The organism is Streptomyces marokkonensis (assembly GCF_039539045.1).
Lineage (GTDB): Bacteria > Actinomycetota > Actinomycetes > Streptomycetales > Streptomycetaceae > Streptomyces > Streptomyces marokkonensis.
Genome location: NZ_BAABCQ010000002.1, coordinates 1 through 57,671 on the forward strand (window position 1 = coordinate 1; position 57,671 = coordinate 57,671).

A 57,671-nucleotide genomic window follows, 5' to 3' on the forward strand; every position below is an offset into this window, starting at 1 on the left:
CCAGGACCGTGTGTGCATACTAATTTGTAAAGCGCCATGACGAAATAGTCGGCAGCAAGTGATCGGCAGCGAGCGAGGAGCCAGGAATGAACTACCAGCCCACTCCCGAGGACAGGTTCACGTTCGGTTTGTGGACGGTCGGCTGGCAGGGCCGCGATCCCTTCGGCGATGCCACCCGGCGCGCGCTGGACCCGGCGGAGTCGGTGCGGCGTCTGGCCGAGCTGGGTGCGTACGGGGTCACCTTCCACGACGACGACCTGATCCCGTTCGGGGCGAGCGACACCGAGCGCGACGAGCACGTCAAGCGTTTCCGGCAGGCGTTGGACGCGACGGGCATGAAGGTGCCCATGGCGACGACGAACCTGTTCACGCACCCGGTGTTCAAGGACGGCGCGTTCACCGCCAACGACCGCGACGTGCGTCGGTACGCGCTGCGCAAGACGATCCGCAACATCGATCTCGCGGTGGAGCTGGGCGCGAGTGTGTACGTCGCCTGGGGTGGCCGGGAGGGTGCGGAGTCCGGTGCGGCGAAGGACGTGCGGGACGCGCTGGACCGGATGAAGGAGGCCTTCGACCTGCTGGGCGAGTACGTCATCGAGCAGGGCTACGACCTGAAGTTCGCGATCGAGCCCAAGCCGAACGAGCCGCGCGGTGACATCCTGCTGCCGACGGTCGGCCATGCGCTGGCGTTCATCGAGCGGCTGGAGCGGCCGGAGCTGTACGGCGTGAACCCCGAGGTCGGCCACGAGCAGATGGCGGGGCTGAACTTCCCCCACGGCATCGCGCAGGCGCTGTGGGCGGGCAAGCTGTTCCACATCGACCTCAATGGTCAGTCGGGCATCAAGTACGACCAGGACCTGCGCTTCGGTGCGGGCGATCTGCGGGCGGCGTTCTGGCTCGTCGACCTGCTGGAGAGGGCGGGGTACGCGGGACCGCGCCACTTCGACTTCAAGCCGCCGCGGACCGAGGACCTCGACGGAGTGTGGGCATCGGCGGCGGGCTGCATGCGCAACTACCTGATGCTCAAGGACCGCGCGGCGGCCTTCCGCGCCGACCCCCAGGTGCAGGAGGCGCTCGCCGCGTCCCGGCTGGACGAACTGGCGCGTCCGACCGCCGAGGACGGTCTCGCGGCTCTGCTGGCCGACCCGACCGCCTTCGACACCTTCGACGTGGACGCGGCCGCCGCCCGCGGCATGGCCTTCGAGCACCTCGACCAGCTCGCCATGGACCACCTCCTCGGCGCCCGCTGAGCGGTAGGTCTGCGTGAGGCTCCGGCCCCCTCCGGTTCACGGACGGGGCCGGAGCCCGTACGCACCGGGCCGCCGCCCGCCCAGCAGCGGTAACGACAACCCGGTAACGACAACCCGGTAACGACAACCCGGTAACGACAACCCGGTAACGACAGCCCGGTAACGACAACCCGGCAACGAAGCTCGGCGACCTACGGGCGGGTGCCGCGCGGGTTCTGCCTGCCAAAGGCATCCGCGCAGTCCTCCGTCCCCAAGCCGCGCCGGCGCCGGGCGTCAGCCACTCCCGGCCGTTCAGGAAGCCGCCGGGGCGCCGTCCGCGACGTGGCTTCGTAGTACTTCGCCCCGGCCACGCATGTCACGGGTGTGAGGACGGCCCGTCATCCGCTCTCATCGCCGGCATGGCTCCCTCGCCCGGTTCCCGGCGCCTCGGGCGCCGATGCCGGGACGGGCCTGCAACGGCGCTCGTACCAGGCATCGGCCTGTGCGCCCCCGATGCCGCGCCGATGCCGGGGCCGGGCATCAGGGCTCGTCCTCGGCCGGGAGCACCGCTGTGGCCAGCGCCGTCGCGGGGTCCTGCGCGGCGCCGCCCGCGGGAGCCCAACGGCCGCGCTCCTTTCGGTAGGGCCACCAGCTGCCGTCAGGGTCCAGGCGGAGTTGGTGGGGCGCGCCGACGACGGTCCACCGGTTGGCCCGTGCCCGCAACGATGGTCGCTCGTCCTCGTCCCAGGCCGATTCCAGTGCCGCACGCGCGCGTGCGAGCTTGTCGCCCTCCACCGTCCACTCTTCCTCGAGTACGGAGAGGGCGACCGCACCCCCGAGCCGCCACGCGCGTACGGCGACGGCCAGTGCCTCGGAGGTGCGCCCCGAGCCGTCACCGAGGCGGTGCAGCACCTCCGGCCGGGGACCGCCGGCGGCCAGGCGTACCGCGTCGTGCGAGGAGGTCGGTTCGGTGTACACCGGCTGCCGGTCGTGCCCGATCCGCAGGGCCTCGGTGAGCAGGCGGTGCGCCTTTGCCGCTGCCCGGGAGGCAAGGAAGGCCAAGGCGGCCGGATCGACGCCGGGAGGCGGCGTGCCTTCCGTGTCCAGGGACGGCGGTGCCCCCGGCCCCTCCTGGAGACCGGGCAGGTCGGGCAGCGGAGGCAGCAGGTGCCCCACCGCATACGCCTCCACGGCGTTCACACCCTCCGGGCGGGAGGCGGCATCCTCCACAGGCGCGTTGCCGCGCGTCTGGAGGGCGTCCAGTACGGCGCTCTCCGCGCGTCCTCGCATCAGGAGCAGCACGAAGGGGTCCTGGTCCAGCAGCCTGGCAACCTGATAACAGAGTGCCGCGGTGTGCCCGCAGTGATCCCAGGCGTCGCAGTCGCACTCCGCTTCCAGGTCGCCCAGGCCCGGCAGCAGGTCGATGCCGGCATGCGCGGCGTCCTCCACGAGGTGCGGCGGCATGTCGCGGTCCAGAAGTGCCGCGACGTGCCCCGACCGCTCGATCGCCATGTCGGCGAAACGGTCCCACTGCGCGTCGGACAGCTTCTCCAGCAGGACGTCGGCCCGGTACGCCGTGCGGTCCCGGTCCAGGACGACCGCGGTGATGCGTCCCGGGCGTACCGACACCGTGCCGACCGCTCCCGCGCGCGCGAGCCGACGGCCGACCTTCACCTGCGCCGCGTCCATGGCCGCGTCCTCCAACGCCTTCAGCCAGGCCCGGCCCCACCAGGTCTGTGCGAAGCCCCGCCCGTGCGCGGGCGGCAGCGCCGCGAACGTTCGTTCCATTTCCTCGTCGTGCCGGGTCATCGCGGACCTCCTCGCAGCTCGACCAGATCGGCCAGTTCCGCGTCCGTCAGCTCCGTGAGCGCGGCCTCGCCCGTCCCCAGCACCGCGTCGGCCAGTGCTCGCTTGCGGTTCAGCAGGGCGGCGATGCGGTCCTCGACGGTTCCCTCGGCGACCAGCCGGTGCACCTGCACGGGGCGCGTCTGGCCGATGCGGTAGGCGCGGTCGGTGGCCTGCGCCTCGACCGCCGGATTCCACCAGCGGTCGTAGTGCACGACGTGCTCCGCGCGCGTGAGGTTCAGTCCGGTGCCCGCCGCCTTCAGCGACAGCAGGAAGACCGGAACCTCACCCTCCTGGAACCGCCGCACCAACGACTCCCGTGCCGTGACGGATGTGCCGCCGTGCAGGAACAGCGAGGCCACGCCGCGGGCGGTCAGGTGCTGTTCGAGGAGACGCGCCATCTGCACGTACTGGGTGAAGACCAGCACACTCGCCTGTTCGGCGAGGATGGTGTCGAGCAGTTCGTCCAGCAGCTCCAGCTTCCCCGAGCGGCCCGTGATCCTCGGCCGGTCCTCCTTCAGGAACTGCGCGGGGTGGTTGCAGATCTGCTTCAGGCTCGTCAGCAGTTTCACGATCATGCCGCGTCGCGCCATGCTGTCGGTCCCGGCGATCTCCGCGAGGGCTTCCCGGACCACCGCCTCGTACAGCCCCGTCTGTTCCGCTGTCAGCGACACCGGGTGGTCGGACTCGGTCTTCGGCGGCAGCTCCGGCGCGATTCCGGGATCCGACTTGCGGCGGCGCAGCAGGAAGGGGCGTACGAGCCGCGTCAGCCGTTCCGCCGCAGCCCGGTCCTGACCGCCCTCGACGGCCTGTGCGTAGTGCCTGCGGAAGGTGCCGAGCCGGCCCAGCAACCCCGGGGTGGCCCAGTCGAGGATGGCCCACAGCTCGGAGAGGTTGTTCTCCACCGGAGTGCCGGTGAGCGCCACGCGCGCGCGTGCGCCGATGGAGCGCAGTCGCTGTGCGGTCTCCGAGTACGGGTTCTTCACGTGCTGGGCCTCGTCCGCCACGACCATGCCCCACGGCACGGTGGAGAGCCGGCCCGTGTCCAGGCGCATGGTGCCATAGGTGGTGAGCACGAACTCGCCGTCTGTCAGCCCCTCCAGGTCGCGCCGGCTGCCGTGGAAGCGGCGCACGGGCGTGCCGGGTGCGAACCGCTCGATCTCGCGCTGCCAGTTGCCCATGAGGGAGGTCGGGCAGACCACCAGGGTGGGGCCGGCGGCGGTCTCGTCGGTCTGGCGGTGCAGATGCAGGGCGATCAGCGTGATGGTCTTGCCCAGGCCCATGTCGTCGGCGAGACAGCAGCCCAGACCCAACGACGTCATACGGGCCAGCCAGCCGAGCCCCCTGAGCTGGTAGTCGCGCAGCGTGGCGTCGAGGGCGGCGGGCTGCGCGACGGCATCCTGCGCCTCGGGGTCGGCGAGCCGTTCCCGCAAGGACGCCATCCAGCCCGTGGGCCGGACCTCGACGCGGCGCCCGTCGACCTCCGTCGAGCCCGTCAGGGCCGCGGCGAGCGCGTCGACAGGCCTGATCTTGTGGTCCTGCCGGTTGCGGGCGCGGTGGGTCTCCTCGGGGTCGACGAGGACCCACTGGTCGCGCAGGCGCACCACGGGGCGATTGGCCTCGGCGAGCAGATCCAGCTCCTCGCGCGTGAGTCGCTGCCCGCCCAGTGCGAACGACCAGTTGAAGGCGAGCAGCGCGTCGGCGGACAGGAACGAGGGGCCGGTGTCCGACGAGGACGTGCGCGGCGACGGCTCGTCGTCGGGTGGTCCGACCTCCGCGCGGGTGGTCAGGTCACGGGCCAGCTCCCTCGGCCAGTGCACGTCGATTCCCGCGCCGGCGAGTGCCCGGGAACCCGCTCCGAGAAGGTCGGTTACGTCTTCCTCGGAGAGTTCGACGGCGTCCGGTACAGCGGCCGACAGCATGGGTGTGAGCGCGGGCCAGGCCCGTGCCGCACGGCGGAGCGCGAGTAGGGCGTCCATGCGCGCGCGAGTGCCGAACGAGTCGTCCACGCTGCCCGCCCACACCTCGGCCGAGTCCGCGACGAGCGCGGGATCGCGCACGTCGTGCACCTGCAGCACGGCCCGGAACGACGGCCGGGTTTCCTGGGAAGCCGCGGCCGACAAGCCTCGCACCTCGACGCGCAGTGACAGCCGGACGCCTGCGTCGTGCCCCGCGGCGATGTCGGCAGCCCACTCGCGCAGCTCGGGTGTACGCCGGGGCTCCCATGAGGCGTAGGCGGGTCCGGCCGTCACGAGCTCGGCGGCGGGGGAGCGGGGGAGTGTGTCGGCGACGGCGTCCAGGAAGGCGCGGATCAGCCGTTCCGGGGCGGGCAACCGCAGGGGTTGGGCGTCGTCCACGGGCACTGCGTGTGCCTCGGGCGGCATGACGGCGGCGAGGTGGCGGACTCGTTCGGTCTCCTCCGTGCCCAGCGGACCCGTGCGCCAGGCGTCGTGGTCGGTCGCGGACAGGCCGGGCAGCAGCAGCCCGCGCGCCACGAGGTGCAGCGCCTCGACGGCGACCGCGCCCCAGAACACGGTCGCCCGGTGGCCGTCCGCGCAGACACGCGCGCGGGTGAGAACCGGCAGGGCCTCCCGTACCGGCAGCAGCACCGCCGGCACGCGCACCGGACCCACGCCGTCACCGTCCGGCAGTACGACCGTCAGGTTTTCCACGCACCCCGACGAGACGGCCATGGTCGCCTCGCCGTCGGGCCGCCAGAAGGCGACTCTGCCGGTTCGGGCGGGGTCACCGGGAAGGAGAACAGCACAGCAGCGGGCGAGTTCGGAGGTCTCGGAGAGCGTCGCCGGGAGAGTGGTCTGTGCAGCGATGGTGCATTCCTCAAATTTGACTAGTTAGGGAAGTGATCGCTGATTGTACAGGACCACCGCGGGTGTGGGGCCCGGTAAGCGTGCGACGTGGGTCACTATCCGTGGGGATCTCCGAGGGGAGTCGCCGAGAGCCGCCGACGGGTCCTCAGGGGTGCGTAAGGGTATGGCCTCAGGGACGTCTCAGGGTCGCGGTACGGAACCGTGGGAAGCGCGGGCCCGTTTTCAGGACAGAGAGCGGCAATGGCCGCGAAGGAGGCGACACCATGTCGAAGAACGCCAAGGTCGCAGCAGGGGGTGTGGCGGCCGGGCTCATCCTGCTGATCTGGCTGCCCTGGTGGGCAGCCCTGCTCATAGTCCTGGGAGTCCCGGCCGCCGCGTACCTCACTCTGGACCCCGCGCAGCGACGCAGGCTGCGCCACGTCACCCGTAAAGAGGTCGGCCGTTGAGGCGCTGACGCCGTGTTCAGGCCGTCCGGGTATGGGGCAGGAGGTGACTGCATCGCCGTCCGCGGGCTGCTTATCGTGTGGTCCGCGGGGGGCGTGGTGCCCCGGTCCATGCACGCGGTAAGCGTGTCGAACGCCGACGGAAGTACGGCAGGGGCGGTCGCAGTCTGTCGGGGTGCATGTCGTACAGCCCGTCGACGTGTGTCCCGCCCTGGCCGTGTAGTAGTGGTGCAGACCCGCCCCGCCCCCTCGCGTCGATCATGTGCGCGTACACGTCGGAGTCGGTGGCCTGGGGCGACGGTGAGTTCCAGATCGCCGTGCAGGGCATCAGCGGCCTGCCGACGTGTCCGGTCGTGCGACCTCTTCCCTGGGCTGGAGCCACAGGCAAGAGGCGCCGGGTGCAGAGGTGGGAGGCAGGCGGGACCTGGTAAGTTCCCGTTTCCCAGCGGCAGCCCCCGGTGCGTCCGAGTCAGTTCGGCCGTACGGCCATCTCGTCGAGGGCATCGAGGAGTCCGGGCAGCAACGGACCCCGGCCCACCGGCAGGACCTCACCGGGTTCGTCGTCCAGCAGGATGAAGGCGATGTCGTCGGTTCTCGCGACGAGCGACCAGCCGGGGCCGTCGGCGCGCAGCGTCCGCGCGTCCCCCGGCGCGAACGACGACCAGACCCGGCCGAGCGGCGGGGGCGTGTCGACGTACGCGCGAGCCTCCGCGAGGGCCCTACGGACACCGCCGCGCCCGGCGGACCCGGCGTCGTCCTCCTCACCAGCTTCGGCTCGCTTCTCCGCAGCGCCGACCTCGTCCGTGGCGTTGACCTCGTCCGTGGTATCGGTCTCGTCCGTGGCGGTGACCTCCGCGCCCTCGCCGGTGCCCGCGTCTCCCTCCGCGTCACTGCCCGGCGCGTCGTCCGCCGGGCCGGCGCCGCCCGACACCGGGAAATCCGCGTCGTCGATCTGCCCTCGCCACTGTGCCCACTGCAGGGCGATCTCATCGGCTCCCAGGCGTCGCTGCGCGGGCCCCCAGACAGCGGTGTCCGGCGGCGACAGTGCGGGCCGGCCGGCCGACTCGGGGCCGGGATCGTGCGGGGCGGGCACGCCGGGGGCCGCCACGGCGAGCGCGAGAGGCCAGCCGGGCAGCGCCGCCACGACCGTACGCTCGTCCGGCGACAGGTCGTATTCCATGCCACAGTCCCAGGACGCCACGGCGACGGCGACCAGCGAGACGTCGTCGATGGCGACGGTCCACCGGCCCCCGTCACCGTCCTGACCGAGTACCAGGCCGTAGCCGTCGGCCACAGGCGGTAGGCCGAGCGCCGCGCACGCCTCCGGATAGTCGTCGCCCAGCACACTCGGAAACTTCGCCGGTGTCAGCAGCACCGCCGTGAGCACATAGAGCGCGTCGTCCGCGGCGGCGACGGCATTCTCGTCCGTCCCGGCCATCCCAGCCTCCCCATCTGTTCGTCCAATGGCGCGCACCCTAGTGCGACCGGGAAGTCCTTGTCACGACTCCCAGACCCACCCGAGCTGCAGCTTTCCGGCTGGACGGGGGCGAATCGACCACCTGCACCGGACGGACGGGTCAGGCCGCGGGCAGCCCCAGGAGCGAACGGGCCACGACCTGCGGCGACTCGCCGCGTTCCCGGGCGAGCGCGATCACGGCCCGGCAGGCCAGCTCGTTGACCCCGAACGACAGTGCCTCCGGCGACACCCAGGCCGCCGCCTCGTCGATCCGCTCCTGGTCGTCGTCCGCGCACGCGGAGACGTACACGGCGGCGGCCTCGAACAGATTGTGCGGGCGCTGCTCCCCGCCCGTCTTCCCCTCCGTGCGCCGAGCGGCGCGAGATCTTTCCCAGGCCTCGCGGATTCTGTGGAACAAGCGGACCACCCCTCCCTGCCGATCATCATGGCTGATCGTGCATCTCCTGCTACTCAACGTAGAGTTGCAGCTTCGACGGCAGAAGGGGATGGCCACGGTGAAGCGTTTCGAGCGGCTGGCACAGATCCGGCGGATGGACCCGTACGAGGACGCTTCGGAGATCTACCGGCTGGCCTCGGCCTACGAGTTCCCGTGGGACTTCACCCGAGCCCTCGAGCTGGCGCTGTACCGCACCTACGCCGTGCCGAGCATCGGCCGACTGCTGGCCGAGACGGCGGAGTTCACGGGCCGGCCGCAGAAGCGGTACGACGACACGGCCCTGCTGCTCGACGCCGTCGTCGAGCACGGCTTCGGCAGCGAGCAGGGCCGCACGGCCATCCGTCGGATCAACCAGATGCACCGCAGTTACGACATCTCCAACGACGACATGCGGTACGTCCTGTGCACGTTCGTCGTGACCCCCAAACGCTGGATCGACGCCTATGGATGGCGCCGGATGTCACGCCACGAGACCGTCGCGTCCGCCGTCCACTACCGCACGCTGGGGCGGCACATGGGCATCAGGGACATCCCTGGCTCCTACGAGGAGTTCGAAGCCTGCCTCGACGCCTATGAGGAGGTCCACTTCGCATGGGACGAGGGGGCGCGCCGGGTCTCCGACGCCACTCTCGACCTCATGGCGTCCTGGTATCCGAGTCCCCTCGCCCCGCTTCTGCGAACCGGGACCCTCGCCCTGCTCGACGAGCCGCTCCTGCGAGCCTTCCGGTACACCCCGCCGAGTCCCGCCACCCGGGCGCTCGTGCGCCGCGCGGTGCGACTTCGAGGGCGTGCGGTCCGGCTGTTGCCGCCGAGGCGCGCCCCGCACCACGCCCGACAGAACTGGGAGATCAAGGGCTATCCGAACGGCTACCGGCTGGCGGAACTCGGCACCCGCCCGACCCCCGGCGTACAGGGTTGTCCGATCCGCCACATCGACACGTCAGCTGTCGAGTGAACGGATCGTGTCCCGCGGCCGGATGAGCCCGGCCCGGGACGTGGCTTGCCGGCGACAGGTCCGAGCACTTCGGTCACATCCTCGACGTCCACGCCGGCACGCTGGCCGCCGTGTGGGACGCGGCGGGTCTGACCGGCGTCGAACGGACCGTGCACAGCGTCGCAGTCCCCGCCGTTTCTCGCCGCACGGAGGCCCGAGTCGGTCTCCCGGCAGGTCTCGCGGAGGTGGGCTGCGACGGTTCGAGTGGCCGACCCACGCGTCCTGCACCGCGCCGCCGTCGGTCCCCGTCGGGGGCGGTGCCCGTGCTGCGTAGCCTCCTCGAAGGGCGCCCGGTCGACCGGGTGCACCTGCGGGACGAGATCAGCGGCGCACTCGAGGGACGGGAAGCACTGAGGCCGTGGGCGTGCGCGTGGTGACCGTGCCGGGGCCGGGCACAATGTCTGTTCGACCGTCCCGACGCGTTCGCGGCAGCGGTCGCGGGGCAGGGCTGAACGGCTCACCCCTGCGCGAGCGACCGGCCCTGGCGCAAGCGGTCAGCCCTCGTGCCGGTCAGCGCCCGTGCAAGCGGTCAGTCCTCGTGCACGGCCAGGGCCAGGAAGCGTGCGTCCTGGTCGACGTACGACGTCATGCGCCAGCCGGAGCTGTGCAGCAACGGCCGGAGATTGGCCTCAGCACGCAAGTCGTCCGGTGTGACCCGCCGTCCCTGCCGCGCCGCGAGCGCAGCCCTCCCGATGGGGTGGAACAGCGCCAGGGCGCCGCCGGGCCGTACGACGCGCGCCAACTCCCGCAGGTTCCCGCCGGGATCCGGCAGGTGCGCGACGAGGCCCGCCGCGAACACGGCGTCGAGCGACCGTGACCGCAGAGGCAACGCCGCGACGTCGGTCAGCAGCAACCGTCCGTCACGATCCCTCCCGGCTCGTACGGCGGCCTGGAGCATGGCAGGGGTCAGATCGGCTCCGACAACAAGGCCCGAAGGGCCCACGGCCGCACGCAACGGGGGCAGGGCGCGTCCGGTGCCGCAGCCCGCGTCGAGCACGTGAGCCCCCTCCCGCAGGCGGAGCTCGGCGACCGCGGCCGCGTAGGCGGGGCCGTCGTCGGGGAACCGGCTGTCCCAGTCGGCGGCACGGGCGCCGAAGAACTCCTGGACACGTGTGTGGTCGTTGCTCATGCTCCGCATGATCCCCCAACGGCGCAGAGAGGATGCCGCAGCGTACGCGTTCGAACACGCGGTGCTTCGCGAAGGCCTGTACCGGCGCACACGACGACCATCTCGGTGGTCTTCGGGGTGGAGGGCGCGCCGGGCGGTACCCAGGACGCCGGTCAGGGGGCCGACGCGCGAGTGCTCGTCGAGTTCGCCCGCGCGGGCGAGGCGCCGGCCCAGGAGGACGCCTGCTCGCCGACGGCCTCGGCGGCGAACGGCTGCGCGCCGCCACGGCGCCCAGGAGATCCTACGCCCTCGACCTGGACCAGGCGACCCCCGTGGTGCTTGCGACGCCCGCCATCGGGACTCGGGAAAGGAGGGTCTGATTCGGCTCGTCGAGTATGCCGGGCGGGTGCACGCCACCCGGCGGCTCGACTCCGCGTGCTGAGCGGGCCCGGCCCGAGTGGGGCCGGGCAGGCCTCAGTCTGCCACGGCCCTCTGTGCCGTGACCTTGTCCACAGTGACGCGGACGAGGAGCTCGCCCGGGACGCCGTTGCGGTCTCCGAACTCCTCGGCGCGTTCCTCTCCCATGTACCGGGCCCCGACGCGGGCGGCCCAGTGCCGAAGTTCGTCGAGGTCCTCCGAGACCCGGGCGCACCCCTGCAGCACGACGAAGTCGAAGGGCGGCCGGTCGTCGTCCACGCACAACGCGACCCGCCCGTCGCGGACCAGATTGCGACCCTTCACGGTGTCCTTGCCGGTGTTGAACACCACGTCGTTCCCGTCGAGCAGGAACCAGATCGGCGCCACATGCGGGCTGCCGTCCGCCCGAACGGTCGAAAGCTTCCCGGTGCGGGTGCCGTCCGAGACGAACGCCCGCCATTCCTCATCGGTCATCTTCTGTGCCATGCCCCCATCCTGCTTGCCCGCAGCACTGGCGTGGTGAAGGCTGGCGGGCAGATCCTCCGGGCAGGGGGGAGACCATGCACACGGGACGACACGGGACAACACGGGGAGAACGGATCATGGCGCAGAACCAGGGACTTGGCTGGCTGCTCGACGACCTGACCGAGCGCGTCGAGCACGTTCGGCACGCATTGGTCCTGTCCAACGACGGGCTGGTCACCGGAGCCAGTACGGGCCTGCGACGCGAGGACGCCGAGCATCTCGCCGCCGTCTCGTCCGGACTGCACAGCCTGGCCAAGGGCTCGGGCCGCCACTTCGGCGCTGGTCAGGTACGGCAGACGATGGTCGAGTTCGACGACGCCGTGCTGTTCGTCACCGCCGCCGGCACGGGCAGCTGCCTGTGCGTGCTCAGCGGCGCGGAGACCGACATCGGGCAGATCGCCTACGAGATGACGCTGCTCGTGAACCGGGTGGGTGAGCACCTCGACGTCGATGCGCGAAAGCCGGGCCGGATATCATCTGAAGAGCTCTGACCTGGCCTTTCAACGCCTCCGAAAGGTCTGCCGCGGAGTTTTCCACAGGCTCGCCACGGATGCCGCGATCGTGGCTACGTTCTTGTGTCAGGCGGGCGCGGACGGCGTCGGCCGCACATTCCACGGGGGACAAGAGCATGTCCGGCAACACCATCACGCACGACGTCACGGTCACCGCCGAGCAGACCGGCACCACCCGCGGCACTGCCCGTGACACCTCGTTCGCGCCGAGCCGTGCGGCGCGAGAGCTCGGCCTCAGGCGCCGTGACTTCGACCTCGCCGTACGCCTCGGTCGTATCCGCACCGTGCCCGACGACAAGGGAGGCGGCCGACGCGTCGCCCGCGACGAGATCGAGCGAATCCGGGCGGGGGCGGGCTTCCCCGAAGCGCTGCGGGACAGCATTCGAGTTGTCGGGACCACGGAGGGCGCGGCCCTCATGGCAGTGACCACGGCCCGGTTCACCCGCCTCGCACGGCTGGGGCTGCTGGTACCGATGACGTTCTATGTCAACCGCTACCGCGCCGTCGTCTGGCTCTACCTGGCCGACGACCTTCGACAGTTCGCGGCCGACGAGAGGAACGCCGCTCTGCTGAAGGGCCGGACCTCCGAGGGCCTGCGGGACCAGCTGACCGAGGGCCTGGACCTGCGACCTCGCAACTGGCGGGGGCGGCACCTGGGGTTCCTGCTCAGCCAGGCCGACGATCCGTGGTCCCGGGCCGCGGCCATGGCGTCGCTGCTCGGTCCGGTCGACGTCTCGGAGGTCGTCAGGGACCCCTATGAACGCTCCCACCTCCACCGGTTCCGCCCCGCGCCGCCGACCCACGGCACGCCCGGCTCACCGGCCGCGCATCTGGCCGAGGAGATCATGACGGCGACCGACCCGGACGAGATCGACTGGCTCCGCACGGACCTGGCTGGTGCGGTGGAAGCCGCTCGGCGACAGCGTCCGGCGCCGAGCCCGGCCCTTCGCCCGGTGCCGTCGGCTCCGCCCGGCCGGAAATCCACGCCGCACGGGGCGCAGGAGACCGGACGGCTCCGCGGCCTGCTCGGCCGGATCCGGCGCAAAGACTCGTGAGCTACAGGGCCCGGAACAGCCCCTCCTGGACGACGGACACCAGCAGGCGCCCCTCCGCGTCATAGATCCGGCCTCGGGCCAGACCCCGCCCACCGGTCGCGATCGGCGACTCCTGGTCGTACAGGAACCACTCGTCCGCTCGGAACGGCCGGTGGAACCACATGGCATGGTCCAGCGACGCCATGTCGAAGCCCCGTGGACCCCACAGAGGTTCCACCGGGATACGCACGGCGTCCAGGAGTGTCATGTCGCTGGCGTAGGTCAGGGCACAGGTGTGCACGAGCGGGTCGTCACCGAGCGGCCCGACCGCACGCATCCACACCGCGCTGCGGGGCTCGGCGCCCTCGACCTCATCGGCGCTCCAGCGCAGGCGGTCGGCATAACGGATGTCGAAGGGCTGGCGGCGTGCCATCCGCTCGAACTGCTCCGGCAGCGCGCCCAGATGTTCCCGCACCTCGTCGGCGACCGTCGGTAGGGACTCGGGATCCGGCACTGTGCGCGCCGGCGGCAGCTGATGCTCGAAACTCCCTTGCTCAGGCTTGTGAAAGGAAGCGGTGAGATTGAAGATCGTGCGGCCCTGCTGCACCGCGGTGACCCGGCGGGTCGTGAACGACCGCCCGTCCCTCACCCGTTCCACCTGGTACACGATCGGCACGCCCGGGCGCCCCGGGCGCAGGAAGTACGCGTGCAGCGAGTGCACCGGGCGGTCGCCCTCCGTGGTGCGGCCAGCGGCGACCAGGGCCTGGCCGGCCACCTGGCCCCCGAACACCCGCTGCAGCGACTCCTCGGGGCTGCGGCCACGGAAGATGTTGACCTCGATCTGCTCCAGGTCGAGCAGGGCGACGAGGCCTTCGGCCGGATTCGTCATCGGTGGGATTCTCCTGTATTCACAGCTGACCGACATCGGTGACGCGGACGACCGCCCGGCCCTCCGCGTCGGAGGCCGTGAGGTCGACCTCCGCGCTGATGCCCCAGTCGTGGTCGTCGCTCGGGTCGTCGAAGATCTGTCGTACGCGCCACAGGCCGTTCTGCGGCTCCTCCTGGAGCACCAGCAGCTTGGGACCGCGGGCGTCCGGACCCGTGCCGAGGTCGTCGTACTCGTCCCAGTACTTGTCCATGGCCTCGCCCCACGCGTCGGCGTCCCAGCCGGCGTCGGAGTCCATCTCGCCCAGTGCCTCGACCTGGTCGAGGGCGGCCAACTCGACGCGGCGGAACATGGCGTTGCGGACGAGGACACGGAAGGCGCGAGCGTTGGCGGTGACCGGCCGCACCTGGTCGGCCTTCTCCTGCGCCTCCTCGGCGGTCATCTCCGCCGGGTTGGCGAGCTGCTCCCACTCGTCCAGCAGACTGGAGTCGACCTGACGCACCATCTCGCCGAGCCACTCGATCAGGTCCTGCAGGTCGTCGGACTTCAGGTCGTCCGGGACCGTGTGATCGAGGGCCTTGTAGGCACTCGCGAGGTAGCGCAGCACGATGCCCTCGACGCGGGCCAGTTCGTAGTGGGACACGAGCTCCGTGAAGGTCAGCGCCCGCTCGTACATGTCTCGGATGACGGATTTCGGCGACAGCGGGTGGTCGCCGACCCAGGGGTGGCTCCTGCGGTAGGTGTCGTAGGCGTGGAAGAGCAGTTCGTCCAGGGGCTTCGGGTAGGTGACGTCCTGGAGGCGCTCCATGCGCTCCTCGTACTCGACACCGTCCGCCTTCATCGCGGCCACGGCTTCGCCACGAGCCTTGTTCTGCTGGGCGGCGAGGATCTGCCGCGGGTCGTCCAGAGTGGACTCCACGACGGAGACCATGTCCAGCGCGTACGACGGCGACTCGGGGTCCAGCAGCTCGAAGGCGGCCAGGGCGAACGTGGAAAGCGGCTGGTTCAACGCGAAGTCATGCTGCAGGTCCACCGTGAGCCGGACGACGCGACCCTCGGCGTCCGGCTCGTCGAGCTTCTCGACGATGCCGCCGTCCAGCAGCGAGCGGTAGATGGCGATCGCCCGACGAATGTGCCTGAGCTGCTGCTTGCGCGGCTCGTGGTTGTCCTCCAGCAGGTGCCGCATCGCCGCGAAGGCGTCACCGGGCCGGGCGATCACCGACAGCAGCATCGTGTGCGTGACTCGGAACCGGGATGTCAGCGGCTCCGGATCGGAGGTGATGAGCTTCTCGAACGAGCTCTCCGACCAGGCCACGAAGCCCTCGGGAGCCTTCTTGCGGACGACCTTGCGTCGCTTCTTCGGGTCGTCACCGGCCTTGGCGAGCGCTTTCTCGTTCTCGACGACGTGCTCGGGTGCCTGGGCGACGACGAACCCCTCCGTGTCGAACCCCGCGCGTCCGGCCCGGCCGGCGATCTGGTGGAACTCCCGGGCCCGCAGCGTGCGCACCCGGGTGCCGTCGTACTTGCTCAGCGCCGTGAACAGCACGGTGCGGATGGGGACATTGACTCCCACGCCCAGCGTGTCCGTTCCGCAGATCACCTTCAGCAGGCCGGCCTGCGCGAGTTTCTCCACCAGCCGCCGGTACTTGGGAAGCATGCCGGCGTGATGGACACCGATGCCGTGACGGACGTAACGGGAGAGGTTGCGGCCGAACTTCGTGGTGAAGCGGAAGTTGCCGATCAACTCGGCGATCCGCTCCTTCTCCTCACGCGTGCACATGTTGATGCTCATCAGCGCCTGTGCCCGCTCCACGGCCTGTGCCTGCGTGAAGTGCACGATGTAGACGGGAGCCTGCCGGGCCGCCAGCAGGTCGGTGAGCGTCTCGGTGAGCGGCGTGTAGCGGTACTCGTACGAGAGCGGCACGGGCCGGGTGGCCGAGCGGACCACCGCCGTGGGGCGGTCGGTGCGGCGCGCGAGGTCCTTCTCGAAGAAGGAGACGTCACCGAGCGTGGCCGACATCAGGACGAACTGGGCCTGCGGCAGTTCCAGCAGGGGGATCTGCCAAGCCCAGCCGCGGTCCGGCTCCGCGTAGAAGTGGAACTCGTCCATGACGACCTGGCCGATGTCCGCGTGCTTGCCGTCCCGCAGCGCGATCGACGCCAGGACCTCGGCGGTGCAGCAGATGACAGGGGCGTCGGCGTTCACGGAGGCATCGCCGGTCAGCATGCCGACGTTCTCGGTGCCGAAGATCTTGCACAGCTCGAAGAACTTCTCCGACACCAGTGCCTTGATCGGGGCCGTGTAGAAGGTGACCTCGTCCCGGGCCAGCGCGGCGAAGTGGGCACCCGCCGCGATCATGCTCTTGCCGGAGCCGGTGGGCGTCGACACGATCACGTTCGCGCCGGAGACCGCCTCGATCAGCGCCTCCTCCTGATGGGGGTAGAGCGTGAGACCGCGCTCCTGGGCCCACGCCTCGAAGGCTTCGTACAGGGCATCGGGGTCGGCGGTCCGCGGCAGCTGGTCGATGAGGGTCACGCCCCCATCTTGCCTGCCCCGAGTCCTGATGGGGGAATCGGCTGTCCGCGTGAAGATCACGAACGCTACGCTGGGTCGCTCACGAGGCATCAGTGGACCCGGACAACTGCACAGTGGCACAACAGGAATGGGGCGGGCAACGGCGATGATGGGACCAGCGCACTCACTGTCGGGCGCCGCGGCGTGGCTCGGCGTCGGGGCGGCGACCGCTGCCGCAGGGCACTCGATGCCCTGGCCGGTGCTGCTCGCCGGAGCTCTGATCTGCGCCGGAGCGGCGCTCGCCCCGGACCTCGACCACAAGGCGGCCACCATCTCCCGGGCCTTCGGACCGGTCTCACGGGGATTGTGCGAGATCGTCGACAAACTGTCGTACACCGTCTACAAGGCCACGAAGAAACAGGGCGACCCGCGCCGATCCGGTGGACACCGCACGCTGACGCACACCTGGCTGTGGGCGGTCCTCATCGGTGGGGGCACTTCGGTTCTGGCCATCACGGGCGGCCGCTGGGCGGTCCTGGCGATCCTCTTCGTGCACATGGTGCTGGCGATCGAGGGCCTGCTCTGGCGAGCGACCCGCGGCTCCAGCAGCGACGTGCTGGTCTGGCTGCTGGCCGCTACCAGCGCCTGGATCCTTGCCGGGATACTGGACAAACCGGACGGTGGTGCGGACTGGCTGTTCACCGCTCCGGGCCAGGAGTACCTGTGGCTGGGGCTGCCGATCGTGCTCGGCGCGCTGGTGCACGACATCGGGGACGCGCTGACCGTTTCGGGCTGCCCCGTGCTCTGGCCGATACCGGTGGGCCGCAAGCGCTGGTACCCCATAGGCCCGCCGAAGGCCATGCGGTTCCGGGCGGGCAGCTGGGTGGAGCTGAAGGTGCTGATGCCGGCGTTCATGCTGCTCGGGGGAGTGGGCGGCGCGGCAGCGCTCAACTTCATCTGAGGGATGAGGGGGATCCGGCCAGGTCAGCCGGTCCCGCCGGGGCCCTGCCCCTCGCCTGCGCCGTAGCGCCGCTCGAAGCGCGCGAGCCGCCCTTCCGAGTCCACTGTCCGCGCCTTTCCCGTGTAGAAGGGGTGGCTCTCGGAGGAGATCTCCACGTCCACCACCGGGTAGGTCTCGCCGTCGTCCCAGGCGATGGTCTGGTCGCTGGTCGCGGTGGACCGGGTGAGGAAGGCGTACCCGGCACCGCGGTCGCGGAAGACGACGGGCCGGTACTCAGGGTTCTTTTCCTGCTGCATGGCTGCTCCTCGGGTGGCGCGGATCGTCGGGCGACGGCACGGGAACGCCGCCGCGAGCGGTGTCAGCCGGGCAGGGAGTCCGCGTCGACGACATGCATCGCCGCCTCCTCGGCGGAGGCGGCCGCGCCGTCGATGCCCACGTCCACGGCGACCAGTGCCGGCTCCTCGTCCTCGTGCGCCCCCTCGTCGGGTGCCACGAGCCGGCCGGACCGGTCCGCACCGACCTCGTTGTCCAGCAGTTCGCCGTCGGTGCCGTCGGAGTCGCCCAGTCCGTCGCCGTCGGGTGCGAGCACGTCCGGCCACTCCTCGGCGAGCCGCTGCTCCAGGGTCTCGCCCCGGTGGCGTTCGGCGGCCGTCACACCGGTGTGCTCCACCGCCCAGGGGCGCTCGGGCGGGGACCAGCCCCGGTCGAGGGGATCGTCGACACCGTCGTACTCGAGGGTGTCCTCACCGTCGAGCAGCCCGGTGTCTTCCCTCTGCTCGGATCCGTCGGGTTGGTAGACGTCATCTCCCCATCCGTCGGCGCTGTTCACGGGTACCTCCAGGGGGTGGGGACGGGCCCCTTCTCTCCGTGGACCGCGGCGGGCCGCCGCTGCACGGGGCACACGCGTCACCCGTCGCAGAACCGCACGGTTCCAGGGCCTGCCCCGAGCCGGTGCCTCTTCCCAGCCTTCCACTCCCGTTCGGGACCGCGCAACGGCACGACCGTCGACCGGGGCACCCGACACTTCCCGGCCCCTGGTCGGCCGGTCGCCTGCTCCTGCCGACCAGGGGCCGCAACCCTGTCGGGCGCCGGCCCACCTCTGTCGGGCGCCGGCGTGCCCCCGGCACTGACCGGGCCGCTCGAGCACAGGGGAGGTCCGCCGGTGCGTTGGTCTGCTTCGAGGGGACCGCGCGCAGTCACCCGAGCGCTGGACACCTCCCGTCAGGTACGGGCGCGATGTTCGACCGGGCCCCGGCCTGCTCTCACCGGGCACGGGCGCATGCCGACCGTGTACCTGCCGCGCAGTCGAGCAACGGTCGGTTCCGGCAGGGTGCCGGTGGACTACGTCCGGGCCCTGGTCGCGTTCGTCCCCGCTGCGGGAGACCGAACGCGCCCAGGCGAGTACGACGCCCGGCCACTCGCCGGTCGACTCCGACGAAACGCCGGTGGGCCGCGACCCAGCACCAAGCGCCCCTACCGCGTCCGGTCCGTCACGGACGGCAACCGGCCCCCCGGGACGTGCCCGGCCCGAACGGGGCCCGTCGCGCCGTCCGGGCAACTGCCGAGTGGAGCATGCTCACCCGTGCCACGACCGCCACAGCGCCGCATACGCGCCGTCCGCCGCGACGAGCTCGTCGTGGCTGCCCAGTTCGCTGATCCTGCCGCTCTCGACGACGGCGATGACGTCCGCGTCGTGGGCGGTGTGCAGACGGTGGGCGATCGCGACGACTGTGCGGCCTTCGAGGACCTTGGACAGGGACCGCTCGAGGTGACGTGCGGCCCGAGGGTCGAGCAGGGACGTCGCCTCGTCCAGCACCAGGGTATGCGGGTCGGCCAGGACCAGGCGGGCCAACGCGATCTGCTGGGCCTGCGCCGGGGTGAGCGAGAAGCCGCCCGAGCCGACCTCGGTGTCGAGGCCCTCGTCGAGCCCGCGGGACCAGTCGTCCGCGTCGACCGCGCCCAGCGCCGCCCACAGCTCGGCGTCGGTCGCGCCGGTCCGGGCGAGGCGGAGGTTGTCGCGCAGCGAGCCCACGAAGACGTGGTGCTCCTGGTTGACGAGGGCGACGTGCGAGCGGACCCGCTCGGCGGACATCCGGGACAGCTCCGCGCCACCCAGGGTGATCCGGCCGTCGCGGGGACCGTAGATGCCGGCGAGCAACCTGCCCAGCGTGGACTTTCCGGCGCCCGAGGGACCGACCAGGGCGAGCCTTGTGCCGGGGGCGACCTCCAGCGACACCTTGCGCAGGACGTCCACGCCCTCGAGGTAGCCGAAGTACACGCGATCAGCGTGCACATGCCGCCCGTCGGGGGTCAGCGCCGGGTCACCCGCGTCCGGCTCGATGTCCCGCACGCCCACCAGCCGGGCCAGGGACACCTGGGCCACCTGCAGCTCGTCGTACCAGCGAAGGATGATGCCCACCGGGTCGACGAGCATCTGCGCCATCAGTGCCGCCGTGGTCAGCTGGCCGACCCCGATCCAGCCCTGCAGGACGAACACACCACCGATCAGCAGGACGGAGGCGAGCACGGTCACATGGGTGACGTTGATGACCGGGAAGAGCACCGACCGCAGCCAGAGGGTGTAGCCCTCCCAGGCCGTCCACTCCCTGACCCGGCGGTCCGACAGCTCGATCCGGCGGGCGTCCAGGCGGTGCGACTCGACGGTGCGCCCGGCGTCCACGGTCTCGGCGAGCGCGGCGGCCACGGCGGCGTACCCGGCGGCCTCCGACCGGTAGGCGGAGGGCGCCCGCCGGAAGTACCAGCGGCAGCCGATCACCAGCAGCGGCACCGCGAGCAGCACCGCGGGCGCAAGCGGCGGGGCCGTGATCACCAGCCCGCCGAGCAGGAGCGCCACCCACACCACGCCGATCGCCAGCTGGGGCACGGCCTCGCGCATGGCGTTGGCGAGCCGGTCGATGTCCGTCGTGATCCGGGAGAGCAGATCACCCGTGCCGGCCCGCTCCAGCACGCCGGGCGGCAGCCCGACCGACCGCACGAGGAAGTCCTCACGGAGATCCGCCAGCATCCGCTCGCCGAGCATGGCCCCGCGAACCCGCACTTCCCGCACGAACACCGCCTGGACGACGAGCGCGATGACGAACAGCGTGACCGTGAACCCCAGGCTCAGCTCACGGGTGTCGTCCGACACCCGCTCCACCAGACCGCCCAGCAGGTAGGGACCCGCCATCGAGGCGATCACGGCGAAGGTGTTGACGGCGACGAGGAAGAGGAACGCGCGGCGGTGCCGGCGCAGCAGTTCTCCCGCGTACGCGCGTACGGTCGCGGGCGCGCCGACGGGCAGGGTGCTCGCTGTCGTCGGGGCCGCCGGGTCGTACGACGGGGGTGCGACGCCGATCATGCCGTCTCCTCGATCTCTTCCAGTCGGTGCAGTACCTCGTCGTCGCCGAGGACACCGTCGCCGAGGGCGGGGACCCGGGTTTTCGTGGCCTCGTCCCCGGCCGTGGGTCCGTTCCGGTGTGCCGCGGTCTCCTGGTCGGTCTCGCGGGTCACCACCGCCCGGTACCGGGGCTCGGAGTGCAGCAGGTCCCGGTGGGCGCCGATCGCCGCGACCTCGCCGTCGTGCAGGAAGACGATCCGGTCCGCGTGGTCCAGTAGCAGTGGCGACGAGGTGAACACCACCGTGGTGCGTCCCGCCCGCAGTGACCGCACGCCCTCCGCGATCCGTGCCTCGGTGTGCGAGTCCACGGCGGAGGTCGGTTCGTCCAGGACGAGCGCCTCCGGGTCCGTGATCAGAGACCGGGCCAGCGCGAGCCGCTGGCGCTGGCCGCCCGACAGGGAACGGCCCCGCTCGGTGATCCGGGCGTCCATCGGGTCGTCGGCGCCGAGCGATCCCTGCGAGAGGGCAGCCAGTACGTCCGCGCACTGGGCGGCCGCCAGAGCGTCCTCGGCGTCGACGGCGCCGGACGCGGGTACGTCGAGCAGCTCGCGCAGCGTGCCGGAGAGCAGTACGGGATCCTTGTCCTGGACCAGTACGGCGGTGCGCGCGGACTTCAGGGGCAGTTCGTCCAGCGGTACGCCGCCCAGCAGGGCCGACGTGCCCCCCTCGGAGGGGTGCCCGCCGAGTCGTTCCGCCAGGCGCCCGGCCGCGTCCGGGTCGCCGCACACCACGGCGGTGAGCCGGCCCTCCGGCGCGAGCAGACCGGTGGTCGGGTCGTACAGGTCCCCGGCGGGGACCTCGGCAGGGCGCGACCCCGTGGTGTCCGTGGCCCGTTCCAGGGCCAGCACCCGTGCGGCGCGTTTGGCCGAGGGCCGGGAGAAGGAGTACGCCATGGCGATCTCCTCGAAGTGCCGCAGCGGGTAGGTGAGGATCATGACGGAGCTGTAGACGGTGACGAGTTCGCCGACGCCGATGCGGCCCTCACGGGCCAGGTGGACGCCGTGCCAGACCACCACGACCAGCAGAAGCCCCGGCAGCAGCACCTGGATCGCGGAGATCAGGGACCACATCCGCGCGCTGCGCACGGCTGCGTGGCGTACCTCCTGGGAGGCGCTGCGGTAGCGGTCGAGGAAGAGTTCCTCGCCGCCGATGCCGCGGAGCACGCGCAGCCCCGCGACGGTGTCCGACGCGAGTTCGGTGGCGCGGCCGGCTTTCTCGCGCTGGACGTCGGCCCGCCGGGTGGCCCGGGGGAGTAGGGGCAGTACGGCGAGGGCCAGCACCGGCAGGCCCAGGATCACGACGATGCCGAGCGCCGGCTCGTAAACGACCAGGGCCACGCAGACCAGCACGATGGTCAGCGCGGCCGCGGTGAAGCGGGAGACCGCCTCCACGAACCAGCCGATCTTCTCGACGTCCCCGGTGGAGACGGCCACGACCTCGCCGGCCGCCACGCGGCGGGTCAGTGCCGAGCCCAGCAGCGCGGTCTTACGGGCCAGGAGTTGCTGAACGCGGGCCGCGGCGGTGATCCAGTTGGTGACGGCGGTGCGGTGCAGGAACGTGTCGCCGATCGCGTTGCCGACGCAGCAAAGCACCATGATCCCGCCCGCCAGGGCGAGCCGGGTGCCGGAACGGTCGACGACGGCCTGGATGGCGAGACCGACGCAGAAGGGCAGGGCAGAGACGGAGGCGAAGTGCAGCAGGCCCCAGGCCAGCGACCTGAGTTGGCCGCCCAGCTGGTTCCGGAACAGCCACCACAGAAATCGGGGTCCCGAACGTGCGTCCGGCACGCCCGGGTCGGGAAACGGAAGGTCTCGGATCTGCATGGCGTCCCAGTGGTTCGTGTCAGGGGGTGCCGTTCGAGACGGCATCAAGAGGCTGCAAACCGTGAAAGGTTCGCGTCACGGCGTGCCCAAAATCAAGCGGTTTTCCGCGATGAGGTACGAATCCGGCTGCCGCCCGTCGCACCCCTCCGGAGACGGTGCGGCGCGAGTGCGACCATGGACCGATGCGGAGCGGTGGTGCACGGCGTACGGCGGTCGCGACGGTGGCCCTGGGATCCCTGCTGGCGACGTTGTCCGCCTGTGGCGGCCCGTCAGGGCCCGGCGCGGACGCCGGAGCGAGCAATCCCGCCGGCGGTGCGGGCGGAAGCAGTGCCACGGCCGACCCGGCACGGATCCCCGGCGTCGGCGACCGCCTCCAGCGGCGCATCCCGGCCGACTCCCGGCAGGTGGTCGCGGTGTACGGCGACGGCAAGGACTCCGCCGACTCCACGGTCGTGCTCTACACGAGACAGGGCTCCGCCTGGCACCGTGCCGGCAGTTGGCCGGCGCACAACGGAGCGAAGGGATGGACGACAGACCACCACGAGAACGACAGGCGCAGCCCTGTGGGGGTGTTCTCACTCAGCGACGCGGGCGGCGTGCTCCCGGACCCGGATCCGGCCCCCGGCACCGGGCTGCCGTACACCCGATCCGTCGCCTTCGCGGCACCGCGGTGGTGGGCCAAGTCGCACTGGCACGACTTCGACTACGTCATCGCCATCGACTACAACCGGGTCGAGGGCACCGCACCGAACGACCCGACCCGACCCGAGGGCGCGTCCAAGGGCGGGGGAATCTGGCTGCATATGGACCACGGCAGCGGTACGTCCGCCTGCGTCAGCCTGCCCAAGCCGGCGATGGAGCATCTGCTGCGCACGCTGGACCCGGAACGGCGCCCGGTGGTGGTCATGGGGGACAGGGCGCGTCTGTCGGCCTGACCGCGCGCCTCCCGGTCACGCCGTCCGTCGGTTCCGCTCGATGTCGGGTCCGTCGATCAGTGAGTCCAGCAGACCGCCGAGCAGCACGCGCTGCTCGTCCGTCAGCGGGGCCAGGATCTCCTCCGCGGCACAGCGGCGCGCGCCGTGCAGTTCCCGCAGCGCCGTGCGTCCGTCGTCGGTGAGCTCGATCCGGATCACCCGGCGATTACCGGGGTCAGGGACGCGGCGTACCTTCCCGGCCGACTCCAGTCCGTCGACCAGCGTCGTCACCGCCCGCGGTACGACTTCCAGGCGCTCGGCCAGATCGGCCATGCGGGGCGGCGAGCCGTAGTGTGCCAGGGTGCGCAGCAGCCGGGACTGGGCCGGTGTGATGCCGAGGTCTCGGTGCTCGAGATGACGCTTCTGGATGCGGTGTACCCGGCGGGTGAGCCGCAGCAACTGCTCGGCGAGCAGGCCGTCGGGATCGGGGGCGGTCATGGGGGAACAATATCAGGATGATGTGCATTGTGAGTGTAGGTAACAATGATCTATGATCCGTGAGGCCCGCAGGAGGTCTGCCGACCGCAGGCCAGGCCGGCCTCCTCCGCCGCCCTCCGAAGGAGCCCATGCACCCCGATCGCGAGTCCACCTGGACCGCACCCGCAGACGTCAAGGAACAGCCCCGGCAGGTGCGCCGCATCCTGAAGCTGTTCCGCCCCTATCGCGGCCGCCTCGTGATCGTCGGGCTGCTGGTCGGCGCCGCGTCGCTGGTGTCGGTCGCCACTCCCTTCCTGCTGAAGGAGATCCTGGACGTCGCGATTCCCGAGGGGCGCACGGGCCTGCTGAGCCTGCTCGCCCTCGGAATGATTCTCGGCGCCGTCCTCACCAGCGTCTTCGGTGTGCTGCAGACGCTGATCTCCACGACCGTGGGCCAGCGGGTCATGCACGACCTGCGCACCGCCGTCTATGGCCGGCTGCAGCAGATGTCACTCGCCTTTTTCACGCGCACCCGCACCGGCGAGGTCCAGTCCCGCATCGCCAACGACATCGGCGGCATGCAGGCCACCGTCACCTCCACGGCGACCTCCCTGGTCTCCAACCTCACCAGCGTGATCGCCACGATCGCCGCCATGGTCGTCCTCGACTGGCGCCTGACCGTCGTCTCGCTCCTCCTGCTGCCGGTGTTCGTCTGGATCAGTCGCCGAGTCGGCAGGGAACGCCGGAAGATCACCACCCGGCGCCAGAAGCAGATGGCCGCGATGGCCGCCACGGTCACCGAGTCGCTCTCCGTCAGCGGCATCCTGCTCGGACGCACCATGGGCCGCTCCGACTCGCTCACTCGCGCCTTCGTCGACGAGTCCGAGAGCCTGGTCGACCTGGAGGTGAGGTCGAACATGGCGGGCCGCTGGCGGATGGCCGTCATCACCATCGTCATGGCCGCCATGCCGGCCGTCATCTACTGGACCGCGGGCGTCGCCCTGCAACTCGGTGGCCCCGACGTCTCCCTCGGCACCATCGTGGCCTTCGTCTCGCTCCAGCAGGGTCTGTTCCGCCCGACCGTGAGCCTGCTGTCGACCGGCGTCCAGATCCAGACCTCGCTGGCGCTCTTCCAGCGCATCTTCGAGTACCTCGACCTGCCGGTCGACATCACCGAGCGGGACGATCCCGTCCGCCTCGACCGCGTCAAGGGCGAGGTCCGCTTCGAAGGCGTCGAGTTCCGTTACGACGACAAGGGCGGCCCCGTCCTCGACGGCATCGACATCACCGTCCCGGCGGGCAGCAGCCTCGCCGTCGTCGGCCCGACCGGCGCCGGCAAGTCCACTCTGGGACACCTGGTGCCGCGGCTGTACGACGTGACGGGTGGCCGGGTCACCCTCGACGGGGTCGACGTGCGCGACCTCGACTTCGACACCCTCGCACGCGCGGTCGGCGTCGTCTCGCAGGAGACGTACCTCTTCCACGCCTCGGTCGCCGAGAACCTGCGCTTCGCCAAGCCGGACGCCACCGACGCGGAACTGGAGGCGGCGGCGCGGGCGGCCCAGATCCACGACCACATCGCCGCCCTGCCCGACGGCTACGACACGGTGGTCGGTGAGCGTGGGCACCGCTTCTCCGGTGGCGAGAAGCAGCGCCTGGCCATCGCCCGCACCATCCTGCGCGACCCGCCCGTCCTCGTCCTCGACGAGGCGACCAGCGCCCTGGACACCCGTACCGAGGCCGCCGTGCAGGACGCCATCGACGCCCTGTCCGCCAACCGCACCACGATCACCATCGCGCACCGCCTGTCCACCGTCCGGGGCGCCGACCGGATCGTGGTCCTCGACTCCGGACGCCTGGCCGAACAGGGCAGACACGAGGAACTGCTGGAGCGGGACGGACGGTACGCGGCCCTGGTCCGCAGGGATGCCCGACTGGAGCCGACAAGATGACGATATGCCGGGTTTGCGTGCAGATGGGGGTTACCGTGCCCGCATGCAGACGAACACTCCGCCGCGGAGCACGAGAGGCACCAGGAGAACGATCCGACTGACGCGCCGGGGGCGTATCGCCCTGATCGCGACCGGCGCCGTCGTGGCCGGTACCGCCGTGGCGGTGCCGCTGCTGATGACGGACGACGAGGGCGAGTCCCGCCCCACGTCCCTGGCCGTCCCGGAGGGCCGGCGCGCGGCCCAGGTCTACGAGGCCGTCGACGAGACCCTCGCCCTGCCCCCCGGCACCACCAAGAAGTCCCTGGCCAAGGCCGACCTCAAGCTGCCGAACGACGCCGAGGGCAACCCCGAAGGCTATCTCTTCCCCGCGACCTATCCGCTCGGCGAGAACCCGACCCCCGAGAAGCTGCTGACGGCCATGGTCGACACGGCGAACGAGAAGTTCACCGGCGCGCCGATCACCGCGGGCGCCCAACGCAACGCGCTGAACGTCTACCAGGCGGTCACCATCGCCAGCATCGTGCAGGCCGAGGCCGCCACCAAGGAGGACATGGGCAAGGTCGCCCGGGTGATCTTCAACCGGCTCGAACGCGGCATGCCGCTCCAGATGGACTCCACCATCAACTACGCCCTGGGCCGTTCCACCCCCGGGACAACGCCCAAGGACACGAAGATCGACAGCCCCTACAACTCCTACCAGCGCATGGGCCTGCCGCCCACTCCCATCGCCAATCCGGGCGACGAGGCGATGAGCGCCGCGGTCAACCCGACCCCCGGCGACTGGCTGTACTTCGTCACGGTCAAGCCGGGCGACACCCGCTTCACCGCCGACTACGCCCAGCACCAGCGCAACGTCGCCGAGTTCGACCGCGTCCGGCAGAGCGCCTCGAAGGAGCCGGCCGAGGCGAGGTGACCCGGCGGGGCGTCACGCGGCGACCGGTGCCCGTTCTGCCAGCAGTCGTCTGATGTCCCGTGCGGCCGCGCGTCCGGCCCGGTTGGCACCGATGGTGCTGGCCGACGGCCCGTAGCCGACGAGATGGATCCGCGGGTCGAGGACCGCACGCGTCCCCTCGACACGGATCCCACCGCCCGCCTCCCTCAGCCGCAGCGGCCGCAGGTGGTCGACGGCGGCCCGGAAACCGGTAGCCCACAGGATGACGTCCACGGCCACGTTCGGCCCGTCCCGCCACGCCACGCCGTCGGGCGTGATCCGGTCGAACATGGGTCGGCGGTTCAGCACGCCGGAGTCGAGGCCCGCCCGGATCGCGTCGTTCAGTGGCAACCCGGTGACCGACACCACGCTCTTCGGCGGCAGGCCCTGCCGCACCCGTTCCTCCACGAGCGCCACCGCCGCCCGGCCCGCGTCCTCGTCGAAGGGCCCCTCGCGGAAGACAGGGGGCCGCCTGGTCACCCACGTGGTCGCCGCCGCGTACGGGGCGATCTCCAGCAGATGCTGCGTTGCCGAGGCGCCCCCGCCCACCACGAGCACGCGCCGTCCGGCGAACTCCTCGGGACCGGCGTACCGCGCGGTGTGCAACTGTCGTCCCCGGAAGGTTTCCTGCCCCGGGTAGCGCGGCCAGAAGGGCCGGTCCCAGGTGCCGGTCGCGTTGATCAGCGTCCGGGTCGACCAGGTCCCGGCCGAGGTCTCGACGAACAGCCGCTCACCCGTCCCCTCGCGCACCGCGCGTACGTCCACCGGACGCCGGACCCGCAACTCGAAGGCGCTCTCGTACGCCGCGAAGTACTCACCGACCACCTCGGCGGACGGCCGCGCCGGATCCGCCCCGGTCAGCTCCATACCCGGCAGCGCGTGCATCCCGTGCACCTTGCCGTACGTCAGCGACGGCCAGCGGAACTGCCAGGCGCCGCCGGGCCCGGGGGAGTGGTCGAGCACCACGAAGTCGCGCTCCGGCTCGAACCCGGTGCGCCGCAGATGGTAGGCCGCGGCGAGTCCCGCCTGACCGGCACCGATGACGACGACCTCGACCTCGCGCATCCCGACCTCGTGTGTGTCGTTCACGCTTCTACCAACGAAGCCGAGCGCCCCGATCTTCCCGCGATCCGCCACGGGACGATCGCGGGCGGCCCAGCCGTTCCCGCGTCCGGTCCGCCGCGTACGTCAGGATGGGAGACATGCCCGATGCCTTCACCACTCGAGTTCTGAACCTCGCCACCGGCTCGTCGGAGCGGGTCGCCGACATCACCGGTGACTGCGAGTCCTTCCTCCGCGAGGCGGCGGCCGGCCGCGACGGCCTCCTCAACGTCTTCGTCCCGCACGCCACCGCCGGCATCGCGATCATCGAGACCGGCGCAGGCAGCGACGACGACCTGTTGGCCGCCCTGCACACCCTGCTCCCCGCCGACGACCGCTGGCAGCACCGCCACGGCAGCCCCGGCCACGGCCGCGACCACGTCCTGCCCGCCTTCGTACCCCCGCACGCGACCCTGCCGGTGATCGACGGACGCCTGGAACTCGGCACCTGGCAGTCGGTATGCCTGGTGGACACAAACAGGGATAATCCCGACCGTCAGGTCCGGCTGAGCTTCCTCGGCTGACGCAGGTGACGGAATTTACAGCGTCGAATCCCGGCCGGACCAACGTCTATTCGCCCGCGCGTGATCAGCCCGTGAGCGGCATGTTCCTGGGCGCGGTCGGGTGTCGGGATCTGCACCCACGACTCTTTCCGCCCGAGTGGGGTTCGCTCATGTTGCGCACCTGCCTAGGGCAGTATCTGTGCTGGTCAGAGCGTTGGTCATGATTGGTTTCCGGTGATGTCGCAAGGGCTCTGGGAGAAGATCTTCTCCCTTCGCAGCGGCATCCAGGACGTCTCCAAGCCGCAACCATGCCGTCGGACCCTAGCGGGACGCCGGGCTGGTGGCGAAGGCGGGGCCGCGCGTCGTCGTTGTCGCCGAGTGCAGCGACGACGGTCGAGGCGACGGCGGCGTGTGCGGTTCCGTGGCGGGCGCCTCCGACCGCGAGGGCAGTCCGGGCCGGTAGGGCACGCACGACTTCCGGTATGCAGCCAGGGAGCGCCAGCACCTCTCGAGCCCAGGTCTCCCTCAAGCTGGGTCCCCCGCCCAGGTGTCGGCGGAGGTCCGTCGTGATCTGCAGCAGAGCCCTTCATTCAGCAAGAAGGGGGTTGTGATGCCGTCCCGCCTGCCATAATCACGGCAAGCCTCGATCTTTCATGGCGCCGCGTCGAAGTGTCCGGCGACCTGTGGCACCGCGTCGCAGACCGCGCACGCCTATGCGGTACGGACGAAACGGGCATCCCCGTATCGTTGCGGGTGAGGGACTTGCCTGATGTGGTGTGCTCACTTGGTGACTTGTCGAGGCAGGGGACGAAACGGGGGTGGTTTCATGGCAGACATCGTCGCAGTGCATGGCATTCTCACCAACAGGTCGAGCCGTGACGAGATGCACGACTCTTGGCTGGCCGCTCTGCGTGAAGGCGTACGGAATGTCAGGTTTGCGGGGGCCGAGGACCTCACCCTGGAGTGCGCGTTCTACGGACACATGTACAACGACGGGAAGGCCGGTGCCGCCTGGCAGTACGTGATCGGCGACCTGCGGCCGGGAGTCGAGGAGGATCTCCTGGTCGCGCTGGCCGAAGCGGTCGAGGATCCGTCACACCAGGTGGCGGGCAAGGCTGGATACGCCCCGCAGAGCGCGCAGTGGGCGATCCGCGTTCTCCAGTCGCGCGGGTTCTTCGGCGGCACGGCTGCCGGGATCATCGGCTTCGTCAAGCAGGTGGCTCGCTATCTGCGGGACGACGACTTCAAGAGGGCGGTCCGCGCCGAGTTCAGCGCCGCCATGGCGTCCCGACCCCGCCTGGTGATAGCCCACTCGCTCGGGAGCGTGGTCGCCTACGACTGGTTGAGATCCCACACGGCGACTTCCGCGACGACCCTGATCACCCTCGGCTCTCCGCTGGGGCTGCGTCCGGTGTTGCGCGAACTGCATCCGTTCGTCGACGCGTGTCAGGCTCCCTGGCCCACCGGCATCGGCACCTGGGTCAACGTCGCCGCGAAGGAAGACGTCGTCGCCTCGGTCAAGGAGTTGCACGGTCTGTTCGCGGGGAAGATCCAGGACCTTCCCGCGTCCAACTCCCGTCGCACCGCCCATGACGTCACTGCTTACCTGAAGAATGTCCATACCGCCCGGTCGGTAAAGGTGGCACTTGACTGAGAGCGCGAGGCAGACGGGGTACTTCTGTATTTCCGGGCGCCCCGTGTACGGCGGGTCGTTCGCGAACCTGAAGAAGGTGCCGGAGGAGGTCCAGGCCGTCCGTGCGAGCCTCGGCGCTCTCGGTCTGACCGAGTTGTTCCCCGGTGCGGACGGAGACGGAGACGCGCTGTCCCACAGCGACCTCCGGGACGCCCTGTTCGACTGGAGCCGGGGCGCCGCCGAGTACACGGGCGCGCGAACGGCGACCCTGGTCATCTACGCCACGGGCCACGGCTTCGAGCTGGGAACGGACTGGGTACTGGCGCCGACGGAATACGAGGCCCCCGACGATCAGCAAAACACGGACCCCCTGGCCGTCACCAAACCAGCCGATCTGATCAGGGCGTTGCGGCAGCGCGGAGACCTCGCCCAGGTCCTGCTGATCCTGGACGCGTGCGGTGCCGCCCCCGGTGGCGAGCAGGCCCTGCTGGACACGATCGCGCAGGCGCCCTACCGGACCATCGAGGACCAACTCGACCTGTGGGTCGTGGCGGCGGCCCGGCGGTCCGAGAAGGCCCTGGAGACCGTCTTCTCCCGGGCCCTCGCCACCGCGCTGCGCGACGCCACCGCCCCCTCTACCGGCCAACCGCATCTGGACCTGACCCAGGTGATGGAATCCGTGCAGGATGCCCTGAGCCGCACCCATCAGAAGGCGCGGATCGTGGCTGGTCACGGCGATCCGCGCTGCCGGGCGCTGCCCAACCCCCGTTACATGCCGCCCGACCCGCCGGCCTGGCTGCCTTCTGACTGGGGCTGGCTCTCCCGCGGCGTGGTCAACGGCGCGGCGCCTGGCTGGTACTTCACCGGCCGTGAAGCCGCGCTGCGCATCATCCTTGATCACCTGACCGGTACCGGAACGGCCCCTCCACTGTGGCTGACCGGCTCGCACGGCAGTGGCAAGACCGCGGTCCTGGGCCGCGTCGTCACCACGGCGACTGCCGAAATGCGTGCCGCGCTCCCCGTGGTGGCCCGGCACGGCGTCCTTCCGGCCGACGACCTGACCCTGGCCGCGGTCCACGCCCGCGGCCGTACGGCCGACCGGCTGGCCGCCGACATCGCCAGGTCGCTGGGGCTCACCGCCGCGAGCGTCCCCGGCCTGCTGGCCGAGCTCAGGCGTCACAGACCAGGGGCCGTCCGCGGCATCGTCGTCGACCACCTGGACGAGGCTAAGGAGTCCGCCGCCCTACTCACCGAACTGGTCGAGTCGCTGGCCGCGCTGCCGGCGGTCCGGGTGGTGGTGGGTGCCGCTCGTCAGCTGCCCGACCGGCCCGCACGCCGTATCCTCAATCTGGACGACCCGGTGCACCAGGGGGCCTCGTCCGTGGGCACCTATCTGCGGACCCGACTTGCCTACGGCGGGCACGTATCCGACGGTGCCGTCGGAGCCCTGGAGCAGATCTGCGGCGGCTGTTTCACCGCGGCCGTCGCCGCGGCGGACGTCCTGCTCCGGGAGGGCACCGGCTCTCTGGAACGCGCCTGCGAGGCCGCCGTCGCCCGGCTCGACGGCCTGCTCCGCCGCACGCTGCAGGAGTTCTTCCCGCGGACCGCCGCAGCGGTGGCGGACACCCTGACCGCGCTGTGCTCCTTCGGCGACGACCTTTTCCTCGACGTGCGGACCTGGGCGGCCGTCGCTTCACGTTTCGTCGGCACTTCTGTGCCCACTCCGCTGTCGCCGCGGGAGCTGGCGGCCTGCCTGCCTGCCTGCGGGACCCTCCTCGTGCGGCGGGACGCCCCCAGCGGGGAACCGGGGGACACGGGGGCCGTGCACGGTGAATGGCGGCCACGCCACCCTCCGCCCGCCGGGGGTCGGGCGCCCCGCCGTACCGTGCTGCGCCACCTGCTCGACGAGCTCCGCGTGGCCGACCAAGGCTGGGAGAACGTCCCGCCCCACCTGCTCGCCGTCCTCGCCGCCGCCGCGGCCGATCCGACCAGCGGTATGCAATTCCTCCTGGACGACCCTGATTTCCTGCTCGCGCTGCCCCGCCCCACCATGACACGAACGGTGCGCGCCCTGCGCGGCCCGGACCAGGCGGCCCGTACCGCCGTATGGAACACCCAGCCCCGGCGCGGGACGCTGCAGCAACGGCGGTTTGCCCTCGCACTCGCGGCCACTCGGAGGGGTCTCACCGATCTCGCCCGCGCGGCCGGGCCCATCATCGCGCCCTGCGGGTCACTGGAGGTGCTCTGGGCGAACCCGGGAGTCCGTGACCGCCATACGACCACGCGCGTGTCGGCGGCCGGGGAACCCGGACCCGGCTCCCTCATCACCGCGCACGACGACGGCACGCTGATCTGGTGGGACGGCGCCAGCGGTGAGCAGGTGGCGTCGCTGACCGGCGTCGGACCGCTGAGGGACCTGTACGCGATCTCGGACACCGGGAACGCAGAGGAGGCCCAGGCGGCCGGGGACGCCGACGGTGCGTGCGCACTGCTCGTCCTCATGGACGGCTCCGTGCTCCGATGTACGCGGGACGCCGCCGACGTCGGCCAGGTGCTGCGGAAGGGATCCGGTGAGCTGCCCGGTCCCTCCGCGTCCCACCCGGCCGGCCTGCTCGCCCTGGCCGACGGCCGGGCCGTCGAGGTGTTGTCCGCCTCCGGTGCCGGCCCGGTGCGTGTCGAAGTGTTCCGGAAGCCTGTCGTCGCACTGGCCGTGGCCGGCCGGCGGGAGGGTCCGGTCCTCTGGGCGGCCACCCTCGACGGAGTGGTCCACCGGTGGGCCCCGGCCGGTCCGGCCAATCCCGAGAGGGTGGCACTGTGCCCGAATCCCGTGCGCCTGGTGGCCTCGGCCGACGGCGAAACGGCGGTGATCGTGGACGCCGGTGGAGCCTGCACGTTCGTGGGGGGCGCCGCCCCGCTCGCGGGCTCCGTGCGACCGCTCGGACACGCCGTACGGGCCGTCCTCCTGACAGCCGATTGGTTCGCCGTCGCCGGTGGCGACCGGGACGGCAGTTGGCTGGACACCCACAGTGCCGTCGACGGGCTCGGCGCCCGCTGGCCGCTCGACGGACGGCCGGCCGGCATTTGTTCGCACGGTCCCGACGGCCTGATCGTGGCGACGTCCGGCGCGCTCGCCCTGCTACGAGCCCGCACCGGTCGAAGCTCCGTGCCGGGCAGGTCGCGGTAACGGCACCAGGAGGTAATCCGGATGGCAACAGCGCCGCACTCCGCGGCTCGTACGCCCGGCAGCGCGTTCGTCCGCGATCGGCTGGCCGGACTCCTCCTGCTGTTGAACCAGGCAGCCACCCAGGACATCGACGAGTCGGAACTGACGGCCACGTTGGCGGAGTTCGACCTCGACGGCGGCTGGATCGGCAGACTGCTGAACGGGCCGGACGCCGTCGTCGTCGCCTCCCTGCCCGACTGGCTGACCGTGGCCGAGAACAGCGGCCTCGCCCTCGTCGCCGACGCCTACTTCGACGGTGACGTCCATGACGCCACGGCGGAGCCACCGGACCCGGACGGCTCAGCGGGGACGCCCGGCACGATGCGCCGCGTCATCAATGAGCTGCCCAAGGAAGTACTGGAGCAGCTTGCGACATTGTGGGCCCAATGCCCCGCGGCTACCCCACAGGAGGACGGGGGCGACGGAGCGGAGTCCCGGAGGGGTCCGGCGCACGCGGCGGTGTTCGACGCGCCCGGGGGACGCCTCGCGATCACCCTGACCGGCGAACCGACCGCGGTGGCGCTGGCGGGCGCGGGGGAGACCGTGGCGGGCGCGGAGATCGCGGTGGCGACGGCGGCCGAGGCTGGACCGGCCTCGGACGGTCCGTTCCCGGCCGGTCCGCCCGGGTGGGTCAGGCCCCTGGAGTGGGCCGGCCCGCACCTCATGGCGGCGTGGGAGGCGGTGGCGGGGCTGCTCGGGAAGTTCGGAGCGGCTGGCCCGGTCGGGAGACCACCCCTGCCAGCCGGGGTGTGGCCCGCGTGGCAGCCCGCCGAGGACCCCGCGATCGGGCTCGGCTATGCACTCGACATCCTCGCGGAGGCCACCGGACTGCCCTGCCCGGATGTCCTGGCCGTCGGCGCCCGGACGGAGGGGGAGAGCTTCGCGTCGATGCCGGCGGCGGAGCTGTCCGGCCGGGTGGAGGCGCTCGGAAAGGTGGGCGTCACCACCGTCCTCGCTCCCACCGAGAGCGGCTGGGTCCTGGTCGGCCCGGGAGACCGACGGACGCCCCCCGCCGACGTGCCCGCCGAGCGGACCCTGGACGGCGCCGCCACCGCTGTCTGGGGCGAGCGCTGGGCCGACTGGAAGCGCGCCCGCCACATTGAGGAGCTGGCCCGCCTGGACTGGGTGCCCGACCCGCTGGAGCCCCGGCCCGGTGACATCCCGATGAGAGAGGCCGACGAGCTTCTGAAGTTCTTCCACGGAGGGAAGCCGAAACAGCCCGGGCCGGCCGGTGCGCACGGCACCGCGAAGGACGCGGTCAGGAAGCAGGCCGCCGCCCGGAAGCGGGCCGCGAAGGGCAGGCGTTTGGCGGTCGTCGGCGGCACCGCGCGCAGCGGGAAGACCACCATAGCCCGGCTGCTGGCCGAAGGGCTGCGGGGCCAGGGCTGGCAGGTGCAGGTGATCCGGTCCCGCCACGGCGAACTGCCCGACCGTGACCCGTTGATCGAAGCGTGCCATCACGCGACGGCTCTGCTGGAGCACGACGGGGCCAGGCCCTTCCTGCTGATCCTGGATGCTCTCCTGCCACTCCAGGGCGGCAACAACGCGGTGGGCGCCCTGCTGCCCATGGTGTCGGAATCCGTCCGGGCGAGCGTGCTCGCCGTTCTGGAGTACGACCTCTCCGCCGCCAACGAGTGGAAGACGGAGAGCATCGACATCGTCCCGTCCCTCGTGGGTAAGCCGCGCCTGAAGGCCTTCGTCGAGCGGGCGGACCGCGCTCGCCCCGGCACGCTGGACCGCCGGGCCGGGCTGGCGGAGGTCGAACGGGAGGACGGCACCCGGGATCCCGGAGTGCTCATCAGGAAGATGCGCACCGGCGGAGGCGATGACCCCGTCCTCGCCTGCTTCGACGGACTCGGCCTTCGGGAGCAGGAGGCGGTGGCCCGGGCCGCGGCGAGCTCGTTGATCCATGCCGGAGTTCCCGAGGAGACCCTCACCGACCTCTCCGATGACGAGCGGCAGGTCCTCGGTTCCGAGTCCCTGGCCGGGCAGGACCTGGCGAGGATCGCGAGCGTCGAGGACAGCGAGCGGATCCTGCGACGGGTATTGCAGATCGAGGAGGACCCCGACGCGCCCGACCTGGTTCCCCTCGCGGGTGGGGGACGGGTGCGGGAGAAGGTCGTCGAACTGGTGCTGCCCCGGGTCGAGACGCTGATGCGCGAGGCCCCCCGCGAGGTCCTGCCGTGGTTGCTCGGCGCCCGGCTCTACCGCGCCCAGGTGGCGGCCGAACTCCTCGACCGCACCCGCGTCGGCGGCGCGCTCCACGACTGGCTCCAGCGAGCGCAGGTGGCCGAACTGGCCCGCTGCCTGACCGCGCTCGGCACCTCGCTCGACGAGGGGATGACCGACGACTTCGTCCTGCAGTTGACCCAGCGGCTCAAGGAGGACCCTTCCCCCCTGCGGCTGCACGACCTGGTGAACGTCATCCGCGGGATCCGGCACGCCATGTCCACCGGGCGGCTCGACCTCAACGAGGTCGCCCCGTGGCTGAAGGTCCAAGTGAACGTCGCCGTCAGCAACGGCGAGGGCACCACTCAGGAACGCCTGCACCTGCTCAGTTTGATCGAGTGGTTCCAGAGCACCGATCTGAACGAGATCATCGTCAAACGCGTCGCGGAGGTCGTCACCGATCTGAGTCCCACCCGGGCCGCCGACTACTTCCTGGTGCTGCAGGCCCTGAGGCTGCAACGCCGGCTGTGGCGGCGCGTGGCGGAGGACACCGAGGTCCACTACGAGGATGCCGCCGGATACCACCCGATCGACCAGGAACCGGGTCCGGAGCTACTGGTTGCGTACCGGGTCAAGGCGGAGGACGGATTCGCCGTGATGCTCGCCGGGATGATGTTGCGCCGTCAGGTGGAACGGACCGAGTGGGTGGAGATGATCGACGAGTACCAGCACCTACTCCAGCCCTCACTGGACCACAGCAGCCCCCGCGACGTCATCACCGCACTGCAGGAGCTGCGGCGAACCTCGGGCATGCACCGCAACGAGATCTTCAAGCGGGCCGTGGACACCCATTGGGACCGGGGCCGCTATCTGGACGCGCTCCGTGCCTTGCTGCGCCGCGCCTCGCCGATGGAGACCGTCGAACTCCTGCGTGTGGTGCAGAGCCTGCACGCCTGGTGTGCCTGCCTGCTGCTGTCGGCCCCCACTCGGGGACCGGTGCGCAGTGCTGCCGACCTCGTACCCGACGAGGAGTTCGTCAGGAACCTGGCCCAGGCGGCGACGAACGATCCCAGGGCGGCGGGGATGCTGCTGTCCGTGACGTATGCGGTGGAGGATCCTTACCACCAGCACGGCAAGACCTTCGCGCAGCGGCTGGGTGACGCGTTCGGCGAGCAGACCGTGGTCGACTGGCTGCAGAGCGACCCGCGTCCCTCCGTGAAGTACTACGTGGTGAAGGGCTTGTGGGAGGCGCAGGTCTCGTTCCGCGTGACCTGCCTGGATCTGATGGTCGACATCGTCACGCAGGCGCTCACCACGTCCCGCCGAGTATGGGGTCCGCGGCTCGCCCTACGGCTCGGAGCCGATCCCGAGTTGGGTGCGGGTTTCCTGGAGAGCTTGCGCGAGAAGGTCGGTATCGACGATCTGCTGGCGGGCATGAGCGTCTGGTATCCCCCGGACGCTCAGGCAGAGTTCCATCGGCTGGCCCGTGCCCTCTACCCCAATGCCCCCCGCAGGTACGCCCAGACGTTCGATGTCCGCGAACTGGCGCAGCGTTTGGCCAACGCGCCGACCATCCCGGTCGCTGAGGCCTGCCGGGAGATCGCCCGCACGATGCGGTACACCGACGGGATCTCCGGGGCGGCCCTCCTGCAGAAGACGAGCAAGATCATCGGTCGGCCGGACGTCTGGGTGGACCGGCTCGACTCGGTGCGGACCGGCGGGGAGTTCACGCAGCTGCTGCGCGTCCTCGACCATGTCGACCGGGGTTTCGTCGGCCGTCTGCTCACCAAGTACGGCGAACTCACGATGCGCACTGTCCACTCGACGGAGGAGTCGCGTCTGGCCTGGCGGACCCGCAGCGAGATGTACCAAAACCCGGTGGCGGCGGCCGGGCTGCTCGCGGCCCTCGAGGACATCGCGGGACTGGGGAAGCCCGTCTACCAGGGGCTCACCGGCGACGCGGTGCTGATGAAGATCTTCACCGAGGAACTGCAGTTGCTGCAGAACCCGTCCGAGCAGTACGTGGCGGCGCTTCACCTCGCGCGCATCGGAGTCGGGCCCAGCCAGGCGCTCAACGCGGACTGGACCACAACGACGTACGAGCTGAAGAAGCTCATCGTCACCACCGTCTCCAGCCCGCGGGTCATCCGGGACATTCTGCGTACCATGGCGCTGTGGGAGCGGCGCTGGGCGCTCGAACTGGTGCCGAAGATCGACTACACCAAGCTGGAACGGCGGCTGCGGCTGGGCTTGATCGCGGATCTGGAACCGGCCATCGGCCTCGCCGCCCTCCTGACCAGCCTCGACGACAATGTCGGGGCACCGCTGGTGTTCGACGCGCTCAAGGATGTCGGCTGGGCGAAGGCGGTGGAGCACGTCGCCCTGCCCTCGGGGGTGCTGCTGCTGCGACTGGCGGCCCGGCTGCAGCCTCAGCACGCCGGTGCCGTCGCGTCGGCCGTCAACGACCGGATCGTCTCCCTGCTCTCCCGCGAGATCGTCCTCGACGACCGGGCCATGTGGTGGGAAGTGGGCCATGCCTGCCAGTCTCTGTCGATGTTCGGTTTCGGCGTACGGAACCTCGGTGGTCCGCCGGTCCGGGAGCCACTGGCCGCGGACGCCCCGTCGGTCTCCCGCGCCCTGAGCTGGCTGCCCCCCACCCCGTGGCGCAACCGCCACCAGACCCTGGCGGTGGAGCGTCTCCTCAGTCACCCGCCGCGCTCGCCCCAAGAGCTGACCCTGGCGCTGGCCGGAGCCGCCGCGGCCGGTCGTCTCGGCGAGCTCTTCGAACGGCTCGGCGACCTCAGCCGACTCTCCGGCGCCACCACCAGGGACCTCGCCGACCTGACTGAGTTCGCCGAGTCCCATCCCGACCTCGCCGTGGCGCTCCACCCGTACCGCGCCTGCTTCGAAGCGCATCTCCAGGCCGCCACCTCGGTGGCCTCGCTGGACACCCGCCGCCTCCGCCAGAGCATCACCAGACTCACGTCCGGCAGGACGGCGAACGACGCCAGCTGATTCACCAGCAGACCGAACGACTGAAAGACAGCCGGCGGATGGTCGAGCCCCTGAAGCGGTGAGGCCCCCGGAATGTGTCGGCCGCAGTGCCGGCCGGGCCCCTCTTGTCCGACGTCTCGTACTCCGCGAGGATGCTCGCCTTGTACTCCGAGGTATGCCTGACTCGATCTACTTCGGCAGAGGGGGAAACCACTCCGAGAATCACTCGAAGTGTACGAAAGAGGGACCGCCGGTGATGCGAGTCCTGCACAGCGAGTGCCGGCGAACTGCCAGTCATGTGGTGATCGACCAGAAGGCGCACCTGCATGGCCAGGCGCAGGCGCAGGCGCAGGCGCCTGCCTGTCAAGCCACTCCTGTCTGAGGCGTCGTGCGACGAGGCGATAGCGTCGGCCGATTGCCTCCGAGCCTTCTCGAGCGTCAGGTCATGCCCGATCCCCTGGGGCGACTCGGTACCATTGGGGTTGTCTCAACGGAGGTTGGCGGACACGAGCGTCTCGAATCACAACCGTCAGGTGCGGTTGAGGTTCCTCGGATAGGGCGCCGACTCGGTGCGAAGTGTAGATGGCGGGTCCGGCCGCACCAACTGCCCCCGGAGTGAGGCTGCTGTCAAGGCTGCCGACGGGTTCCTCGTCTGCTGGCGGTACAGCAACCTGCACCCAGGTACACCAGGAATCGGCTCCAGTCGCCACTTCCCGTCGCCGCCCTTGACGGCGCGTGTGTTCACGTACTGATCACCAGATGTGACAGGGTTCGGGTTCTGTCCGCCCCGCTTCGTCGGCATGCCAGCACTTTGGTAGGACGAGGCGAAGGGGAACTCGGGGGCAGGGGATCCTGCGATTCGGATGTGCCGCCGCCCGGGCGTGCACGGGCACGACCGTTGTCAGTGCCGAAGTCTAACGTGATCGGTAACTGCTCATGAGGTCCCCGTGCAACGGGTGACGGGGAGGAACAGCGCCATGCACCAGGAAATTGCAGACGAGGACCGGTTCGAGATGCCCACCGCCTGGCTGCGAGCCCTGCCCGTGCTCCGGGCCGCCGCGAAGCCGGCCGAGGACGCGGTGGAGAAGGCCGCTCGCCGCTACGCGCAGGAGGTGGCCTGGTTCGAGGAGATGTTCTCCTCATCCGGCAGCGACCCAGAGCTGGTGAAGGAGGGCCGGGCCCACCGGGAGGGCAGTCCCTCTCCGCTCGGAGCCGCCGTGGAGATCGCCGTCGGCTGGCACTACACGATGGTGGACGTGCTCGTCGACGCCTGCGTGACCGAACACGGCCTGCCGTTCGCCGCCCGTGCCGTCGTGGAGCTGGGATGTGTCAACCCCCATTACATGCAGGCGGGTTCCCGACGGTACGACGCGGCGCTGCGGAGAGTGACCGGTTATCAGACCTACTACGTGTGGGAGACCGCTGCCCGTATCCGGGACCTGCTCGCGGCGGTCGACGAGGAGACCCGACGGCGGACCGTCGAAGCCCTCGCCGGCCTCCGGGACAGCGTCCAGCGCCGCATCGTGGTCTCCTACCTGGTACCCGAGGAGCATGCCTGGGTCGACGAGTGCTGCGACGGCCCGATACCGAACGACTCCGTCCTGCGGCGCATGCTCCTTCTCTCCCTGTACCGGCCGGAGCAGATCGCCCGCATCGGTGAAGGTGCACGACTCGGCTGGAACGGCTGGAACCTCCAACTGCTCGCCACCTTCGCGAACCGGCTCGGTCCCGCCGTCGGGTCCCTGCTGGAGGACGCGTTCGACGGAGCCTACGGATCCCACGGACACCGGGACGTCGCGGGCTGGGCCGCCGAACTGCCCACCGACGACGCCTTCCGCCTGCTCCTGAAGAAGGGCGGCGACCGCAATGTTCGCCCCGCCCTGCTCGACGCCATGAACCGCTACCCGCGGCGGGCCCTGCGGCTGCTCTCCGCCGCCGCGGCGGGCGACAGCGAAGAGGCGTCCCTCTCCCGGATGCTGCTGCCCCTGCACGTGGTGACCCACCCGGAGCTCACGAAGGAGACGTTGCCCGCCCTGCCCGAAGCGTCCGCAGCCGTCGTCGCCCCGCTGTTGAAGCGGGGCGAACGGGACGCAGAAGCGCCTGCGGAGGCGCTCCCCGCCCTGCTGGTCGCCCCGCCGTGGACCCGGAAGCGCACCAACCGCAAGGCCCGCGTGGCCCGCGACGTCCCCGGGGCGCCACAGGCCGAGGTGGCCTGGAAGCCCGGGGAGCGGGAGGCATGGGCGGCCACCGTCGTCGCCGAAACCCCCTGGTGGCGCGAGCACGACTGGTCCCGCGAGACCCAGCAGATGCAGCAGGGGACGTGGCGGGGCAACATCCACGCCGCCCGCCTCTTCGTCACCGGCCCCGAGGACGTCGTACGCCCACTGCTCGACGCCTTCGCCCCCGAGCACGTCTGGGACACCGAGAGCCACCTCAGGCCCGTCGCCGCCCGCCACGGCCTGCACGCCCTGCCGATGCTGAGCCGGCTCGCCGCCCGCTACCCGGCCACGGCCTGCGGCCTGCTGCTGCCCTACCGCAGCGTCGAGGTGGCCCGGCAGATGGCCGAGTGGCTGGTGCGCCGCCAGTCGGTGAGGCCCACGGTTCTCGCCTGGCTCCTCCGCCACGGCCGGGCCGCGGCCGCCCTCCTCGTTCCCGACGCCGTCGGCCCGGCGGGCACGCTCCGCACCCACGCCGAACACGCCCTGCGGCAACTCGCGGCAGAGGTGGGCGCCGAGGCCGTGCGGGAGATCGCCGCCGACTGCGGCGCCGAGGCTGAGGAGATCGTCGCCGACCTCCTCGCCGGCGATCCGCTGGAGGCCGCCCTCCCGGCGAGGATGCCGTCCCCCTGTACCTGGGCCGACCCCGCCCTGTTCCCGCAGATCCGGCTCACCGGCGGCCGCGGCGCCCTGCCCGCCGACGCCGTCCGCCACATGACGACCATGCTGCAGATCTCCAAGCCCGGTGACGTCTACCCCGGCCTCGCCACCGTCACCGAGCACTGCGACGCCGGCTCCCTCGCCGAGTTCGCCTGGGCCCTCTTCGAGACGTGGCGGTTTCACGGCATGCCGGCCAAGGACAGCTGGGCCCTCCACGCCCTCGGCCTCCTCGGCGACGACGAGACCGTCCGCCGTCTCACCCCCCTCGTGCGCGCATGGCCCGGTGAGAACGCCCACCACCGGGCCGTCGAGGGCCTCACCGTCCTCGCGGCGATCGGCACCGACACCGCCCTGCGCCATCTGCACGGCATCTCCCGGCGTGTGCCGTTCAAGGCCCTCAAGAAGAGAGCCCGGGAGAAGATCGACGAGGTCGCCGAAGGCCTCGGCCTCACCACCGACCAGCTCGCCGACCGGTTGGTACCCGACCTCGGCCTCGCCGACGACGGCAGCACCGTCATCGACTACGGGCCCCGCCGCTTCACCGTCACCTTCGACGAACAGCTCCGCCCCTGTGTCCGCGACGAGACCGGCAAGCTCCGCAAGGCCCTGCCGACCCCGGGCGTCAAGGACGACCCGGAACTCGCTCCCGCCGAGCGCAAGCGGTTCGCCGCCCTCAAGAAGGAGGTCCGGACCATTGCCTCCGACCAGCTGCGCCGCCTGGAGGCCGCCATGGTCACCGGTCGCTCCTGGACCGCCGCCGAGTTCCGCGAACTGCTCGTCGAACACCCCCTTCTGCGCCACTTGGTGCGCCGCCTGGTCTGGCTCGGCGGCGGCGACGGCATGGTGACCGCGTTCCGTGTCGCCGAGGACCTCACCCTCGCCGACGTCCACGACGACGCATGGACCCTCCCCGCCGACGCCATCGTGCGCCTCGCCCACCCCCTCCATCTGAAAGACGAACTCGAGGCCTGGGCCGACCTCTTCGCCGACTACGAGATCCTCCAGCCCTTCCCGCAGCTCGGGCGCCCCGTGCACGCCTTCACCGACGAGGAGGCCACCGGCCACCGGCTGACCCGCTTCGAGGGCGTCACCGTCCCCGTCGGCAAACTCCTCGGCCTCACCAAGCGCGGCTGGGAACGCGGCACGCCCGAGGACAACGGCGTGGAACGCTGGTTCTCCCGCCCGATCACCCGCGACCGCCACCTCGTCATCGCCCTCGACGGCGGCATCGCCGTCGGCATGGTCGACGCGTTCCCCGACCAGACCCTCGAGACCATCTGGATCGACACCGCCCCCGGCGACTACTGGCGCAACCACACGCACCCGCACCGCCTCGGCGAGATCGACCCCGTCATCGCCTCCGAGATCCTCGGCGACCTGACCGACATCACCGCCAAGTGAGCCCCGCCTTGACCACAGTGAGCGACCCGCACCCGCCCCGCCTGCGGCGCCCGCCCGCAGAAGTGCGCCACGCCGACGAACTCGCCGAGCTGCGTGCCGGGGACACCGACCCGCGGCCGCCCGGCTGGCAGCTCAGCCTCCGTGCCGCCTCCGCTTCGTGGTCGGAGACCCGGACGCCGGCATCAGCCGCAAGTTCGTCGGCAGCCCCTCGCTCGTCGAACGGGCCCTGGTGACCCTGGCCACCAACCGGGGCCTGATGCTCGTCGGCGAACCCGGCACGGCCAAGTCGCTGCTCTCCGAGCTCATCGCGGCAGCCGTCAGCGGCACCTCCACGCTCACTGTGCAGGGCGGCGCGGACACCACCGAGGACCAGATCAAGTACTCCTGGAACTATGCCCTGCTGGTCTCCGAAGACCCCTCCCGCCGCTCCCTGGTACCCGCCCCCATGCTCCGCGGCATGGCCGAGGGACGCATCGTCCGCCCTCGAGTGGAGGCCGAGTCCATGCGCGTCCTCGCCGTCGCGGAGGCCGGACCCGTGCGGTACGACGCGGCCGCGCAGCGCCTCGAAGCCGTCCTTCACGACCCGGCCGGCAACGAGGCCCTGCTGAGCACCGCGCACAACCCCCACTGCCCCGGCATCCTGGACGCCCTGGCCGACGCCCTTGCCTCCGGCACCGCCGACCGGATCAGCGGTTCCCTCCGCCATGACCGGGGCAGGGTCCTCCTCGCCCCTCTCGCCGTCCGCACTTCCCACGGCGTCCTCGTCCCCGACCTCGCCCCCGGCGACGGCGACACCGCCCTCCGCGTCGCCCCGCCCCCCCCCGGGACGACCCCCTCACCACCGCCCTGGAACAGGCCCTCGCCGCCCTCGCCGAGGCCGCCCACCACGGCCTGAAGAACCTGACTGCCACCGACCACGACACCCTCGAATCAGCAGCCGCCCTCCTGCACCGAACCGGCTTCCACACCACCGCGGACAAGGTCTCCGCTGTGACAACTACCCTCCGCACCCACGGCCCGGCCCCCGCCGCTTCCCACTGGCACACCGCCGTCATCCGCCTCGCCACAACCCTGGAACTCCACCGGACCGGCCCGTACACATTGCCGTGACTGGAAATGGTGGCCCGGTGCATTTGCGTTGGGTCCCAGCAACTTGTGCACGTCATCTCGATCTGCTCTCGATTCGGTGGGACAGGCCGGGTCCACGTGGGGCGGTCGCGGGGCGGGCGGCTGGTGGCGCCGACGCGGAGGCCGTCCTGGCCGGAGACGGAGCCGACGGCCGGGACCAAGAGGTTCTGACAAAGGGTGTGCGAGTGCTCGAGAGCGGCGGGCCCCGGGAGGACCGAGGAGCGCGACCTGCCTCCCTTCAGGGAGGCCAGCTATCCTCGGGGTTGTCTCAACGGAGGTTGGCGGACACGAGCGTCTCGAATCACAACCGTCAGGTGCGGTTGAGGTTCTTGGGCGGCGTCGGCGAGGCCTGACTGTACGGGGTACATCCGGCGGCACCAACTGCAAGGGGCGATGGTGGGAGGCCGTACCAGTACTTACGCTCTCCCTGGCTCCGCCGCCGATGTGCGGTCGTGGTGTGACCCTGTTGTCCCTGAGAGGTACAGCCCGCCCGGCTGACGGACCACCGGCCCGACTCCTTGACGGACGAATTGGACCACTGGCCTCAGTAGTCCGCCGGAGACGGTGTGCCCCAAGCGGTAGCGGAGCCTCTGGGCGAGATCCGCTGCAAGAGTGCCCTGTGCGTGGAAAGATCTCCTGATCCACCATGAGCGCGAGAGGGCCGCTGCCGCTTGCCGCACCGGGAGGGGGCCCGAGATGGCCCTGCTGTCAGCGAGCCCGAAGTGGCCCACGCTACCCGAGTACTTGCACGACTGGGCGCTGGTGGACGTGGAGACCTCGGGCTGAGGCCCGGCCGGGACCGCGTCCTGTCCCTCGCGGTCGTCACGCTGGACGGACACGGCCGGCGGACCGGCGAGTTCTCCACGCTCCTCGACCCGGGCTGCGACCCGGGGCCTGTGCATGTCCACGGGCTCACCCGAGTGCGCCTGGCAGGCGCACCCACCTTCGAGGAGATCGCGCCGCAGGTTGGTGCGTTGCTGAGCGGTCGCGTCCTTGTCGCCCATAACGCGCAGTTCGACTACGACTTCCTGGCCCACGAGTTCGCACGCGTCCGCTGGTGGGTGCCCGTAAGCAGACGTCTGGGCACCCTGGCTCTCAACAGGTTGATCGCGCCCGCGACACCGAATCTCAAGCTGGGGACGCTTGCCGCGCACTACGGCGTGCGTCAGGAGCGGGCCCACGACGCGCAGGACGACGTCCGGGCCCTCACAGAGATTCTGCAGGGCTCGCTGGACGCCGCGGGACGTCTGGGCCTGGACCTTCCGGTCCTGACCTGCCCGCCGCGCCAGGACTAGCGTCGCGCCCGATCATGCGCCCGGACCACTACGGGCCAGGGATGTCTGCCAAGCCCTGGGTCACGAACTGCTGCCGAAGAACGTCGAAGGCACCCACGCCAAGCTGAAACGCCTGGTCAAGCTCGGCATTCTCAACGAGGTCGACACTGGTAACTTTACGAGAAAGTCATAGCCGGACACCTATGGCCGGCATCCTTTGGCCGCAATCTGGTGTGCGTACTGGTCGTCCGGGCCGATGTCTTGGACTACCTTCTGGGCTTCTTGCACCCGATCCGTCTCGCACATCAGTCGAACAAGGACGTACAAGGCGCCACGGTCACCGTCCTCGGCGCGGTCACGCAGCGCCGCCTCCATGCCCCGCTCTCGAAGCGATCTGTTAAGTCTTCGACGTGCGTGGCTATCCGTGAGGGCGCGCTCCGTAAGCTCTGGAATCCGTTCCGCCCTGGCCAGCAGATCCATATGCCACAGATGGTTGTCGTGCATGTCTGGATCGTCGGAGAAGCACTCGGCGTGGGCGCTTACCAGAGTGATCGCCACGTCCCATTCTTGAAGCTGTTCCGCCGCCCGAGCTCGCTCCAACCAGTCCACAGGCCGAGTATCGCCTGTCGCCCCACCGGACAGCGCCTTCGAAGCAACCGCTGATGAGCGTCCTTCAAAACAAGTCACGGTCAAACACTCTCAGACCGGCCTCTCAGGCTGGGTGGCGAACTCGGCCGGAAGGTGCTGCCCGTCCAGCGCGCCAAGCGCGGAACGGACCCCAACGAGCGCCGCGATCTCCTCACCGACCAGCTCTGCCTCGACGGACGGCTCCAGGCGGAGCTGCGCATCGACGGCACCCCCGGCGTCCTGGCCGTCAGCGCCGTCCTGCGCACCGGCAAACTGCGCACCTTCATCGAGATTCCGGCCCCTGAGCAGAGTTACCCTCTGAACTGGGCCAAGCGGCTCGTCCGGCGGCTGGCCGAGGCACCGGCGGACCTCCACGTCGAGACTCTCCGTCGACAGCGAGACCGGAGGGCCGCGCGGAACCCTGGAGCGGCTGCGCCCCGAACCGGCGGACCTGCTCCCAAAGGACAACGGCACCAGGATCACCGGGTTCCGCTTGTCCCTGCTCAAGAGCGTGGGAAGCAGCCGCGGCAACGCCGAGACCGGCTTCATCCGCAGCGTCGACGACGCCGTGCACCGCTTCTACACCACCGTCGTGGTCCACCTGGACACTCGCCCAGCACGCCGAGCGCCGGTCAGGGAGAGCGCGACGGCGGGATGACGTCCTGACGGGGCCGGGCGGCGGCAGCACCTCCCCTCCCCGCCGACGCGGAACCCGCGAACTCTCCTCCGCCTCAGGCCCGTACGCCGTGCCGCGCCGAAGGCGCGTACGCGTGTCGGCGGGGCCGGTCGGCTTTGCGTCGTCGTGGGGGGCGGGACCGGCCATTCCGCCACCCAAACAGGGCGTGTCCATGTCATGCAGGCGGTGTGTGCGCCAGTATCGCCCTCGCCGCCGTCCGGCGGCGGAGGAAGCTGATGCCAACGGGGAGTTGAGGCATGTCCGCACGTACCCGAACCGTTCGGCCGCACACGGGGATGTGGCGCCGGGCCCTGTCCGCTGCGATGGTGCTGGCCGCCACCGGCAGCGTGCTCACCGTCGCCCCGCAGACCGCGCAGGCGGCGCTGCCGCAACACGCGATCGCCGATCCCGTCCACTACTGGAACGACGTCCTGCTCCAGGTTGTCCGGCGCGAAGGCGGCGGGCCGGGGCCGATGGCCCGTGCGGCGGCGATGATGAACGCGGCAATCTACGACGCGGAGAGCTCGTACCAGCTGAAGTGGAAGGGCAAGATCGCCTCGGAGCCATACATCTACGCCCACAAGTACGACGGCTGGATCGAGGGCCCCGCCGAAGAGGAGCGGGTGATCGGCCGTACGGCGTACAACATCCTGCTGGGGCTGTACGGCGAGAACCAGGCCCACTTCCTCGACGAGAAGTTCCGTGAGCGGTTCGGCACGGAGCCCACCGAGTTCGACCTGCTCGACCTGACCGTAGTCAACCGCATGGTCACGCAGATGGAGGACGCGCGCGACGGCGACGGTTCCGACAACCCCCAGGTCTACGTCGGCGACGACAAACCGGGAGCGTGGCGGCCCACCAGCTACCCGGACATGCCTGACCCCTCGTGCGAAAGCGACAGCCAGGCGGTCACGCCGTTCTGGGGCCGGATGAAGCCCTTCGCCCTCACCTCCGGCTCACAGTTCCGCCCGGCGACCCCGGGCCTGTACGGAACGTACGAGAAGCTGCTGGCCAGCGACGCCTACAAGGCGCAGGTCGAGGCGGTGCGGTCGTTCGGCGCCGACCGGCCGACCGCGCGTACCCCCGTCGTCAACCGGACCCCGGACCAGGAGGCCGCGGCCTGGTTCTGGGCCAACGACCTGGACGGCACCTACAAGCCGCCGGGCCAGCTGCTCCAGGCGACCCGGGACGTCGCCCAGGCCCGCGGCCTGAACACGTACGACAACGCCCGGCTGTTCGCGCTCGTCTCCATCGCTATGGCGGACGCCGGGATCGCGGTGCGGGACGTGAAGTTCCTGACGCCGATCGACCTGTGGCGGCCGGTGTCGGCGATCCGGGAGGGCGGGCTCGACCCGGAGTGGAAGCCGCTGCTGAAGACCCCCGAGGGCGTCAACGTCAACCCCTGCTTCCCGGCCTGGGCCTCGGGACATGCGACGTTCGCCGCAGCCTGGGCGGGGGTGATGAAGCGCTACTTCGGCAGCGACGGCATCGCCTTCGACATGACCACCGACGAACCCCAGTCACCGGTGAAGACCCGCCACTTCACCAGCTTCAGCGCGGCGGCCACCGAGAACGCCTACAGCAGGGTCTGGCTCGGGGTCCACTTCCCGTGGGACGCGGAGGACGGCCTCGCCCTGGGCGACAAGGTCGCGGCCCACGTCTTCACCACGAAGCTGCGCGAACTCTAGTGTCCTGAGTCGGAGATTTGTCGGCAGTATGCGGCGACTTTGTCGAGGATTTCGTCGGCGGTCTTCGTCCAGACGAACGGTCTGGGGTGTTCGTTCCAGTCGGCGAGCCAGGAACGGATGTCGCGTTCGAGGGCCTGGACGGAGCGGTGGACGCCGCGCTTGAGCTTCTTCTGTGTGAGCTCGGCGAACCACCGCTCCACCAGGCTCAGCCAGGACGAACTGGTCGGTGTGAAGTGCAGATGGAACCGCGGGTGAGCCAGTTCTGGCGGTGCTCGATGGCGTACCGCAGCACGTTCTGCCATGCCACGCCATGCCGCTGACGCGGTGCACGCTCAGCATGCCGAGCACCTGATTCCAGTCCAGATGCGTGTCGAGCAGTTCGAGCATCACGGTGACCTCGTCCGGCCGCGGCGCGGGCAAGGACGGCAGGCGGACCGGTTCGATCTCCTGGGACAGCGGTTCGGACATGGCTGCGTCATTGCGGCCGTCACCGACCGCCAGGGCCCGGCTCAGATCTGGCTCCCCGAAGCGGCGGCGCAGTTGCCGGGCGAGCGAGCCCGCCTTACCGGTGCCACGTGGTCGGACCACCTGTGCCCCGAACGGGGTGATGTCCACCACCTCGCAGTCCAGCCCGACCACCAGGTCCGGGACGGGCGTACGGCTGTGAAAGACGGTCACGGCGGTCACCGGGACGGCGGCATCGGGCGCCGGACCGGTGATCGAGATGCGCCGACGGAACACCCGGTAGGCCATGGCGAACTGGACCGTGGCACGCGGGGCGTGGCATGGAACTCTCCCGAGTGCTCTGCCACCAAATCGATGCCGGGCTCGTCCGTCAGCCGTTGGAGCACCTCGGCTTTGCAGGTCAACGGGAACGACAGGTGGCCGGACCCCAAGGAGAGAAGGACGTTGCCCTCGCTCAGCAGCACCTCGTCGTCCACCTGGGCGAACAGGTCGTCCAGATGGCGCAGATCGCGGAACGAGCGGGCCGCACGACCACTGACCAGCAGGGGTAGCACACCGAGTGCGCGCAACGCTTGTGGACCCTCGACCACACCCGGGTAAGGTCGGTCGGAGGAGTCGATCAGGGTGCCGTCCAGGTCCAGCGCGGCATAACGGATGGTCATGTCGTTCCGATGAGGGAAGCGCGGGCAGGGGCTGATGCGGGCCGGCCCGGAGCGCGGGTGGGCTGCGCTCATACGCGCCGCAGTTCGGCGGCGAGGGACGTGAGGGACCGATGTGAGCACAGGTCCCGCCAGGTGAGGCCGGTCCATCCCTGTGCCGTCAGCGCCTGCAGGACTGAGCCCAGGCCTCGGACCGTACCACCGGCCGAGAAGTAGCTGCGCAGCGGATCCACCTCGGTGAGCGAGCACATGCGGCAGACGTTGTCGAGAAGGTCGTCGAGGGAGGCGGACCGCGGGGCGGGTGCGCTTCTCCCGCCCGACGGTACGGTCCGGCCCGCGATGGTCACTACGTCGGGAATGACGAATCCGGGAACGTCGAGCTTCGTCAGCGCCGACGTGCGCAGCGCTTCGACGGAACGGCCCGCCGGCGCCCGGAGGGTGACGTGGAGAGTCGGTGCGTCCGTACCGTCGAGACGGAGGTCGGTGACTTCGACACCCGGCAGTGAGTTCAGGACATTGCGTACCACGGCGGTGTCGGCCCAGCGGTTGCCCTGTAGACGTACCCGGTGAGGAGTACGGGGGCGAAGCAAGGCGTCATCGGCGTTGTTCGGTGTCCGTTGCGGGACCGCGTGCCGGTACAGGATGTCGCCGAAACGGCGGAGAACGGCCAGGAGGGTGTCGGTGCCGGCATAGCGTTCGTGGGCATACAGCCCGACCTCCAGATGTCCGGCGTCACGCCACGCGTAGAGGGCGAAATCACCTCCGGGAAACTCGTCCCCCTCGTAGCTGACCGTCCGGTCCGTCCGGCTGAGTTCGTCCCACCGGTCGGAGACCTCGTCGAGGGAGAGCTCCGGGCCCTCGCCCCGGGTGAGGAAGTTGAACCAGAACGGTGTCTCGATCCGAACGCCTCTCTCCTCGGAGATGCTGTGCACCTCCTCGCGGAAGGCGCCCTCGCCGAACGGCCGGGTCCGCAGGGTCCTGATCAGACGGCGGTAGGTCTCCGACGCCGCCGCCCTCAGGTCGTCCTCCGAGGCCAGCGCGGACGCGTCGAACAGGGACGTGAGGGGTTCGTAGCATGCGGCCGAGAAGCGGGCCGAGCGACCGGCCCTGTCACCGAACATCTGCCACATCAGGGCCGACTCGTCGACCAGGAGGGGCCTGACGGCCAGCGAGGCCGCGGCCAGTACGACCGCCGAGACCGGTACGCCCCAGCTGTGGGCGAGCCCCGTGGCACAGTGGAGGGCCGCCGGTGACATGAGGGTGGCCCCGACCCGCCGGGTCGGGCGGGACGGTGTGAGGGTGATGACGTCCTCGGGCGTCCGGGCCGCGGGAAAGGGCGTGCTGGGCAGGTCCTCCAGCAGCCGGCGCATCGATGCCCGCGCCCTGTCGTCCGCCCGGGAACCGTCCGGCCCGTCTTCTTCGGCAAGTAGCTGACGAGGGCCCTTCACCGGCGCAAGACCGTGGTCCGCAGGCCGGTCGTCCAACAGGTTGTCCAGGACTGCGGTGACCTCGTTCAGGAGGACGGCGCATCCCGCGAACCCGGCGGCGAAGTGGTGGACGATCATGATAAGCGCGTGGTTCCCGGACGGCTGACGGCCGAGGAACCACCGTACGGGCCACTCGTCGCACAGATCGAACGGTTCGCGTTTCAAGCCGTCGAGGACGAGGCCCAGTGCCACATGGTCGTCCAGGTCGATCTCCAGGTCCTCACGTATCCGCAGCACGGGCGACGTGAGGGGATCCACCTGCTGCGACAGTCCCGGCCCGGTGCCGGCGACGACCCGTGAACGCAGCGCCTCATGGCGCTCCATGACGACCTGTACGGCCGTGGAAACGAGGGTGGCCGGCACGTCGACCGGCACGCTCCACCAGCGCGGCTTCGCCAGACGGGACGCAGGCGTCCTGGCGAAGGCCATCCATGCCGACGCCTGACCGGAGGTCAGCGGGAAGGTGTCGCCCTCCATAGCAGTTCCTTTCACCGCCGCGAGGTCCGGTGTCGCAGCCGGCAGGTTCATGAAGTGCTCCCTTCGTCGAGTTGGCCATGGGGCTGGATGGCGGGACGGCTCGCTGCGCCGGGGCGCAGGGCCCGGTGTGTCGTTTCCGGGTTTCCGGAAGTACGCGCTCCGCCGGGCGCCGTCCGCGGTGCGGGAGGTGGGGTCATTCGGCGTGCTTCCGAGCCAGCAGGGACTCGATGACCGACCAGAGCCCGGCGGGTGTGGCGAACGTCTCCTCGTTGAGCAGATGATCCGGGACGGTCACCTCGAATGCCTCCTCCAGGTCGAGCAGGAGGCTGACGGTCGCCAGCGAGTCCAGGCCCTGGTCGATGAGCCTGAGCTGTGGGGTGATCGGTCTGTCGGCGGGCAGAAGCGTCAGATACGCGCGCAGGGTCTCCTCGAACGGGCCTGTCCAATGCCGCTCGGTCATGTGTACACCTCTTCTTGTCTGGGACGACCCGGTGAGCAGGGCTGTCGGCCCGGCCGTGGACGGGGGCGGCGTCGGATGCCGTACCGCCTTCGCCCGTGGGCTTGTGGTGTGGTCGTGTTGTCGTCGGGCTCAGAACAGCTGTCCGGCGCCGTCCAGCAACGTCAGCGTGCCGATGGCACCGAGAAGCCGGTCGTTGGAGTAGTTGAGGCTCGCTGAGCGCAGATCCCGGAAATGTCGCTCCAGTGGCACGGCCGCGTCCCGTTGGTATCCGGTCATCGTGCCGCCCAACTGGACAAGTCGGTCCACCGCCGAGAATGTCAGCTCGGAGCAGGCGACTTTCAGGGTGTCGAGCTGCATGTGCAGGGCGCGGACGTCCATCGAAGCGCCGGTGCGCCGTCGTAGCAGCACCTCGTCCCGGGCTCGGAGCAGGTAGGCGCTGGCCAGCTCCAGGTCGACGCGGGCACGGCCCAGACGGTGCCGGACCAGCTCGCTTCTCGTGTCGAGACCGCCGGGTCGTTGCCGGGAGCGGCTCAGCGCGACCAGGGCGTCCAGCGCGTCACGGGCGGCCCCCAGCCAGCAGGCCGACCATGCCAGGTGCCCAGCCGGGATCATGCTGTCCATGGCGACCCTGCGGAACTCGCCGGGTGTTCCGACCACCTGATGCGGAGCGGTGGCACCGTCCAGCTCCATGCCGACGCTGCGCGTCGCGCGCATGCCCATCGCGTTCCAGTCCCGGACCACCCGTGTATCGGCCTGGCCGCGGTGCAGGTGAATGAGACTGACCTGGTTCGGTGGCGCGTCCGGAGCGGCGCGCATGGTGACAAGGAAGCCGTCGGCGTGTTCGCCGCCCGTGACCACAGGGGCACTGCGGCGGACGAGCAGCTCCGTCTCGTCGGCCTCGATGGCCGACGACGCGCTGAGCAGATGACCGCCCTTAGCCGGTTCGGTGGTGACCGAAGCGAGGTAGTAGCCCTCTTCGGCGATACGGGGGAGCAGTTCCGTGCGTAGACGCTCCCCGGCGTGCCGGACGACGACGTCGGTCTGCTGGCAGTGCATCGCCCAGATCATCGCAGTGGAGAGGCAGCCGCCGGCGAGGAGCGCGGCCACCTCGACCAGGTCACCGAGATCGCCGCCCATGCCGCCATACTCGGTGGGCACCAACAGGCCGAAGAGGCCGGCTTCGCGCAGAGCCTGCACGCTCTCGTGCGGGAAGACGCCTTCCGCGTCGGCCTTCGCGGCGTGCTCCGCGAGGACGGACACCAGTGCGGTCGCGGTCGTCACGGCCTGGGTCATACCAGCTCCGATTCCGGGTCGGCCGCGATGATCGGTTCATGAGTGAGCCGGAGCCTGGTCGCGGATCCCACCTCGGTCCCGCGCACTGACACCTCGGCCGGAGCGGGACGCCCCAGGAACGCCACGAGGCTCGCGGTCAGCCCGTACGCCCCGGTGTTCGAGAAGACGAGCGGGTCCCCGGCTCGGACGGCCGGAATCGGCACGCCTCGGCCGAGGACATCGGCCGGTGTGCAGAGCGGCCCGACGAGAGTGGCCGGCGTGGTCGGGCCGGTCCCCGGGTCGGGAGTGGCCGTGGCCAGGGTCAGCCGCCCCAGACCGGTCAGTCCGCCGAGGTGGTTGACACCGGCGTCCAGCACCACGAACGTCTGGTCGCGGCTGCGCTTGACATCCTGCACGGTGGTCACCAGGTGACCGCAGTCGCCGACCAGATGGTGGCCGGACTCGAAGGCGACCTCGACGTCCCCGTTCCGACATCCGGGCAGCCCCTCGTCGAGCGCGGTGTGCAGTGCCCCGTACAGCGAGGGGTAGGACGGCCGTGGTCCCGGGCGGGCATAGGGCACGGCGAAGCCGCCGCCCAGGTCGACGACGTCCATCGGCAGGCCGGACCGGTCCCGCAGCCGTGCCGCCAGGGAGATGTTCGCCCGGAAGGCGTCGATGAGGCCGTCCTCGTCGCGGGCATTGCTGACAGGGAAGAGATGCACGCCGACGAGGCGAGTGCCCGGGACGTCGGTGAAGCGGGTCGGATCGGCGGTGACCTGCGCCTCGTCCCACCGAATTGCGTGGGCGCGCCCGTCATCCGTAGGCCGGTGGCGCCCACGGTGTCACCATTGACCCTCAGCAGCACGGTCGCCTCGGTGCCATGGGCGAGCGCCGCACGCCCGAGGCGGTGCACGTCGTCGGCGGACTCGGCGGAGAACCGCCGCACACCCCGGAGGAGCGCGTAGTCGATCTCGGTGCTTGTCTTGCCCGGTCCGGTGTAGAGGCAGTCGGCTCCGGTGAAATCGGCACCCCGCGCGGTGTCCAGCTCACCGGGGGAGCTGATCTCCGCCCGGCAGCCGGCCCGGCGCAGGGTCTCCACCACCGGCGGGTGCGGATTCGCCTTGAGGGAGTAGTACAGGACGGAAGGCGCGGGCAGCGCGGCGCGGAGCCCGGCGAAGGCCCGCTCCACGGCGCCGCGTTCGTAGACGTACAGCGGACTGCCATGCGTCCGCACCAGGGTGGCGATGTCAAGCACGGTGGCCGTCTCCTCCTGTGTCGTCCACGAGGGCCCGCAGCGCGGTCCGGTCGGTTTTGCCGGTGCTTCCGACGGGCAGGCGGGGCAGCACGCGGCAGACCGCCGGAATCTTGGCCGCCTCCAGCTCGGCGTGCAGTCGTCGGACCAGTTCGTCAGGGGACAAAGCGGTAGCGACGAACGGGACGGCTCCACGACGGTCGTGAGACGGCACCACCGCCGCGTCCCGCACCTCGGGGGCGCGCAGGGCCGCGGCCTCGATCTCGGCGGCACTGGTGCGTACGCCCCGCTGTTCGAACAGGTCGTCGCGGCGACCGTGGAAGTACATTGCGCGCAGCCTGCGGTCCATGATCGGCCTCACGCCGAACACCTCGGCGACCTGGTCCGCCGTCTGAGCGGTCCGCCGCAGGTCCGACGAGAACAGGTCGACCTGTGTGTCCTTTGGAATCGCGGCGCGCAACACCCGGGCGATCTCGGCGGCCGCTTTCTGGCCGGCCGACGTGAGGTCGGAGTCGTGCCATCCGCCGACCAGAGCGCAGACTCGGCAGCGTTTCGTTGGCGGGGTGTGACAACGATGTTCTGGTGGATCCCGCGTCACTGCGTCCGAACAGCAGGTCCAGGGTATCCAGACGTACGGAGATCGATCGGGGCCAGCCCGTACCGGTGGCGCCGTCCCTGGCGGTGTGTCCGGAGAGACTCACATCGTCGTTGCATATCATGGTTCCGGCACCGCTCAGCACAGCAGCCATGATGAACGACGTTTTGCCCGCCCGGCTCCCGCCCACCAACGCGACACCGACTCCGTCGATCTCCAACAGGCCGGCGCGCGGGAACACATCGCCCTGCCTGTTCGCCGCCGAGCGGTGCACGGCCCGGGTGGCCCTCATGAGGGACTGGGTGATCGATAGGGCTCCGTGGGGCGCTGCAGCCGCTCCGCCACGGCGGGCGTGCACGTGAGGCCGGTGGAGGTGAATTGCGAACGGACGATGTACCGCCGTGGCACATGGCGTGGCTCCAACGTCATTTCCCCCGTAGCTGTATGCGCCTGAAGAACGTTTCGCTGCGCGAGAACGATGCCCGGCGCCGAGACCTCCGACGCCATGCCCTTCAGATGATCATAACGATTGGCCTGTGCAGGTAACAGGGGGCGATGGAAACCCGGTGGACATGATGACACGAGGGCGTCCGTCGCGATTGTCCGGCGGGCGCACAGCACCGATCGCTTTCCCGCCTCCCGGTGACAGGCCGTCAGGTCCCGGATGTGCGCCGAGGTCAGAGTCGGCCAACCGGGGCAGGCCCCTATTGAGTCCGGTGCCGGGCGCCGTACGGGTGGTCCGCCGTAGTGTCCTCGACGTCCCACCCCCGTGGACACCAGCAGCCGGGGTGGCTCCCAGATGAACTGGAAGGTGAAATAACGTCCGGGATGGTCACTGAACCGTTCGATTGTGATGAGGTCGTCCGGCTGTCGGCCGGGGGCCGGGACGGGCGTTCCGGGTTCTCGCATGTCCGACCGGAACATGAAGTTGAACCAGAACGGCAGGTCGATCAGGACCCCGCCTCGCCGGTGCTCCAGCCGCCGTGGCCGCCCCGACAGGGGGTGACCACGGCACCAGGCCGGCGGGCGTGGCAATCCGGATGGGCTGAGGTCGTCTTGGTGGAGGTTGGCGGACACCCACAAGGACAATGCCAACCGTCAGGTCCGTCTGAGCTCCCTCGGTTGACCAACGTCGTTGACCATCAGGGCGCCCGCTGCTACTGCCTCGAGAAGGTCGCGTCGAACACTCGGTCTCGGACCACGTCCACCGGGACACTCAGCCGTCCTACCGCGAACGGGTCAGTCCGCCCCCGGCGGAGACTACAGTTCCGTTCTCCCCTCGACCTTGACCGTCACGATCTCTGTGGGCCATCAGGCGTGTCGGAGGCAGAGGGATCCCCATTGGAAGCCCGCGCCGATCCCGGAGAGCACGTAGGTGTCTCCCGGGGCCAGAGCCCCTTCGGCGAAGGTGGAGTGGAGCGCGGTGAACAGGCCGGCTGATCCGGTGTTGCCCAGTCGGTCGACTGTGACGGGGGCGCGCTCGGGGGGGATGCCCAGGGCGGCCATGGTTTCGGTGAGGATGTTCAGGTTGGCCTGGTGCAGGAAGAAGTGCCGGATCTGGTCGATCGGCATGCCGGCGCGGTGGGTGGCGCTGGTGATGCTCTCGGGCAGGCGGGTGGTGGCCGCGTTCCAGACGGCGCGGCCGTCCATGTGCAGATAGTGGTCGCCGGCGGCGACGGTGGCCGTGGTGCTGGGCAGGCGGGAGCCTCCGGCGGGGATCTGGACGCCGTAGGACAACTGGGAACCCAGGTCGTAGGAGAGCAGTCCCGCTCCGGAGGTGCAGCTGCGGGTGAGGACGACGGCAGCCGCGGCGTCACCGAAGAAGACTCCGGTGGTGCGATCGGTGGGATTGGTGATTCTGGAGGCACAGTCGGCCGCGAGGAGCAGGATGGTGGTGATGGAGGGGTTCTGCAGGAGGTGCGCGGCGATCAACACGGCTTGGATGCCGGAGGCGCAGGCGGCTTGGGTGACGTCCAGGGACAGGGCGCAGTGGGCGCCGAGGGCGTCTTTGACGATCAGCGCGGTTGACGGGAGCGGCTGATCCCCGGTGTAGGACGCAACGATGACCGCGTCCAGTTGGGCGGGCGCGATGCCGGCGGAGTCCAGGGCCGGGGCGGCGGCCGCGACGCACATGTCGGAGGTCGCCAAGTGCGGGTCCAGACGACGGCGTTCGCGGATACCGGTGCGGCTGGTGATCCATTCGTCGCTGGTGTCCAGGGTGCGGGTGAGTTCCTGGTTGGTGACGACCGCCGGTGGCAGGTGCATCCCGGTCCCGACAATGGCGAACGGCACGGGCAGGCCGACGCCGGTCTGGTGGAACAGGGTCCGATCCTCGGTGACGGTCATTCCGCGGTGCTCCGCTCAGGCACGATCAGTTCACCTTGAGGGAATTCCATGTCCGTTCCTTTCCTCACCGGTTCTCTACCGGTTTGGCGTCGCCCGGCGTGTCGAACATCAACACCGCCGCATCGTCCCACGGAACACCAGGCTGGTCACCACGCGTTAATTCGTGAGCATGATGAAACGCCCAACTGCTTGACGCCGCATTGTTTGAGGTGCCGCCGTGGCTTGTGCTGAAGAATGCCGAGTTGTCGATGCCGCTATTTCAGGAAGTCTTCGACAGTCGTTCGGTGGCACCTGATCGTCAAGGCAGAGGAGGCGCACACCGACGCCGTTCGGGTGATTCGGAATCGGGGGATCGAAAGGATGGCTGAGCATTGACCCGGGATGTCCCCCGGAAGGGGGTGCGGCCTTGGCGGCGTGGGAGGCCGCCTGGGGGCCCTGGGGCCCTGGGGGCCCTGGGGCCCTGGAGGTCTGGAGGTCTGGCGGACGGACCGCAGCGGCTCGAGGGGCGCCTGTCCGGCCCGCGAGTTGCGCCCTCGCGGGCCGGCCGCGCCGGGTGCACGGCAGGCGCAGCCGCAGGTCCCGGAAGTGCCTAGAGTGCGGCGTGCGGGGAGTCCGGGTCAGGCGGTACAGCCGGCCGTCGGGCTCCCTTGCCTGATCTCCC

At 70.5% G+C, this 57,671-nt stretch carries 38 protein-coding genes and 4 pseudogenes; 18 read left to right on the forward strand and 24 right to left on the reverse strand.

The genetic code is table 11. The features are described from left to right. The first annotated feature begins 86 nt into the window (after positions 1 to 86). Positions 87 to 1,250 carry a xylose isomerase gene (gene xylA, locus ABEA26_RS00815; RefSeq protein WP_345588167.1) on the forward strand — a complete coding sequence of 388 codons (1,164 nt, stop codon included), beginning with the start codon at positions 87 to 89 and terminating at the stop codon, positions 1,248 to 1,250. Positions 1,251 to 1,769: 519 nt separating this feature from the next. Here the strand turns inward: xylA and ABEA26_RS00820 are convergent. After that, entirely contained in the window at positions 1,770 to 3,038 is a 1,269-nt protein-coding gene (locus ABEA26_RS00820; protein WP_345588169.1) for an SWIM zinc finger family protein, read from the reverse strand. Continuing rightward, positions 3,035 to 5,746, reverse strand: a complete 2,712-nt coding sequence (locus ABEA26_RS00825; RefSeq protein WP_345588171.1) for a DEAD/DEAH box helicase — start codon at positions 5,744 to 5,746, stop codon at positions 3,035 to 3,037. The genes ABEA26_RS00820 and ABEA26_RS00825 overlap by 4 nt, the downstream gene beginning before the upstream one ends. Before the next feature lie 419 nt (positions 5,747 to 6,165). On the opposite strand from ABEA26_RS00825, the gene ABEA26_RS00830 reads away from it, so the two are divergent. Beyond that, the gene (locus tag ABEA26_RS00830) at positions 6,166 to 6,348 is read left to right on the forward strand and encodes a hypothetical protein (protein WP_345588172.1); all 183 of its coding nucleotides are present in this window, start codon (positions 6,166 to 6,168) and stop codon (positions 6,346 to 6,348) included. Positions 6,349 to 6,814: 466 nt separating this feature from the next. On the opposite strand, the gene ABEA26_RS00835 is transcribed toward ABEA26_RS00830, so the two are convergent. Both ABEA26_RS00835 and ABEA26_RS00840 read right to left on the reverse strand, forming a co-directional pair. Continuing rightward, positions 6,815 to 7,783, reverse strand: a complete 969-nt coding sequence (locus tag ABEA26_RS00835; protein ID WP_345588174.1) for a hypothetical protein — start codon at positions 7,781 to 7,783, stop codon at positions 6,815 to 6,817. 139 nt (positions 7,784 to 7,922) lie between these two features. Then, entirely contained in the window at positions 7,923 to 8,219 is a 297-nt protein-coding gene (locus tag ABEA26_RS00840; protein ID WP_345588176.1) for a hypothetical protein, read from the reverse strand. Between the two features lie 88 nt (positions 8,220 to 8,307). On the opposite strand from ABEA26_RS00840, the gene ABEA26_RS00845 reads away from it, so the two are divergent. Continuing rightward, positions 8,308 to 9,213, forward strand: coding sequence for an oxygenase MpaB family protein (locus tag ABEA26_RS00845; RefSeq protein ID WP_345588178.1), 906 nt, complete (start codon positions 8,308 to 8,310; stop codon positions 9,211 to 9,213). A 568-nt stretch (positions 9,214 to 9,781) separates the two neighbouring features. Here the strand turns inward: ABEA26_RS00845 and ABEA26_RS00850 are convergent. Both ABEA26_RS00850 and ABEA26_RS00860 read right to left on the reverse strand, forming a co-directional pair. Next, a complete protein-coding gene (locus ABEA26_RS00850) occupies positions 9,782 to 10,381 on the reverse strand; it encodes a class I SAM-dependent methyltransferase (protein ID WP_345588180.1) in 600 nt (199 codons plus the stop codon). A 453-nt stretch (positions 10,382 to 10,834) separates the two neighbouring features. Next, positions 10,835 to 11,263 carry a PPOX class F420-dependent oxidoreductase gene (locus ABEA26_RS00860; RefSeq protein ID WP_345588181.1) on the reverse strand — a complete coding sequence of 143 codons (429 nt, stop codon included), beginning with the start codon at positions 11,261 to 11,263 and terminating at the stop codon, positions 10,835 to 10,837. A gap of 116 nt (positions 11,264 to 11,379) precedes the next feature. On the opposite strand from ABEA26_RS00860, the gene ABEA26_RS00865 reads away from it, so the two are divergent. After that, complete coding sequence (locus ABEA26_RS00865; RefSeq protein ID WP_345588183.1) at positions 11,380 to 11,793, forward strand: roadblock/LC7 domain-containing protein; 414 nt, start codon at positions 11,380 to 11,382, stop codon at positions 11,791 to 11,793. Positions 11,794 to 11,930: 137 nt separating this feature from the next. Continuing rightward, positions 11,931 to 12,869, forward strand: coding sequence for a DUF6397 family protein (locus tag ABEA26_RS00870; RefSeq protein WP_345588184.1), 939 nt, complete (start codon positions 11,931 to 11,933; stop codon positions 12,867 to 12,869). A gap of 1 nt (position 12,870) precedes the next feature. On the opposite strand, the gene ABEA26_RS00875 is transcribed toward ABEA26_RS00870, so the two are convergent. Beyond that, on the reverse strand, positions 12,871 to 13,737 hold the full coding sequence (locus ABEA26_RS00875) for an acyl-CoA thioesterase (protein ID WP_345588185.1): 867 nt from the start codon (positions 13,735 to 13,737) through the stop codon (positions 12,871 to 12,873). A 19-nt stretch (positions 13,738 to 13,756) separates the two neighbouring features. Next, the gene (locus ABEA26_RS00880; RefSeq protein WP_345588187.1) at positions 13,757 to 16,270 is read right to left on the reverse strand and encodes a DEAD/DEAH box helicase; all 2,514 of its coding nucleotides are present in this window, start codon (positions 16,268 to 16,270) and stop codon (positions 13,757 to 13,759) included. A 145-nt stretch (positions 16,271 to 16,415) separates the two neighbouring features. Between ABEA26_RS00880 and ABEA26_RS00885 the strand changes: the two genes are divergently transcribed. Next, positions 16,416 to 17,210 (forward strand): metal-dependent hydrolase, encoded by a 795-nt coding sequence (locus ABEA26_RS00885; RefSeq protein ID WP_345588189.1) that lies wholly within the window; start codon positions 16,416 to 16,418, stop codon positions 17,208 to 17,210. Between the two features lie 23 nt (positions 17,211 to 17,233). Here ABEA26_RS00885 and ABEA26_RS00890 read toward each other — a convergent pair whose 3' ends face one another. The 4 genes from ABEA26_RS00890 to ABEA26_RS00905 form a co-directional block, all read right to left on the reverse strand. Continuing rightward, entirely contained in the window at positions 17,234 to 17,506 is a 273-nt protein-coding gene (locus ABEA26_RS00890) for a type B 50S ribosomal protein L31 (protein WP_345588190.1), read from the reverse strand. Between the two features lie 62 nt (positions 17,507 to 17,568). Beyond that, a complete protein-coding gene (locus tag ABEA26_RS00895) occupies positions 17,569 to 18,039 on the reverse strand; it encodes a DUF5709 domain-containing protein (RefSeq protein ID WP_345588192.1) in 471 nt (156 codons plus the stop codon). A gap of 747 nt (positions 18,040 to 18,786) precedes the next feature. Further along, entirely contained in the window at positions 18,787 to 20,568 is a 1,782-nt protein-coding gene (locus tag ABEA26_RS00900) for an ABC transporter ATP-binding protein (protein WP_345588193.1), read from the reverse strand. Next, positions 20,565 to 22,430 carry an ABC transporter transmembrane domain-containing protein gene (locus ABEA26_RS00905; protein WP_345588195.1) on the reverse strand — a complete coding sequence of 622 codons (1,866 nt, stop codon included), beginning with the start codon at positions 22,428 to 22,430 and terminating at the stop codon, positions 20,565 to 20,567. The genes ABEA26_RS00900 and ABEA26_RS00905 overlap by 4 nt, the downstream gene beginning before the upstream one ends. Positions 22,431 to 22,612: 182 nt before the next feature. Here ABEA26_RS00905 and ABEA26_RS00910 point away from each other — a divergent pair, with 182 nt between their 5' ends. After that, the gene (locus ABEA26_RS00910) at positions 22,613 to 23,365 is read left to right on the forward strand and encodes a hypothetical protein (protein ID WP_345588197.1); all 753 of its coding nucleotides are present in this window, start codon (positions 22,613 to 22,615) and stop codon (positions 23,363 to 23,365) included. 15 nt (positions 23,366 to 23,380) lie between these two features. Here ABEA26_RS00910 and ABEA26_RS00915 read toward each other — a convergent pair whose 3' ends face one another. Further along, positions 23,381 to 23,842 (reverse strand): MarR family winged helix-turn-helix transcriptional regulator, encoded by a 462-nt coding sequence (locus ABEA26_RS00915; protein ID WP_345588199.1) that lies wholly within the window; start codon positions 23,840 to 23,842, stop codon positions 23,381 to 23,383. Between the two features lie 128 nt (positions 23,843 to 23,970). Between ABEA26_RS00915 and ABEA26_RS00920 the strand changes: the two genes are divergently transcribed. Together ABEA26_RS00920 and mltG are read left to right on the forward strand one after the other, a co-directional pair. After that, positions 23,971 to 25,773: an ABC transporter ATP-binding protein gene (locus tag ABEA26_RS00920; protein WP_345588201.1), complete on the forward strand. Its 1,803-nt coding sequence runs from the start codon at positions 23,971 to 23,973 to the stop codon at positions 25,771 to 25,773. A gap of 43 nt (positions 25,774 to 25,816) precedes the next feature. Further along, a complete protein-coding gene (gene mltG / locus ABEA26_RS00925; protein WP_345588203.1) occupies positions 25,817 to 26,686 on the forward strand; it encodes an endolytic transglycosylase MltG in 870 nt (289 codons plus the stop codon). 12 nt (positions 26,687 to 26,698) lie between these two features. Here mltG and ABEA26_RS00930 read toward each other — a convergent pair whose 3' ends face one another. Next, the gene (locus tag ABEA26_RS00930) at positions 26,699 to 27,769 is read right to left on the reverse strand and encodes an NAD(P)-binding domain-containing protein (RefSeq protein WP_345588305.1); all 1,071 of its coding nucleotides are present in this window, start codon (positions 27,767 to 27,769) and stop codon (positions 26,699 to 26,701) included. A gap of 137 nt (positions 27,770 to 27,906) precedes the next feature. On the opposite strand from ABEA26_RS00930, the gene ABEA26_RS00935 reads away from it, so the two are divergent. The 7 genes and pseudogenes from ABEA26_RS00935 to ABEA26_RS00965 all read left to right on the forward strand — a co-directional run. Continuing rightward, positions 27,907 to 28,329: a secondary thiamine-phosphate synthase enzyme YjbQ gene (locus ABEA26_RS00935; protein ID WP_345588205.1), complete on the forward strand. Its 423-nt coding sequence runs from the start codon at positions 27,907 to 27,909 to the stop codon at positions 28,327 to 28,329. An 805-nt stretch (positions 28,330 to 29,134) separates the two neighbouring features. Then, positions 29,135 to 29,962, forward strand: a complete 828-nt coding sequence (locus ABEA26_RS00940; protein WP_345588207.1) for an alpha/beta fold hydrolase domain-containing protein — start codon at positions 29,135 to 29,137, stop codon at positions 29,960 to 29,962. Beyond that, a complete protein-coding gene (locus tag ABEA26_RS00945) occupies positions 29,955 to 33,125 on the forward strand; it encodes a hypothetical protein (protein ID WP_345588208.1) in 3,171 nt (1,056 codons plus the stop codon). The genes ABEA26_RS00940 and ABEA26_RS00945 overlap by 8 nt, the downstream gene beginning before the upstream one ends. Positions 33,126 to 33,146: 21 nt before the next feature. Next, positions 33,147 to 38,348, forward strand: coding sequence for a hypothetical protein (locus ABEA26_RS00950; protein ID WP_345588209.1), 5,202 nt, complete (start codon positions 33,147 to 33,149; stop codon positions 38,346 to 38,348). 956 nt (positions 38,349 to 39,304) lie between these two features. Continuing rightward, positions 39,305 to 42,604, forward strand: coding sequence for a DUF4132 domain-containing protein (locus ABEA26_RS00955; protein WP_345588210.1), 3,300 nt, complete (start codon positions 39,305 to 39,307; stop codon positions 42,602 to 42,604). A gap of 157 nt (positions 42,605 to 42,761) precedes the next feature. Beyond that, positions 42,762 to 43,499 carry an AAA family ATPase gene (locus ABEA26_RS36230; RefSeq protein WP_425587773.1) on the forward strand — a complete coding sequence of 246 codons (738 nt, stop codon included), beginning with the start codon at positions 42,762 to 42,764 and terminating at the stop codon, positions 43,497 to 43,499. A gap of 929 nt (positions 43,500 to 44,428) precedes the next feature. Then, positions 44,429 to 45,024 (forward strand): annotated as a pseudogene (locus ABEA26_RS00965) (exonuclease domain-containing protein); the annotation flags it as partial. A gap of 183 nt (positions 45,025 to 45,207) precedes the next feature. On the opposite strand, the gene ABEA26_RS00970 reads toward ABEA26_RS00965, so the two are convergent. Continuing rightward, positions 45,208 to 45,615 (reverse strand): hypothetical protein, encoded by a 408-nt coding sequence (locus tag ABEA26_RS00970; RefSeq protein WP_345588212.1) that lies wholly within the window; start codon positions 45,613 to 45,615, stop codon positions 45,208 to 45,210. A 102-nt stretch (positions 45,616 to 45,717) separates the two neighbouring features. Between ABEA26_RS00970 and ABEA26_RS00975 the strand changes: the two are divergent. Continuing rightward, positions 45,718 to 46,291, forward strand: a pseudogene (locus tag ABEA26_RS00975) (TerD family protein); the annotation flags it as partial. A 275-nt stretch (positions 46,292 to 46,566) separates the two neighbouring features. Continuing rightward, a complete protein-coding gene (locus tag ABEA26_RS00980; protein ID WP_345588214.1) occupies positions 46,567 to 47,997 on the forward strand; it encodes a vanadium-dependent haloperoxidase in 1,431 nt (476 codons plus the stop codon). Here ABEA26_RS00980 and ABEA26_RS00985 read toward each other — a convergent pair. From ABEA26_RS00985 to ABEA26_RS01025, 9 genes and pseudogenes are all read right to left on the reverse strand, one after another. Continuing rightward, positions 47,994 to 48,251, reverse strand: a pseudogene (locus tag ABEA26_RS00985) (IS630 family transposase); the annotation flags it as partial. The gene ABEA26_RS00980 and the pseudogene ABEA26_RS00985 sit on opposite strands and share 4 nt — an antisense overlap. Before the next feature lie 429 nt (positions 48,252 to 48,680). Next, positions 48,681 to 49,196 carry an HAD family hydrolase gene (locus ABEA26_RS00990; protein WP_345588216.1) on the reverse strand — a complete coding sequence of 172 codons (516 nt, stop codon included), beginning with the start codon at positions 49,194 to 49,196 and terminating at the stop codon, positions 48,681 to 48,683. After that, the gene (locus tag ABEA26_RS00995; RefSeq protein ID WP_345588218.1) at positions 49,193 to 51,136 is read right to left on the reverse strand and encodes a condensation domain-containing protein; all 1,944 of its coding nucleotides are present in this window, start codon (positions 51,134 to 51,136) and stop codon (positions 49,193 to 49,195) included. The genes ABEA26_RS00990 and ABEA26_RS00995 overlap by 4 nt, the downstream gene beginning before the upstream one ends. A 142-nt stretch (positions 51,137 to 51,278) precedes the next feature. Next, positions 51,279 to 51,545 carry a phosphopantetheine-binding protein gene (locus ABEA26_RS01000; RefSeq protein WP_345588220.1) on the reverse strand — a complete coding sequence of 89 codons (267 nt, stop codon included), beginning with the start codon at positions 51,543 to 51,545 and terminating at the stop codon, positions 51,279 to 51,281. 129 nt (positions 51,546 to 51,674) lie between these two features. Beyond that, entirely contained in the window at positions 51,675 to 52,838 is a 1,164-nt protein-coding gene (locus ABEA26_RS01005) for an acyl-CoA dehydrogenase family protein (RefSeq protein ID WP_345588222.1), read from the reverse strand. Beyond that, a complete protein-coding gene (locus tag ABEA26_RS01010) occupies positions 52,835 to 53,539 on the reverse strand; it encodes a type III PLP-dependent enzyme domain-containing protein (protein ID WP_345588224.1) in 705 nt (234 codons plus the stop codon). Before ABEA26_RS01010 ends, ABEA26_RS01005 begins: the two co-directional genes overlap by 4 nt. Positions 53,540 to 53,703: 164 nt before the next feature. Next, positions 53,704 to 54,072: pseudogene (locus tag ABEA26_RS01015) on the reverse strand (type III PLP-dependent enzyme); the annotation flags it as partial. Next, entirely contained in the window at positions 54,065 to 54,667 is a 603-nt protein-coding gene (locus tag ABEA26_RS01020; RefSeq protein WP_345588225.1) for a histidine phosphatase family protein, read from the reverse strand. The gene ABEA26_RS01020 and the pseudogene ABEA26_RS01015, both read right to left, overlap by 8 nt. A 1,308-nt stretch (positions 54,668 to 55,975) precedes the next feature. Further along, positions 55,976 to 57,010, reverse strand: coding sequence for a 3-oxoacyl-ACP synthase III family protein (locus ABEA26_RS01025; RefSeq protein WP_345588226.1), 1,035 nt, complete (start codon positions 57,008 to 57,010; stop codon positions 55,976 to 55,978). Between the last annotated feature and the right edge of the window lie 661 nt (positions 57,011 to 57,671).

Bases quoted from the DNA above. Each gene is read 5' to 3' on its own strand.
- xylA (WP_345588167.1), top strand. From the start codon at position 87: ATGAACTACCAGCCCACTCCCGAGGACAGGTTCACGTTCGGTTTGTGG.
- ABEA26_RS00820 (WP_345588169.1), bottom strand. From the start codon at position 3,038: ATGACCCGGCACGACGAGGAAATGGAACGAACGTTCGCGGCGCTGCCG.
- ABEA26_RS00830 (WP_345588172.1), top strand. From the start codon at position 6,166: ATGTCGAAGAACGCCAAGGTCGCAGCAGGGGGTGTGGCGGCCGGGCTC.
- ABEA26_RS00835 (WP_345588174.1), bottom strand. From the start codon at position 7,783: ATGGCCGGGACGGACGAGAATGCCGTCGCCGCCGCGGACGACGCGCTC.
- ABEA26_RS00845 (WP_345588178.1), top strand. From the start codon at position 8,308: ATGGCCACGGTGAAGCGTTTCGAGCGGCTGGCACAGATCCGGCGGATG.
- ABEA26_RS00850 (WP_345588180.1), bottom strand. From the start codon at position 10,381: ATGAGCAACGACCACACACGTGTCCAGGAGTTCTTCGGCGCCCGTGCC.
- ABEA26_RS00860 (WP_345588181.1), bottom strand. From the start codon at position 11,263: ATGGCACAGAAGATGACCGATGAGGAATGGCGGGCGTTCGTCTCGGAC.
- ABEA26_RS00865 (WP_345588183.1), top strand. From the start codon at position 11,380: ATGGCGCAGAACCAGGGACTTGGCTGGCTGCTCGACGACCTGACCGAG.
- ABEA26_RS00870 (WP_345588184.1), top strand. From the start codon at position 11,931: ATGTCCGGCAACACCATCACGCACGACGTCACGGTCACCGCCGAGCAG.
- ABEA26_RS00875 (WP_345588185.1), bottom strand. From the start codon at position 13,737: ATGACGAATCCGGCCGAAGGCCTCGTCGCCCTGCTCGACCTGGAGCAG.
- ABEA26_RS00885 (WP_345588189.1), top strand. From the start codon at position 16,416: ATGATGGGACCAGCGCACTCACTGTCGGGCGCCGCGGCGTGGCTCGGC.
- ABEA26_RS00890 (WP_345588190.1), bottom strand. From the start codon at position 17,506: ATGCAGCAGGAAAAGAACCCTGAGTACCGGCCCGTCGTCTTCCGCGAC.
- ABEA26_RS00900 (WP_345588193.1), bottom strand. From the start codon at position 20,568: ATGATCGGCGTCGCACCCCCGTCGTACGACCCGGCGGCCCCGACGACA.
- ABEA26_RS00905 (WP_345588195.1), bottom strand. From the start codon at position 22,430: ATGCAGATCCGAGACCTTCCGTTTCCCGACCCGGGCGTGCCGGACGCA.
- ABEA26_RS00910 (WP_345588197.1), top strand. From the start codon at position 22,613: ATGCGGAGCGGTGGTGCACGGCGTACGGCGGTCGCGACGGTGGCCCTG.
- ABEA26_RS00915 (WP_345588199.1), bottom strand. From the start codon at position 23,842: ATGACCGCCCCCGATCCCGACGGCCTGCTCGCCGAGCAGTTGCTGCGG.
- ABEA26_RS00920 (WP_345588201.1), top strand. From the start codon at position 23,971: ATGCACCCCGATCGCGAGTCCACCTGGACCGCACCCGCAGACGTCAAG.
- mltG (WP_345588203.1), top strand. From the start codon at position 25,817: ATGCAGACGAACACTCCGCCGCGGAGCACGAGAGGCACCAGGAGAACG.
- ABEA26_RS00930 (WP_345588305.1), bottom strand. From the start codon at position 27,769: ATGCGCGAGGTCGAGGTCGTCGTCATCGGTGCCGGTCAGGCGGGACTC.
- ABEA26_RS00935 (WP_345588205.1), top strand. From the start codon at position 27,907: ATGCCCGATGCCTTCACCACTCGAGTTCTGAACCTCGCCACCGGCTCG.
- ABEA26_RS00940 (WP_345588207.1), top strand. From the start codon at position 29,135: ATGGCAGACATCGTCGCAGTGCATGGCATTCTCACCAACAGGTCGAGC.
- ABEA26_RS00950 (WP_345588209.1), top strand. From the start codon at position 33,147: ATGGCAACAGCGCCGCACTCCGCGGCTCGTACGCCCGGCAGCGCGTTC.
- ABEA26_RS00955 (WP_345588210.1), top strand. From the start codon at position 39,305: ATGCACCAGGAAATTGCAGACGAGGACCGGTTCGAGATGCCCACCGCC.
- ABEA26_RS00980 (WP_345588214.1), top strand. From the start codon at position 46,567: ATGTCCGCACGTACCCGAACCGTTCGGCCGCACACGGGGATGTGGCGC.
- ABEA26_RS00990 (WP_345588216.1), bottom strand. From the start codon at position 49,196: ATGAGCGCAGCCCACCCGCGCTCCGGGCCGGCCCGCATCAGCCCCTGC.
- ABEA26_RS00995 (WP_345588218.1), bottom strand. From the start codon at position 51,136: ATGAACCTGCCGGCTGCGACACCGGACCTCGCGGCGGTGAAAGGAACT.
- ABEA26_RS01000 (WP_345588220.1), bottom strand. From the start codon at position 51,545: ATGACCGAGCGGCATTGGACAGGCCCGTTCGAGGAGACCCTGCGCGCG.
- ABEA26_RS01005 (WP_345588222.1), bottom strand. From the start codon at position 52,838: ATGACCCAGGCCGTGACGACCGCGACCGCACTGGTGTCCGTCCTCGCG.
- ABEA26_RS01025 (WP_345588226.1), bottom strand. From the start codon at position 57,010: ATGACCGTCACCGAGGATCGGACCCTGTTCCACCAGACCGGCGTCGGC.